The organism is Corynebacterium sp. HMSC074E01 (assembly GCF_001808885.1).
Classification (GTDB): Bacteria; Actinomycetota; Actinomycetes; order Mycobacteriales; family Mycobacteriaceae; genus Corynebacterium.
In genome coordinates, this window is record NZ_KV794815.1 from 1 (window position 1) to 41,200 (window position 41,200).

The following is a 41,200-nucleotide window of genomic DNA, read 5'->3' on the forward strand; positions in this document are numbered from 1 at the left end:
GAAAAGCGCCATCCGGCATACACCAACCGCAACACACATACAACGCATCACGGCCAGAACAAAAAATCAACCAACAAAAAAGTACATTGGCACACTATTGAGTTCTCAAACATCATCCGCACACCACAACAAAAATTAACCAAACGTTAACCCTCTTGCAGCGGCCCGAACAACATTACCCAACAAGCTCAACCAAAGTCAAACCCGCCGAACAACCATTGCCCGAACATCTACCACCAGTTAACCTCCCGGCTACCTCGCGGCGACCCCGATAAATATACGCACACCCCCAACAAACAACAAATCCCCAGTTCAACCGTGAGATTGGACCAGGGAAACGTCGCCAAGCATGGCGCCTTAGTAGAGCTCCTCCTCTTGAGTGCGCTCTATCGTGGCGCCCAGCGCCTGGAGGTTCTCTACAAAGTTGGGATAGCCGCGATCGATGTGGAAGACATCGTGCACGGTGGTTGTCTCATCCGCGCACAGTGCAGAGAGCACCAACCCGGCGCCTGCACGAATATCGGAACTCCAGACATGCGTCGAAGACAGACGCTCCTGCCCGCGGATGACTACGTGGTGTCCATCAACTTGAGCATCGGCGCCAAGGCGGAGCATCTCGTCCACGAAACGGAAGCGCGATTCAAAGACATTCTCCGTAATGATGGAGGTGCCTTCCGCCACGGCGGACAGACCAATGGCAATGGGCTGAAGATCCGTAGGGAAACCGGGGTACGGAAGGGTTTGATAATCCACGGCGCTCGGGCGACCATTCATGCGCACTCGGAAACCATTGACATAGTCCTCAACGTCAGCGCCGGCGGACTTCAGTTTTTCCAGCGGCAGGTGCAGGTGCTTAGGAGCAATGCCACCCACCGTAATATCACCGCGAGTCATCACAGCGGCATAAGCCCAAGTGCCTGCAACGATGCGGTCGCCGATGACCTCGTGCTTCGTCGGCTGCAGCTTGTCTACGCCCCGAATGGTAATGGTGGACGTCCCCTCCCCAGAGATATCGGCCCCCATTTCCTTGAGCATCGTGCACAGGTCAACGATCTCCGGTTCGCGGGCAGCATTGTGGAGTTGAGTTTCACCATCAGCAAGCACCGCGGCGGTAAGAATATTCTCCGTCGCACCCACGGAGGGGAAATCCAGCCTGATATTTGCCCCGTGGAGTCGGTCGGCTTCCGCCACCACAGCACCGTGTTCGATGCGCGTGCGCGCGCCCATCTTCTCCAGCCCGGACTGGTGCATATCCAAGGGGCGGGAACCAATAGCATCACCGCCTGGCAAGGCCACCTTCGCGTGACCGCAGCGCGCGGTCAACGGTCCCAGCACACACACGGAAGCGCGGAATTGGCGCACCGCATCGAAGTCCGCGTTGGAGTGCAGCTCGGCTGGGGTGGTGATGCGCACGGTGTGGCCATCAATCTCCACTGTGCAGCCGAGGCCCTCGAGGACCTTTCGCATTAGGGGGACATCGAGAATCTCAGGACAGTTGGTCAGCGTGGTGGTGCCCTCCGCCAACAGTGCCGCAGCCATCAGCTTCAGCACACTGTTTTTAGCACCGTCAACCTTGACGGTGCCCTGCAGGCGCGCCCCACCGGAGACAATAAATTGGTCTTTCACGCCCACCCAACTTACCTACAATCAGGGCAACGCGCCTATACGACGGGCCGCATTAACCGCCTCATAACGAGTATGCGCACCCAATTTGCGCATGACAGAACGCAGATAGGACTTCACAGTTTCGGCACCAATGCCCATCTCCTCGGCCGCCTCAACGTTGGTATGGCCTAGTGCAACGCAGGAAAGAACATCGAGTTCGCGTGCGGACAGCTTGGTGGACTGCTTCACGCGCACCGGAGAGACCATCTGATCACACAGCGCCTCAAGCTCCTTGCGAAGGTCTTCATCATTGACACGGTTAGCCAGCATCCGCAGCTTGGAGTGCGTCGAGCGCACCTGCTCCCATTCAGCACCGTTCATCACGTGCCCGCGCGCGGCGCCACCCTTACCACCATCGGCGCGGCGCAATGCGGAATTAACAGCCAAATCCTGCTCGAGGCAGCGGGCGGTCATGGTCACCTCTTCGATCACCTTGTCACCCAAGCGCACCGGCGAATGAACGCCGACATAAAGGACGCCGCGAATCTCACGCTGAACGGTAACCGGCACCGCCACGATAGAGTGCAGACCTTCGTCTTGAATGTAGCGATCATTCTCATGGCTAATCGTGGTGGCCCGGGTGTAATCGGAGACACCAACTGCGCGGCGAGTACTAACAACGCGCCCGCCGACGCCCACATTCGCGTCAATCACCAAGTTCTGCAAAGCCGGGGTCCGCAGACCTACCCACTGGGTAATCTGCAGGCGATTATCCGGCAGCAAGGTTCCGTACATCGTGACGGGGATTCCCGTTGCGGTCTTCAGCGACGAGAGCGCTGCGCGTACGGCTTCGTCGTCATCCTTGAGTCGGTGCGGCTCCATGAGACTCTCTCTTACTCGGGGGTAACCAGCAGGTGCACCCACATTCCCCGCCTGAAACGGGGGTAGGTAAACACTATTTGCGAAGTATAACCGGCCGACGGGGGTAATTCTAAATCACGCCACAGCCTCCTCCGCCACCCGAAATCCCACATTCCATGCCCGAATACTCTGTCCAGAATTTATATACCACTCAGTCTATTGCCACGGTGTAAGGTGTCTGCTGTACATCAAAACTTATTTCCAAGGAGTCCACATCGTGGCTGTATATGAGAACATTCTCGACACCATCGGCGGAACCCCACTTGTCCGCCTCAACCGTCTCACCGAAGGCCTCGGCGCCGAGGTTCTCGTGAAGGTTGAGTCCTTCAACCCCGCGAATTCCGTCAAGGACCGCATCGCCAAGGCGATTGTCGATACCGCCGTTGAATCCGGCGAGCTGAAGCCGGGCGGCACCATCGTGGAGGCCACCTCCGGCAACACCGGTATCGGCCTGGCGCTCGTCGGTGCAGCTCAGGGTTACAAGGTCATTCTCACCATGCCGGAGACCATGTCCAACGAGCGCAAGGTTTTGCTGCGTGCTTATGGAGCGGAGATCGTCCTCACCCCGGGCGCTGCGGGCATGAAGGGTGCCGTCGAAAAGGCCAACGAGATTATCGCCGAGACCCCCAACGCCATCCTGGCTTCCCAGTTCGCCAACGAGGCCAACCCGAAGATCCACGAGGCAACCACCGGCCCCGAGATCTGGGAAGATGCCGAGGGCAAGGTCGATGCTTTCGTCGCTGGTGTGGGCACCGGCGGCACCGTCACCGGCGTCGGCCGCTACCTGCGCTCCCAGAACCCGGATACCTACCTGGTGGCCGTGGAGCCCTCCGACTCCCCCGTCCTGTCCGAGGGCCACGCTGGCCCGCACAAGATCCAGGGCATCGGCGCTAACTTCGTCCCGGAGGTCCTAGACCGCGAGATCCTCAACGAGGTCCTGACCGCAAGCACCGAAGAATCCGTGTCCACCGCACGCAAGCTAGCCACCGAAGAGGGTCTGCTGGTTGGTATCTCCTCCGGCGCGAACGTCTCCGCCGCCCTGAAGCTGGCTGCTCGTGACGAGTTCAAGGGCAAGACCATCGTGGTTGTCGCCCCGGACTTTGGTGAGCGCTACGTCTCCACCATTCTCTTCGAGGACATCCGCGAAGCTTAAGAAATAGTTAACATGGCTCTCCGCGGGACGTCGCTAAGCACGGCGCCGTGATGAGCCTCCGAATAAAAGCGCCCTCTGTGCTAGGGGGCGCTTTTTCTTTCTGGATAGGATGGTTCGCATGCACATCTTGAAGATGATCCGTGAAGACCTCGCCAACGCGCGCGAGCATGACCCGGCGGCGCGCGGCGACGTCGAGAATGCCGTGGTTTATTCCGGCCTCCACGCTATCTGGGCGCATCGCATCGCCCACCGCATGTGGAAGCGCGGCTGGCGTGGACCAGCCCGCATTTTGGCGCAGCTTAACCGCTTCTTCACCGGTATTGAGATCCACCCCGGCGCCACCATCGGCCGGCGCTTCTTCATTGACCACGGCATGGGGATCGTCATTGGTGAAACCGCCGAGATCGGCGATGGCGTCATGCTCTACCACGGCGTGACCCTCGGCGGTCAGGTGCTCACTCAGACGAAGCGTCACCCAACGATTGAGGACAACGTGACCATCGGCGCCGGCGCCAAGGTGTTAGGCCCCATCACCATCGGTGAGGGCTCCGCAGTGGGCGCTAACGCCGTGGTGACGAAAGATGTGCCACCTCATCACATAGCTACGGGTATCCCCGCAAAGAACCGTCCGCGCAAGAAGGACGAGCGCATCAAGCTGGTGGACCCGGACTACTACATCTAAGGGCCACAGACTCCGTCTCTAGAGGCTGCCCTCACGGTTAGTCAGGCGCTGGTATTCAGGGTTCTTCTCAATAAACCGCGCCACGGCACTGCACGTTGGGATGACTTGGCGGCCTACCGTTGAGTCATCATCCAACGCCGCCTTAATCAGCGGCTTGGACAAGCCTTGGCCCTGAAAAGACTCAAAGATTTCCGTGTGCGTGAACTCGCGCGTGGTGGCGGAATCACTATATTCAGCAAAACCCGCTTCTTCTCCGTCAACGGTGATGACGAAGCGAGATTGATCGGTTTGGTGTGCAACAGAGGTAGTCATGCAGCCCATTAAACCAAAAAATGCACCAAAAAAGCCCCCTCTATTGCTAGAGAGGGCTATCTTGTGGCCAGAGCCAGGATCGAACTGGCGACCCCACACTTTTCAGGCGTGTGCTCTACCGACTGAGCTATCTGGCCAGAAGCCACAAGGGCTTCGGCGACCCTGACGGGACTTGAACCCGCGACCTCCGCCGTGACAGGGCGGCGCGCTAACCAACTGCGCCACAGGGCCATTTTTAGTTTTCTTTTGTGCGCTGGGCACGAATAAGTACTCTACACAAAGCTAGAGAAGCACAGCAAATCAGCACGTCAATAACTGTTTTTAACGGTGGAATAGCACCCCGATTTAAGGCCACCCCAGATCATAGACCTAAACGCCCCTCCCCGCTCCTGGCAGGCGCCCGAGGAAGAGGTAAGGACAAAACGACGCAAGCCTCGAGGCTTGTTTTAAAACAAAGCTTCGAGGCTTGAAGATGGCGACCCTGACGGGACTTGAACCCGCGACCTCCGCCGTGACAGGGCGGCGCGCTAACCAACTGCGCCACAGGGCCATAATTATTTTCTTGTGCACCAACACGAAAGTGTTGGTACCCCCAACGGGATTCGAACCCGTGCCGCCGCCGTGAAAGGGCGGTGTCCTAGGCCGCTAGACGATGGGGGCCCGTTGCCTTGAGGCAACTTTGTAAAAATATACTGGAGACATCCTCACTTAACCAAATCGCCCCGGCAGAAAGGCGGAAAACCATGTCTGACCAGCGAGATACCTGCTCCTGTCATGAGCCGGGTGTGCACGGCTATAACTCGGATGATGAACAGAAAGCGAAGTACTTAGCGCGTCTCAAACGCATCGAGGGGCAAACACGAGGTATCCACCGCATGATCGCGGAGGACCAATACTGTATCGACATCATCACGCAGATTTCGGCGGTGACCTCAGCTCTCGAAAACGTCTCCTTGGCGCTACTAGAGGACCACATAGAGCACTGCGTGGCCGGAGCCGCCGCCGAGGATGGGCAAGTAGCCTCAGAGAAGCTAGAGGAGGCTATGCGGGCCATTCGGAAGCTCGTTAAGAGCTAGCACGCTGCCAGCCGCACCCTCTGCGACTTAAAGCCCCGCAAAACTACGCAAAGAGCCGCCCGAAGGCGGCTCTTTTTGTGGGCCCTGCGGGGCTCGAACCCGCGACCTGCGGATTAAAAGTCCGTAGCTCTACCAACTGAGCTAAAGGCCCAACGCCCAACCATCTTAGTAGGTGGCACTAAAGAAAAGGAAATGGCCCTCACCTCCAGTGGTAAGGGCCACGACCTAAAGGGCGATTCGCAATTAACCGCGCATGTCACCCTTCTCCATGAAGTTCACCTGGAAATCAAAGGCGGTCTTCAGATCGTGCGGGGTGTGCTGGAACTTGTTGGCCTTGGCACGCTCGAAGTACTCCTCCAACATCGGGCGGTAGTCCGGATGAGCCACGGCGATAACCTTCTCCACGCGCTCCTTCGGAGCCAGGCCGCGCAGGTCTGCAACACCGTACTCGGTGATGATGACCATGGTGTCGTGCTCAGTGTGGTCGGTGTGAGACACAAAAGGCACGATGGCGGAGATGGCACCATCCTTCGCTACCGACGGGGAGACGAAGGTGGAGATATAAGCGTTACGGGTGAAGTCACCGGAGCCGCCGGTACCGTTCATAATGCGGGAGCCGGAGACGTTGGTGGAGTTAATGTTGCCGTAGATGTCGCCCTCAATCATGCCGTTGGAGGAGATCAGGCCCACGCGGCGGATAACCTCCGGGTGGTTGGACACCTGCTGCGGGCGCAGGATGATGTGCTTGGCGTAGCGGTCCGCCTCAGCGTTCATCTTGTCCGCGTACTCCGGGGACAGAGCGAAGGAGGTGGCGGAGGCGACGGTCATCTTGCCGGCGTCGATAAGATCCAGCATGCCGTCCTGGATAACCTCGGTATAGGCCTGAATGTTTTCAAACTTGGAGTCCAACAGGCCCGCCATCACGGCGTTCGGGACGTTGCCCACACCGGACTGCATGATGAACTTGTCGTATTCTAGGCGGCCGGCAGCAACCTCGCCCTCAAGGAACTCGATGAAGTTCGCAGCGATCTTCTCAGAGACCTCGTCCGGAGCCTTGAACGGAGCGTTGCGGTCCGGAGCATTGGTCTTGACCACGGCCACGACCTTTTCCTCCGGAATCTCGATGTAGGTGGTGCCAACGCGGTCAGCCGGCTTGGTAATCGGGATCGGCTGGCGGTTCGGCAGCTTCTCAATACGGTAGATATCGTGCATGCCCTCGAGGTTGAGGGACTGCCACTCGTTGATCTCAATGATGATCTTGTCGGCGGCCTCAATGTATTCGAGGTTGTTACCCACTGCGGAGGAAGGAACAATGTTTCCCTTCTCATCAATGCGCACAGCCTCAATGATGGCTACCTGGAAGTCACCGTAGAAGCCCTCCTCCACCTGCTGACCAGAGTGCGAGAGGTGAATATCCTGGTAGAGGGCGGAGCCGTCGTTGAAGCGGCCGCGCAGTACCGGATCAGAGTTATACGGAGAGCGGAAGCGAATCGCGTTTGCCTCAGCCAGCACGCCGTCGCAGTCCGGAGCGGTGGAGGCGCCAGAGAAGACGTCGATCTTGAACTCCTCGCCTGCCTCGTGGGCCGCCTTTGCCTTTTCCGCGATAGCGGTCGGCAGGGCCTTGGGGTAGCCAGCACCGGTAAATCCGGAGATTCCCACACGATCACCGTGGTTGACGAACTTTGCGGCCTCGTCAGCGCTCATCACGAGCTTCTCAAACGGCGCGTATGCAATTCTCTCAGACATTAGTCCTCCTTTTATGTGCAGAAACGACCTACGTTACGGTCCTTTCCTATTAGTTACATGCACCACACTAGCGAATCAGTGGCGGATTTACCGCACTCTGCCCCAAACCGTGTGCACCCCTCACTTTTCTCATCAGAATTTGCCACCCCAGGCTCTTTCCGCGCACAATTGGCGGCGTGACTCTTGCAATCGGAAAAATCCAGCTCAACTCCCCCGTTGTCCTCGCCCCCATGGCTGGCGTGACCAACGTGGCTTTTCGCGTGCTGTGCCGCGAGCAAGAGATTGAAAAGACCGGGACTGTCTCCGGCCTCTACGTGTGTGAAATGGTCACCGCACGCGCCTTGGTAGAGCGCAACCCCAAGACCCTCCACATGACCACCTTCGATCCCCAAGAGCAGCCACGCTCATTGCAGCTGTACACCGTCGATCCGGAGTACACATACAAGGCAGCAAAGATGATCGTGGATGAGAACCTGGCGGACCACATCGATATGAACTTTGGCTGCCCAGTCCCCAAGGTCACGCGCCGCGGCGGAGGCTCTGCGCTCCCCTATAAGCGCCGCCTGTTTGGCAACATCGTCGCCGCCGCAGTCAAGGCAACCGAGGGCACGGACATTCCAGTCACGGTGAAGATGCGCGTCGGCATCGATGAGGAGCACAAGACACACCTCGATGCCGGCCGCATCGCCGTGGCGGAAGGCGCCGCAGCAGTTGCTTTGCACGGGCGCACTGCCGCCCAGCGCTACTCCGGACACGCCGACTGGGGCGAGATCGCCCGTTTGAAGGAGCACTTGGCGGACACGGAAATCCCGGTCTTGGGCAACGGCGATATCTTCAAAGCAACCGATGCGCACGACATGATGGAGCAAACGGGATGCGACGGCGTCGTGGTGGGCCGCGGCTGTTTGGGCCGCCCGTGGCTTTTTGCGGAGCTTTCCGCCCACCTGCGGGGTGAGCCGGTACCGGAAGAGCCCACGCTAGGTGAAGTCACGCGCATCATGATCCGCCATGCAGAGCTTCTGGCCCAGCATGAGGGCGAGGCTCAAGCCAGCCGCGATATTCGCAAACACATTGGCTGGTACCTGCGTGGTTTTCCCGTGGGCGGCCAGGTACGTGCGGGCCTTTCTCGCGTCAATTCCTTGGGGGATCTGCGCGAACTGCTGGCGCCGTGGGCGGACTCGCCTGCGCTTGCCGACGACGCCGATGGCGCCCGCGGCCGCCAGGGCTCACCCGCCAAGGTGGTCCTTCCCGAGGGCTGGCTCGATGATCCGGAGGACGCCACCGTGCCGGAAGGCGCAGAGATTATGCACTCCGGCGGCTAGCCGCGAATTATTCAAACTTGTTGCTCGACAGGCACTAGACCAATAATTCAGCTAAAGTACGTGGCATGCGCGCTGCTTATCGTGAACAGTTGGATAATTTTTCCCATGATCTCATCATCATGAGCACCACCGTCCATAAGCTCATGGCTCTCGCCTCCCAGGCGTTAATCAAGGCCTCCCTGCAACCGGCTGAGGAGGCTGTGTCGCTGCGCGATGAACTGGATGAGGTGCGCTCACGCTGCGAAGACCGCGCGGTCTCCCTACTAGCCTTGGAAAACCCAATGGCCAAGGATCTCCGCCAGGTCATCTCTTCCATATATATTGTTGAAGACTTCTATCGCATGGGCCGCCTGTCCCAGCATATTGCCACGAGTGCCCGCCGCCGCCACCCCGAGCCAGTGGTACCAGCAGACATCGTGGGCTACTTTGAGGAATATGCGCGCCTTGTTCTCGATATGTCCGCAGGGCTCAAGGACATCCTCATCACCCGCGATCCGGAGCTAGCGCTTCGGCTCACCGAAGATGACGATGCCGTCGATGACATCAACCAGCACTTGATGCGCATGCTGACCCAGCGGGAATGGAAGGGAACGGTCCGCCAGGCTGTGGAGACCTCGCAGCTATCGCGCTATTACGAGCGTTTCGCCGATCATTGCGCCGCCGCTGCCGGACGCATCATTTATCTTGCAACGGGCCTGGACTCGGACCGCTATATGCGCAAGCGCGATCAAGAACAACGCGAGGCCGAGCTGGAGGCCCGCATGGCGGAGCTAGAGCGCCAGTTCCACAACTAGGTGGGGTTTCCCGGCCTCACTGCTTCCCCGCCGCTGGGCCCGCCTAGAGGCGGTTGAAGACACAAATAAGCCGGCTCCCTCTTCTAGACCTTAAACAGTCGAGAGAGGGCGCCGGCTTTCGGCACTATGGCGCCATCTGTGTTTAGCCAAAGCGGCCGGAGATGTAGTCCTCGGTGTCCTTCTTAGAGGGGTTCTCGAAGATCTTAGTGGTGTCATCGAACTCGACGAGGTGACCCGGCCTGCCGGTGGCCTCCAGAGAGAAGAAACCGGTCTTATCGGACACGCGGGCTGCCTGCTGCATGTTGTGGGTCACGATAACGATGGTGAAGTTTTCCTTCAGCTCGTGAATGAGGTCCTCCACGGCCAGAGTGGAAATCGGGTCCAGAGCAGAGCATGGTTCGTCCATGAGGAGAACCTCCGGTTCCACGGCGATCGCGCGGGCGATGCACAGACGCTGCTGCTGGCCACCGGACAGGCCGCCGCCCGGCTTATCCAGGCGGTCCTTAACCTCGTCCCAGAGGTTAGCGCCGCGCAGGGACCTTTCGGCAACTTCCTTCAGCTTCTTCTTGTTCTTTTCGCCGGACAGCTTCAGGCCGGCAACAACGTTGTCCTCGATGGACATGGTTGGGAACGGGTTAGCCTTCTGGAAGACCATGCCGATGGTGTTGCGAACGGATACCGGGTCAACTTTGGGGTCGTAGATGTTCTGGCCGTCCAACAGGATTTCACCCTTGACGGAGGCACCGGGGATGACCTCGTGCATACGGTTCAGGGTGCGCAGAACGGTGGACTTACCGCAGCCGGACGGGCCGATGAACGCGGTAACGGCCTTGGCCGGAATCTGCATGTTAACGTTCTGCACGGCGTGGAAGTCGCCGTAGTAGATGTTCACGTCATTAAGCTCAAGCTTAGACATTAGGGAGTTTCTCCTCTTAAGAATGTATGGCGGAATAGAGTGTTACGGCGATCTATTTCTTGACCGAGAACTTCGCGGAAATGACACGAGCCGCGATGTTGAGGATGGCGATGAGGATAACCAGCGTCAGCGCTGCACCCCAGAGCTTATCCAGGACGGCCGGTTGTGCGCCGGCCTTGTACATATCCAGCATCATCAGCGGCAGCGAGGACTGCGAGCCCTTGAATGCGTCCCAGTTGATGATGGAGGAGGAACCAACAAGGACCAGCACCGGAGAAGACTCACCCATCACACGCGCAATCGCGAGCATAATACCGGTAACGATGCCGGACAGAGCGGTCGGCAGGACGATGCGAGCAATGGTCTTCCACTTCGGAACACCCAGCGCATAGGAAGCCTCACGCAGGTCCATGGGAACCACGCGGAGCATCTCTTCGGTATTGCGGACCACAATAGGAATCATCAACAGCACCAAGGAAAGCGCCACGGCGAAGCCGGAGCGGCCAAAGCCGAAGAGTGTAATCCACATAGCGAAAATAAACAGCGCGGCAACGATGGACGGCACACCGGACAGGATGTCCACCATGAAAGTGGTGGTGCGGGCGAGCCAGCCACCCTTGGAATACTCCACCAAGTAGATGGCGGTGAAGATACCAATCGGGATGGAGATGATGGAGGCCAGAATGGTCTGGACGAAGGTACCGATGATCGCGTGAGCAGCACCGCCACCTTCAACGCTGTTCATGATGCCTCGCTGAGACGTAGTCCACCAATCTGCGTTGAAGATGACCCCGCTGCCACGGGCGAAGAGTTCCCACAGAACCCAAACCAGAGGGACCATGGCGAGAATCATGGCCGCCCAGACCACAACGGTGGCGATGGTGTTCGTGGCCTTGCGGGAGCTGGAAATGTCCAGGAAGGTAGCGCCTGCGGAGGCAGGCTTAGCGTTTGCAGTAGTAGTCATTGTGTCCTCCTCCCTACTTCTTCTTCACGATGGCGCGGGCAATGGCGTTGACCACGAAGGTCAGCAAGAACAGCATGAGGCCGGCAGCGATGTAGGCACCAGCGCGCATCTCATTACCGAACTCTGCGGATGCCAGGGCGATGGCCATGGCGAAGGTCGTTCCGCCGTCGAAAAGCGAGAAGCGGAAGTCCACCAGCGGGGAGACAACCATGTACAGAGCCATCGTCTCACCCAGTGCACGGCCCAGACCAAGCATGGAACCGGCGATGTAGCCGGACATACCGAAGGGCAGCACCGTCATGCGGATAACTTCCCAACGGGTGGCGCCCAGTGCCAAAGCGGACTCAATTTGGCCAGGAGGGGTCTGAACGAAGACCTCACGCGCCGTGGCAGCGATAATCGGAAGAATCATCACGGCCAACACGATGCCACCGGTGAAAAGGTTACGGCCGGTAGCAAACGACGGCGAATTGTCGAAGACGGTGAAAAGGAAGAACCCACCGGCCCAGGACTCCAGCCACGAGTAGAAACCAGAAAGAGCCGGGCCAAGCACCTGCCAGCCCCACAGACCATAAACAATGGACGGGACAGCAGCGAGCATGTCCACGAGGAAGCCCAGTGGCTTAACCATGCGTGCGGGTGCGTAGTTGGACAGGAAGATGGCAATCGCCAGTGCAACCGGCATAGCCAGCAGCAGGGCGAAGACGGAAATCAGCACCGTGGTGCCGAACATGGTCGGGATACCGAACTTCATCGCGGAAGTATCGCCGGTCTCCCAACGGCCACCGTAGGTGAAGAAGCCCAAGATGCCACCATCATTGACGCCCAACGCAGGCACAGCACGCCACAGCAGGAAGCCTGCGATGGCAGCAATCATGACGGTAATCAAAGTAGCCGAAGCAGAAGAAAGGAATTCGAAGATTCGGTCGCCTGGCCGCTTAACTCCGCTACTGGAGGTTGCGGTGGCAAGTTCTTCGGATCCGCCGGTAGAAAGCCGCTCAGCAGCGGAGACGGAAAGCTCCGCCTGCTCTGGCGCCGTGGTGAGATTATTGTCTGCCATGAGACGTTCTAATCCTTTTCAGCGTTAAGAATGGAATTTGTCGTTACATACCTGCGCCCCCAAAGCGCGAATCGAGTGCGGCAGTGGGGGCGAGAGATATTAAGCTTTGTAAAGCTCTAGCTCTTACTGCAGAGCGTCAACAGCAGCCTTCAGCTTGTCCAGGTGTGCACCCTCAACCGGGATGAAGCCCTGGGAAGCAAGCTGGTCATCCTGGTGATCCAGGACGGTGGTGAAGAAGGCCTTGACCAGAGCGGAGGTCTCCTCATCGTAACCAGCGGAGCAAACGATGTTGTAGGTGGTCAGGATGAGCGGGTATGCGCCCTCATCGTCGGAAGCGAACAGAGCGTCGGAGTCAACAACCATGTTGTGCTCGGAGTCGGTCTCCTTGAACTCCAGGTTCTCCAGAGCAACGTTGACGGACTCGGTGTTCAGCTCAACCGGGCCGTGGCCGAAGTCAATCTTTGCCTTCTGAACGCCGTCTGCTTCCTTCTGGTCAGCGAAGCCGGACTCAACGTAGGTGATAGCACCCTTGATGTTGGCAACCTGGTCAGCAACACCAGCGGAACCGTTGGCGCCCTCACCAACTGCATCCGGGAACTGCTTGCCCTCGGTGTCCCAGTCGCCGGTAGCGGCCTTCAGGAACTTCTGGAAGTTAGCGGAGGTACCAGACTCATCGGAGCGGAAGATAACGGTGATGTCCTCGTCCGGCAGGTCGGTGCCTTCGTTGTCAGCAGCGATTGCCTCATCGTTCCACTTGGTGATGTCACCCTTGAAGATCTTAGCCAGGGTCTCGGTGGACAGGTTGATCTCAGTGCCCTCGAGGTTGTACGCGATAGCAACCGGACCGATGGTGGTCGGCAGGTGCCATGCCTCGTTGCCGCCACAGCGCTCAGCGGCAGCCTCAACCTCACCCTCGTCGTCCTTCAGAGCAGAGTCAGAACCAGCGAAGTCAGCCTGGCCGTTGGTGAAAGCCTCAACGCCAGCGCCGGAGCCGGATGCGTTGTAGGACAGGGAAGCATTCGGGTAATCCTCAGAGAACGCAGTCTGGAAGTAAGACATTGCATTCTGCTGGGAGGAAGCGCCGTCACCAACGAGCTCGCCGGAGACGTCGGAGCCCTCAGAGCCGCCTTCAGCGGAGCCGGAGTCATTGGACTCGGAGCAAGCGACGAGAGCGGTGGAGGTGGCGGCGACGATGCCGAAGATAGCGGCAGTGCGCTTGAAGTTGCGGATCACGGGAAACCTTTCCGGTGCGGATACAAGAGAATGATTGTCCGAGAAAACCGTTCGCTGCAGTTCTTTAAAGGCGAGCACGATTAACTCACGGGAAGTAAAGCTATATGGGGTGGGTTAACCCCATAGGGATCAAGAGATGAACAATCGGTGAACTTGTACCAAAAGGCGGTGAGGCTAGTCACTTTTCGCCCAGACGCAGTGTTCCTCTGCAATGGAGAATCCCAAACGCTCATAGGCCTTTACTGCAGGATCATTGTCCGCCTCGACATATAAAATGACCTTGTCCGCGCGTTTTTCCACCATGCGCTGCAGCCCCGCGGTGAGCAGTGGCCCACCAAGCCCACGCCCGCGGTAGTCCTCCCCCAGTCCCACAACATAGACCTCACCGAAGGCTGGGGTGTCCTCCGCATGCCATTTCAGCCAGTGAAAACCGGCCATTGTTGGGGCACTGTGCGCACCATCGTGCGAATCCCACAGGAATAACACGTCAGCAGGATCGAACCACTCGGCTTCCATCCCGCGATGCAGGCGCTCCAGGTCCCAGCCTCCTTGCTCCGGATGCCAGGAGAAGGCCTCGTTGTTGGTGCGTACCCATTCCGCCTCGACGTGCTCGCGTCCGAAGCGCTCCACCGACTTGGTGTACGTGTGAATCTCTAGGCCGTCAACCGTTGCGGGCGCCTCTTCCGCTGCGCGTAGGTCCCGGCCCTCAATAGCCATGACGAGCAGGCGCCTGACGACATCCATCTCATTACGCTTCGCCAGCGCCTGGGCGGCCGGGAGGTTGCCATGCGCCCAGATCTGGGGGGATGCCGGGAGGGCGTCGACAAGCGCCTGCCCTATCCCTCGCCCACGGTGGTCCACACCGACAAAGAGCTCCACGGTCTGCCTGTCGAGGGCAGCCACACCGAGCACCTCACCGTCCTCGATGGCGAGCAGGTGGCGGTGGCCCAGGCGGTCATCCCGCAGCCCGATAAGAAACTGCTCTGAGAGAGGCGCAACGCCATCGTGTGTTTCCGCCGCTGCAGCAAGTTCCTCGACGCGCTGCGCGAGATCTAGATTCTGCGGCACAGTAATGGTCTCTACATTCATGCTTCCCACCCTACGTGCGGTAGTAATAGAGGGGTGACCGTCATCTATCTCAGCCGCAACCTCGTACGCCTTGCCGCCGTCGCGGGAGTGGTCCTGACCGCATGGCTGGCGGATTCAGCAGTAGCGATGCATGCGGAACACACCGTGGCCCAGCAGGCGAAGACCAGCTCCCAATTGGAGAATACACCGAATGTATATATCGGCGGAGTCCCCTTTACCCTGGGCGCACTCACCAAGGAGATCCCCTACCTCGAAGTTAAATCTTCTGATGTGGAGGTTCCCAAGCTCGGCATGGTCAATGCCTCGACTACTCTGCGCGACATCACGATCCGCCCCGAGCAGCTCTTCAGCGGCGAGCTGGAAGGCTCGCCGGTGTCGACCTACACGCGCAGCATCAGCCTCGACGGTGTGGCCTTGGGCCGCATGCTGGGCATTACCGATCTGTCCATTGCCAACCCCGATGACATGTCCCCCACCGGCGGCCCCTCGGCCGAAGCTGAGCTCACCGGCACGCTACCAGGAGATAACACCAAGTCCACCGCGACGGTGACGCTGCGCCTCGTCGGCCCAGAGTTTCGCATGAGCGTCTATGGAACCGATGATGAACGCCTCAAGAAGGCTTTCGGTTTAGTCTTGGATACCCGCCAGCTCCCCCTGCCTTCCCAAGCCACCTCCGTAAAACTGCACGGCGGCTCCATCACCTTCGAGGTGCAGCGCCGCAACATCACGTTGAAGACGGCGCAGCTCTCGCCACTAGAGATCGACGGCTCAGAAGAAAAGGCCGTCGAAGATGCAGCGCAGAAGGCACAGGACACGGCCAATGAAGTGGGCAGCGCGCCAACGACGCCACCGAGTTGGCGCCAAAACTAGTTGATTCGAACGAGGTCCCGCAGGATCCGGCGGATGTTGCGGTGCATGGGCGGGGCTGGATCGACGGGGGCGAAGACTTCCAGCGCGTCCGCTTCCGATTCCAGGTGGACCTCCGTGAAGGTGCCCTCCGATTCCCCATCTGCCTGGAAGCGGTGCGGTTTCGGGCACACCAGATCCACCTCGACGGCATCCTCGAAGTGCAGCGTGCGGGCATCCGTGACCTTATTCAGCCAGTGGCGGTGATCCACACCGAAGAGGTGGAGCACGCCGACGAGACCATCAATGCCGCCGAGGTCGGACACCCCGAATAGGCCAAGGCCCTGGTCGAAGGAGTTGCGCGGATTAGTCACCACGGGCAGCGGGCCGAGGAAAGTCCACGGGTTGGTGTTGGAGGTGAACATGACGGGTACGTCGTCAGCCGCGAAGGTTTCTCCCGAACTCGAGCGCGCACGCACGCTAATGCGCGGTGGGCGGATGCGGGCGCGCTGATAGGCCTGAAAGGCCACAGCCAAATAGCGCAGCGGGGTGGCTGCAAAGCCCAACTCCCGAGCACGGTCCACGCGCGCCAGCACGTCAGCATCCAGCCCGAAACCAGCATTGACCGCGAACCATCTGTCATTCCACACACCTAAGGAGACGGTGCGGCGCGTATTGCGTTCCAGCATCCGAGCCAACACGTGCGCTGCCTCGACCGGAGTATTGGGGAACCCAAGGGCGCGAACGAAGACATTGGCGGAACCAGTGGGGATCACTGCGAGTGCTGGAATCTCCTGGGGGCTGGGGCGCTCTGCGGAATCTGCAGGACCCAGCAGCCCGTTGACAACCTCATTCACCGTGCCATCGCCGCCGAAGACCAAGATGACATCGAAGTCTTCCCGCGTCATGCCGCGCACCATATCCTGCGCGTGCCCCGGGTAATGCGTGAAGCGAGCCAGCAGCTGCAGCCCCTCCACGTCCCGAATAACGGGCAGAACCTCGCGGAAAAGGGCCGAATTCTGGCTCGTGGAGTACGGGTTTGAGATCAGCAAAACGCGCATGGCTCCCAAGACTACTGGAGCCTAGTGGTTTCCGTGATGCCACCACGACTACGCTGGGGCAGCATGAGCGAACAGACTAGTAATGAAAACCAGACGGACAATACCCACCCGGAGAACACCAAGATCGACGGCAACGCAGCCGTTAACCAAGCTGCTGAAGCGTGGAAGGACGCTGCCTCCCGCAACATTCCTACCGTTGATGTGGCTGATAACCCCCTGCCGGATGAGACGGCGAACCTACGCCAGGGCCCGTCACTGCACGATGGCCTCCTGGGGCTTCTCCCCCTCGTTGGCGTCTGGCAGGGCGAAGGCCAGGCTCACAGCACCGACGGCGAACAATACGCCTTTGGCCAGCAGCTCATCATCGCCCACGATGGCGAGAACTACCTGACCTACACCTCCCGCACCTGGAAGATCGATTCTGAGGGCAAACCGGTGGGCCCAGATGTCCGCGAGTCCGGATTCTGGCGCATCTCCCTCAAGGACGAGATTGAGATGACCTACACCTCCTCCAACGGCATCAACGAGATCTTCTACGGCTCGCTGTTCAACGAGCGCGCCTGGCAGCTGGAATCTGCGTCCACCATGGTCACGGAAACAGGGCCTACCAACCTCGGCCCCGGCAAGCGTATGTACGGCCTCATGCCGAACAACAACCTGGGCTGGGTAGATGAGCGGCTTGTCGACGGCGAAATGCGCCCCTTCATGTCCGCCGAGCTCACCCGCGTGGCAGGCTAATCAGCAGGCGAGCTAGCTGAGCTAGCTAACGCTAGCTCGTAGTACGAGGGAATCTAGCGGGCTAGGGCGGCGTCGATCAGCGCGCGTATTTCTTCCGCGTTCGCCGGCGCCTTGAGTTTCTTGCCATCCAGGCGCGTCACGCGCACCGCCGTACGCACTGAGGACACCAGCCACACCGAGTCAGCTTCCTCGAGGTAGCGCAGGTCAAGCTCCTTCGCCTTGCAGCGATAGCCCTGCTCGGAGGCGTATTCGAAGAGCGCCGCTTGCGTCGTGCCGGGCAAAATGCCCTTACCGGCGGGCGTGCGCAGCTTCGACCCTTTGACCGCCACCACGGTAGAGGTGGCGCCTTCCAACACCAGCCCGGTATCGGGATCAGTAAAGATCACGTCATCAAACCCGCGCTCACGCGCCAGGCGCAGCGTGGCCATAGTGGCCGCGTAATTCAGCGTTTTCGCCGGTAGCTCCTCCGCTACTTGCCACAGACGCGGGGTACTCATTACCTTGACGCCGGTAGCACGCTGCGCCACAACCGCGTCCGGCCCCTCCTGAACCACCACCCAAGCCGTGGGCACCCCGGTAGAAGCGCGGCCCCGGGTATAGGTCCACGTGCACTTGGCTTCTAGCGACGAGCCCTCCTCTCCCTCCGTGCCGGCGGGGCCATAGAAGTCCGCGATGGCCAGCTCAGTGGCTTCTTGCCACTTGTGCATCGGCGGCTCCGGCAGATCGAGCGCGCGGGCGGAATGCCGGAAGCGCTCCGCGTGGCGGTGAAAATTAGCGGCCTTGCCATTGCGAACAAGGAGGGACTCGAAGATCCCATCGCCGCGCGTCACCGCGGCATCATCCCAATAGACCAACGGAAGGTTCGGCATATGGCGCCGCACCGACCCTCCAAACGGTTCCACAACGTAGATGACCGGCTCTTTCCTGCGCTGAAGGCTCATAGACCCGATTATGCCCTACCATCGGAGGGCGTGAGTTACTCTTCGCCACTTCTTTCCCGGCCCGGAGCCGCTGAGTTCCAGGGCACCACGCTTGTCGATGTCTCCGGGGTCCCCTGGCACTATGGAAACCCCCTCGTGGAGCAGCGCGTGGTGGAAACAGGATCCGCCATCATCGACCGCTCCCATCGCCGCGTCATCGCGGTGTCTGGCCCCGATGCCCGCGCCTTCCTGCATAACCTCCTGAGCCAGAAGCTCGACGACGTAGACAGTGGCTTTTCCGCAGGCGCCCTTGACCTCAACATTCAGGGCCACGTCCTGCACCACATGGATCTGTCCTTCGACGGGGACACCTTCTACCTCGACGTGCCCACAGCACAGTTCGATTCTTTGCGGGATTTTCTCACCGCCATGGTGTTCTGGTCCGAGGTCACTGTAGAGGAAGCAGACGCGGCGATCATCACCGTGCTAGGTCAAACACTGCAGAAGCCTTCGACGGCCTTGGTCGAACGCTGCATGCAGTGGCCGGGCTGCCCGCGCCAGGATTTCCTCGTGCCGCGCCCACAGCTGGATGCTGCCGTAGCAGAGCTGGAGAAACAGGGCGGAAGCCTAGCGGGTCTCATGGCTTATACCGCGGAACGAGTACGCGCACGTGAGCCCGAACTGGCCGCTGACCTTGATGAAAAGACCATCGCCCATGAGGTCCCACAATGGATCCGACGCAACGACGATGTGCCCGCGTTCGTTCACCTAGAAAAAGGTTGCTACCGCGGACAGGAGACAGTAGCGCGCGTAGAAAACCTCGGCCGCTCTCCCCGTTTGCTGGTCATGCTTTACCTCGACGGGTCTGCCCCAGAGCGCCCTGATAGCGGCGCCGACATCACGCTCGGGGGTCGGCGCGTTGGCAGGCTCGGAACCGTGGTGGAGGATTGCGATTATGGCCCCATCGCCCTTGGTCTGATTAAGCGCAGTGCTCTCAACCACGGGGATCTGAGCATTGGTCCTGTGGCGGCATCGGTTGAACCAGATTCCATCCCCACTGATGAGGGGCCCAAGGCTGGGCGCGCCGCTGTGGACCGCCTGCGCGGGAAATAGTGGCGAATTACACATTCGCCTCTTCTCCGCGGGCTACAGCCCTTTTCGACGCGACGCTGGGGGGTAGTTCGGAATTTTTTCGTCACACAGGCTATGGTGTCTTACAGGAACATACACATATCTGACTAAGACGATGGGGCGGCCAAGAATCCCTGGACCGCCCTACACACCTCAAGGGGGTCATGCACATGGGACGCGGACGCGCAAAGGCAAAGCAGACCAAAGTTGCACGCCAGCTGAAGTACAATTCGCCCGAGATGGATCTGGATTCGCTCCAGCGTGAACTCGCCTCACAAAACTCCAAGCGCTCCCGCGATGAGGACGAGGACCCGTACTCGGAGTACGCGGACTACGAGGACTATGCGGATCGCTGGGACTCGGACGAGTGGGATGAGGATGATTCCGACGCACGCTAAGCGCGTGGATCACTTCCCCACCGTGCACAGCACGTAAGCAAAGGGCCGGCAAGCTTCCCCCTCAATAAGAGGAGGAAACTGCCGGCCCTGTTCCTTTCCCAGGTTCCGCGCCTAGGACCTAGAACCCTGGGTGCTCCCCCGTCATAAGAACGCGCGGCTCGCCTTCTTCGGCAACGCGGACGGTACCCAACTCCCATGCTTCAACGTGGCGGGCAGTCATCATGGCCAGTGCGCGCTCGCGATCCTCCGGCGCAACGACGGCGATCATGCCGACGCCCATGTTGAAGGTCTTCTCCATCTCTTCGAGCGCAACCTTGCCCACCGAGGAAATGGTCTTGAAGATCTGGCCCGGAGTCCACGTCGAGCGGCTCACCTCAGCGGTCAGGCCCTCCGGGATGACACGCTCCAGGTTGCCGGCGAGGCCGCCGCCGGTGACGTGGCAGAAGGTGGACACCGCGCACTCAGATACCAGGGCCAGGCAGTCCTTGGCGTAGATGCGAGTTGGCTCCAGCAGCTCCTCCCCGAGGGTGCGGCCGAGATCTTCCATGTAGCCGTCGAGCGGCAGACCCGCCTGCTCTAGGAGCACGTAGCGCGCCAGGGAGTAGCCGTTGGAATGCAGGCCGGAGGACTTCATCGCGATAAGCACGTCGCCGTCGCGTACCTTGTCCGGGCCGAGGAGCTCATCAGCCTCCACCACGCCAACAGCGGTGGCGGAGACGTCGTATTCGTCCTTGCCCATCACACCTGGGTGCTCCGCAGTCTCGCCGCCGAGGAGGGCAGCACCAGCCTGGACGCAGCCCTCAGCAATGCCCTTCACAATCTCCGCTACCTTTTCCGGCACAACCTCGCCCACCGCGATGTAGTCCTGCAGGAAAAGCGGCTCGGCGCCGCACACGACAAGGTCATCCACGCACATGGCGACAAGGTCGATGCCGATGGTGTCGTGCTTGTCCATGGCCTGGGCCACGGCCAGCTTGGTGCCCACGCCATCAGAGCCAGCTGCGAGGACCGGTTCCTTGTAGTTCCCCAGCTTGAATAGGCCGGCGAAGCCGCCGAGCCCACCCATCACCTCGGGGCGGGTGGCGCGCTTAGCGTGGGGGGTAATTAGCTCTACTGCGCGGTCGCCTTCCTCAATGTTGACGCCGGCGGCAGCATACGTGTTCTCGCTCATGAGTGACTTAGTCCTTATTCCTTAGTTTGTCGTCGAGCCCTGCAGGGTGCGCACGGCCTCAGCATTGGGGTTTCCGGCGGGCAGTCCAAGTGGGTATTTACCGTCGAAGCATGCGCAGCACAGTTCGCTGCGGGGCTGCTCGGTGGCCGCCACCATCTCATCGATGGAGACAAACCCCAGCGAATCAGCACCAATCGCGGTGCAAATGGTCTGTGCTACCTCTTCCGGATCATCGGAGGGGTTGGCGTTGGCAATGAGCTCGCCTGGGGAGGCAAAGTCAATGCCGTAGAAGCATGGCCACTTCACCGGCGGGGAGGCAATGCGCACGTGGACTTCGGCAGCGCCGGCTTCCCGCAGCATCCGAATCAGTGCGCGCTGCGTGTTACCACGCACAATCGAATCATCCACCACCACGATCGACTTGCCTTCGATAACCTCCCGCAGCGGATTGAGCTTGAGGCGAATGCCCATCTGGCGTTGAGACTGTGTGGGCTGGATGAAGGTGCGCCCCACATAGGAGTTCTTCACCAAGCCATGCGCAAAGGTCAGCCCGGATTCGCGGGCATACCCCACGGCGGCCGGGTTGCCGGACTCAGGAACGGGGATCACCATGTCCGCATCGGGTGCCGGGTACTGGCGTGCTAGGCGCCGCCCAATTTCCACGCGCGTGGCGTTGACGGAGCGGCCCTTGATATTCGTATCTGGCCGAGCCAGATAGACATATTCGAAGACACAGCCGTGGCGCTGTGTTTCCGCGAAGCGCTCGGAGCGGATGCCGGTCTCATCGATAGCGACGAGTTCGCCCGGTTCGATTTCCCGGATGAACTGCGCGCCCACGATGTCGAGCGCACAGGTTTCGCTAGCAACCACCCAGCCGGTGTTAAGCCGTCCGAGGGCTAGCGGGCGCACGCCATGCGGGTCGCGGGCGGCGTAGAGGGTGTGCCCGTCCGTAAAGGTCAGGCAGTACGCACCTTTCACAGTGGGCAAGAGCTGCAGAGCGGAATCGAACACGCTTCTGTCTTCGCTCACGCCATCAGCCAGCAAGATGGACAGACACATGGAGTCCGAGACGGACTCTTCCTGCGGCTTGATGAGCCCGCGTTCCACGGCCTCGGCGCGCAGCTCCTGGTAGTTCACCAGGTTGCCGTTGTGACCAAGCGCGATATCGACGCCGCTGGGCGACGTCCCAAACATCGGCTGCACATTCGACCATTCCTTGCCACCCGCAGTGGAATAACGCGTGTGACCGACGGCCACGTTTCCGTGCAGTGAGGTGAGGATGGATTCATCAAAAACATTGGAGACTAGGCCCATGTCTTTGAAGACAACAATGCGGTCATCATCCCCGACCGCGATGCCGGCGGCCTCTTGGCCGCGGTGCTGGAGGGCGAAAAGTCCGAAGTAGGTTAACTTGGAAACCTCTTCTCCTGGTGCCCAAACACCGAAGACTCCGCACTCTTCGCGGGGCTCCGGATCCAGGCTGGGATCCGTAGACAGGGGCTTAGTCATGCTCTGGACGTGTTCAGCTACCACGGCGCTAATCCTAGCTGTTCCGGCCAGTGAAAACTAACGGAATCACGGGCAGGCAGCCAGCGATCTCGTGAGAGCGGGAGCCGGAGGCGTCCACGCGGCCGTCGTGAAGCGCCTGCTCCCAGTCCAGGACGCCCGTGGCCAGCTGCAACCATGTCTGGGGATCCGTCTCCACCACATTCGGAGGGGTGCCCCGGGTGTGCCGGGGCCCGTCAATACACTGCACTGCCACGAATGGGGGGACCCGCAGTTCCACGGAGTGGCCCGGCGCGTCCGCCTCTAACAGGCGGGCTGTGGTCCGAGTGGCTTTCGCAAGAGCCGGGCGACCTGGCTTTTCCACCCCTTCAGGGTCACGAATCCACTCCTCCACTGCTTCGACAGCGGCACGGGTGGTTGCGGCATCAACAGCCTTCTTCATACGCTACGCACGCTCCCTGATACTTTGTTATCCATGTCACCAACCATGCCACCAAGCTCCTCGGAAGAAAAGAAGCCTGTCCCGACCGGGAAGTCCCCCTCCATCACGCTGCGGTTTATGGCCGCCCCGACAGATCTCACCATCGCCGGCGCCCAAGGCATCGGCGGCGGGCGTGTTTTGGAGTGGATCGATAAGGCTGCCTATGCGTGTGCGGTCCAGTGGTCGGGCACCTACTGCGTGACTGCCTACGTGGGCCACATCCACTTCACGCGCCCAATCCCTTCGGGCCACTTGGTGGAGGTGCGCTCGCGCATCGCGATGACGGGGCGGTCCTCCATGCACATCGTCAACGAGGTGCTCTCCGCAGACCCGCGCGATGGCATCTTTACCCGCGCGTGCGACTGCCTCGTCATCTTCGTAGCCAAAGATACCGAAACCGGGAAGTCGGTGGCTGTTCCGCCGCTGATTCCGGACTCCACTGAGCACCAGCGCGTATGGGAGGCCGCGGAATCCCGCATCGAGCTGCGCAAAGCCATCGAAGCGGAGATGGAAAAGCAGACTTATGACGGCCCGTCCGACGCTCCCCGCATGGTCAACCGCTTCTTGGCCAAGCCCACCGACGTCAACTGGGGCGGCAACGTCCACGGCGGAACGGCGATGGAATGGATTGATGAGGCGGGCGCTGCCTGCACCATGGAATGGTCGGGCGAGCACACCGTTGCGGTCTATGCCGGTGGTATTCGCTTCTACCGTCCGATTCATATTGGAGACCTCATCGAGGTGGATGCCCGTATGATGCGCACGGATACCCGCTCGATGCAGATGTCCGTCCACGTGCGCTCGGGCAACCCGCGCGGCGGCCGCGAAAAACTGGAGACCGCCATCCACGCCACAGTCTCCTACATGGCGATGGATGCTGACTGGCAGCCACTAGCCGCCCGCCAGTTCACTCCCCGCACCGAGGAGGACAAGCGCCTCTGGGAGCACGCCGGCATCCTCCGCGGACTGCGCGGCAAGTACTCCCCGAAGCCACTGGTGGTGGCACCGAAGCACCAGCACGTGGATTAATTGCTAATCCAGCGGCTCAACCCTGCACACCACGTGGAGTGAGCTGGGGTCCTTGGCCTTGCGCAACGTAAGAGTACGGTTTTTACCACCGCCGTCCGTTTCGCCGCCTGGGGCCACGTAGACACCCGTGGTCGCCGGAAGAATGACCGGCTTGTAGAAGTCCGCGCTGATGCGAACAGCACCCGGAAGGGTGCCGTCAAGCACCGACAGCATACGGGCGTGCGTGTACATGCCATGCGCAATGGGCGCGGGGAAACCGAAGAGTTTGGCACCCACGGCGGAGACGTGGATGGGGTTCTTATCACCAGACGCCGCCGCATAGACGCGAGTGCTCTCGGCGCTAAAGCGCAGCGTTGCCGTAGGGGTCCCCACCTCGTCGCCGGGGAAGTCGAGGAAACGCTCGGCTTCTGGGCGGGTTCTCACTTGCCGCGGGGTGTCCTTGGTGAATTTCGCACCCTGGCCTAGGAAGACTGATGTCTGGCGCCAGATCTCCTCGCCGCCCACGCTGTAGGTGGTCACCATATCGATGACCAAGCCTTTGCGGTGTGGGCGCAGGTTTTCCGCATGCACGGCGATGTCATAGCGCTCGTCGACGCGCAGCGGGCGTGTCTGCTCAATGCGGTTGGACAGGTGCACCACGCCCACAGCGGGGAAAGGAAAATCCGGAGCGGCCATCACCTTGATGGCGAGCGGGAAGGCCAGCGCGTACAGATAAGTAGCGGGCAGCTCGTTGCCCAGGCGCAGGCCCGTGGCTTGGCAGTAGCGAGCCAGGTGCTCGGTGTCTACGCGCACTCCCGCGACCCGGTAAGCAGTCTGTGGGTCGTCGACCTTGCGCTTGCCTGCCCCCAGCCCGGGGATGGGCACCGCGCCCACCGTGAGTTTGCGATAGAGCGCAGGAAGATCTGGAATCTCGTTGAGTGTGGTGACGTTCATTTAGGCTCCCATGAGGTTCTGGCCGCAAACGCGGACGGTGTTGCCGCTCACCGCGGCGGAGGCCGGCGAGGCGAAGAAGGCGACGGTCTCGGCGACGTCGACAGGCAAGCCACCTTGCTGCAGTGAGTTCAGGCGGCGGCCGATCTCGCGCGGGCCGGTCGGCATCGCCGCGGTCATGGCGGTTTCAATAAAGCCCGGCGCCACGGCGTTGATGGTGGAGCCGTTCTCAGCGAGGACGGGACGCAGGGCGTCGACCAGCCCAATGATTCCGGCCTTAGTGGTGGCGTAATTCGTCTGGCCGCGATTGCCGGAAATACCCGCCATGGAGGACACACCAATCACTGCGGCACCCGGCGCGAGGGAGCCAGACTCCAGGAGGTTTTCGGTGATGCGCACCGGCGCCAGAAGGTTAACGGCCAGGACAGCATCCCACTGGCCTTCATTCATATTGGCCATAAGCTTGTCGCGGGTAATACCGGCGTTGTGGACGATGACGTCGATGGCTCGGCCGTGGCGCTCCTGCGCGTGCTGGGCAATCTTGTCGGCGGCCTGGGGGTCGGTGACGTCAAGAGGCAGCGCGGTACCCTTGACCTTGTTCGCCGTCTTTGCCAGATGCTCGCTGGCCTGCGGGACGTCGATGCAGATAACGCTCGCACCATCACGCGCCAGCACCTCAGCAATGGTGGCGCCAATGCCGCGGGCCGCACCGGTCACCACCGCCAACCGCCCGTCAAGGGGCTGCTCCCAGTTCTGCGCTTCGCCATTGGATGCCGGGGAATCGTGTCCCTGAGCGCTGACGCGCACAACCTGCCCGTCCACGAAGGCCGACTTCCCAGAAAGGAAGAAGCGGAGCGTGGACTCCACCTCTGTGGTGGCAGCGGGGTCTGCCCAGACCAGGTTTACGGTGCCGCCCTTGCGCATTTCCTTGGCCAGGGAACGGGTGAACCCTTCGAGGGCACGGGCGGCAATGCGGGCGTCGATAGTGTCCGCAGCTTCCGGGGTGGTGCCGACGACCACCAAGCGCGCGCACGGCAGGAGGTTGCGCATCTGCGGGTTGAAGAAATCATAGAGCTCGCGCAGCTTTTCGGGGGTGTCCAGGCCGGTGGCGTCGAAGACGAGGGCGGCGCGCTTCGCCTCCGCGGAAGCATTGATGACCTGGTAGTCCACGGCTAGCTGGGAACTCAGAAACTCAGCGATGCGCCCCTGGCCGCCAATGACGATGGGGCCATCGAGCGCTGGTTCCCCAGCCTTGTGGCGACGCAGGGGGTGGCCTTGGGGTACTCCTGCTTTGGCGGCGAGCGGTGAGTTGATGAGCTTCTCAGCAAATGTGACGTTCGACATAGGCTGGCATGTTCCTTTCTCGATTCTTCACAACCTTGCGAGCTTTGTTGAGCTGGTTGCAAGGTTAGTTAATTGAGTGATAGAACTAACAATATCACTTTAGTTGTGACGCGAAATGAACAGTCGGGTTGCTCCCCCCTCCCGCTGGGACGATTCGCACCAGACCACTCGCGAAGGAGTTTTCAATGACCAACCCCCCGCACCGCGTAGCCATCCTCGGCGGTAACCGCATTCCCTTTGCTCGCTCCAATAAGCAGTACGCCCACGCGTCCAACCAAGACATGCTCACCAGTGCGCTGGATGGACTCGTCGCACGTTACGGGCTTCACGACGAACGCCTCGGCCTCGTCGCCGCCGGCGCTGTGCTCAAGCACTCCCGCGATTTCAATCTGACCCGCGAGTCGGTCCTCGGTTCCGCGCTCGACTCGACCACCCCAGCACTCGATATGCAGCAGGCCTGCTGCACTTCTCTTGCGGCAGCTATCCATGTCGGTGATGCCATTGCCCAAGGCCGGATCTCCGCCGGCATCGCAGGAGGCACGGACACCACCTCGGATGCCCCGCTGGCTGTCAATGACACGCTGCGCCGCACACTACTCAATCTCACCCGCGCCAAGACGGCCGCGCAGCGCGCCCAGCTCATCGGCTCCATCCGCCCGTCGCAGCTGGCCCCGGAACAGCCGCAGAACGGCGAACCCCGCACCGATCTCTCCATGGGTGACCACGCCGCCATCACCGCCCGCGAGATGAACGTCAGCCGCGAAGCCCAGGACGAGCTGGCACTCGCCTCCCACCAGAACCTCCACAAGGCCTGGGAGGAGGGTTTCTTCGATGACCTCACCACCGGCTTCCTCGGCGTCAATCGCGATACCAACCTGCGTCCGGATTCCTCCCTGGAGTCCCTAGCCAAGCTCAAGCCGGTCTTTGGTAAACGCGATGCCGAGCAGCACGGCACACAGGCGACGATGACAGCAGGCAACTCCACGCCGCTGACCGACGGCGCCTCCGTCGCTCTCCTCAGCTCTGAAGAGTGGGCGGCTGAGCACAACATCGAGCCCCGCGCCTTCCTGGTGGATTCCGAAACCGCGGCCGTCGACTTTGTCCACGGCCCAGATGGCCTACTCATGGCCCCTACCTACGCGGTTCCTCGCCTGCTGGAGCGCAACAATCTGAGCCTGCAGGATTTCGATTTCTACGAGATCCACGAAGCCTTCGCCTCCCAGGTACTCGCCACCCTGTCTGCGTGGGAGGACGAAACCTACTGCCGCGAGCGCCTCGGCCTGCAGTCCGCGCTGGGCCCCATCGACCGCGCCAAGCTCAACGTCAAGGGCTCTTCCCTTGCTGCCGGCCACCCCTTCGCCGCCACCGGCACCCGCATCCTCGCCACCACCGCCAAGATTCTTGAAGAAAACGGCGGCGGACGCGCCCTCATTTCCATCTGCGCCGCCGGCGGCCAGGGTGTCGCGGCCATCGTCGAGCGCTAAAAACTTCCCTCCCAGAAAGGACCCCACCATGGCACTCACCAAGTCCTCCTCGGACAAGAAACCCGTCTCCCCAGAGCTCAACAACCAGGCCTCCACCGACGCCCCCAAGGCCGAGGCCCGCAGCCCACACCGCCTGCCCACCACCCCCAAGCCTTCCGTCGCCACCGAGCTTGCCGCGCTTCTCGACGGCCCCCACGCCGCCTTCCGCCAGGAGCTGCGCACCTTCCTCAACGATCCTTCGCTCTTCCCGAACCCGGATCTGCCCATGGCGGAGCAGCGCCTACACACCTTTGAGAACCTCTCCAAGGTTCGTGACTTCGGCGGATTCAACCACGGCCTGCGCCGCGCCAACGGCGGTGCCGGCAAGCCAAATCTCTCCACCTTCACCCTCGAGGGCTTGGCGTGGGTCGACGGTTCGCTGGCGATTAAGTCCGGTGTGCAGTGGGGCCTGTGGGGTGGAGCGCTGGATCAGCTAGGCACCGAGCGCCACCTCAAGTGGGTTGAGAAGGCCGCCAGCCTGGAGTTGCCGGGCTGTTTCGCCATGACTGAGCGCGGCCATGGTTCCGATGTGCAATCCCTCGAGACCACCGCCACCTTCGACCCGGATACCGATGAGTTCATCATCAACACCCCCTCCGATTCCGCGGTGAAGAACTACATCGGTAACGCCGCCAAGGATGGCCGCGCGGCCGTCGTCTTCACCCAGCTCATCACCCCGGATAGCGACGGCCGCTCCCACGGCGTCCACGCCATCATCGTCCCCATCCGCGATGAAGAAGGCAAGGAGCTGCCAGGCGTTACCTTGGGCGATCATGGCCACAAGGGTGGTTTGGTAGGCGTCGATAATGGCACCCTGCGCTTCGACAACGTCCGCGTGCCGCGCGAAAACCTGCTCAACCGCTTCGCCGATGTGGACGAGAACGGCAAGTACTCCTCCCCCATCGAGTCCAAGAATGCTCGCTTCTTCACCATGCTGGGCACTCTCATCCGCGGCCGCATCGGCGTATCCGGCGCAGCGGGTGCCGCCACCGAGGCATCCCTGGACATTGCGATTCGCTACGCCAACCGCCGCCGCCAGTTCGAAGGCGCCACCGGCGCGGAAAAGCGCCTCATCGAGCACCGTCAGCACCGCCGCCGCCTACTCATTCCGCTGGCCCGTACGTACGCACTGCACCTGCTCTACAACCAGATTCTGGAGCGCTACCAGGAGCAAAACGATCAGCACGAGGCTGGCACCTGGTCTGTGACGGAACCGACCGAAGAGCAGAAATTCGCCTCTCGCGAGATGGAGTCTCTGGCCGCAGCCATCAAGACTGCACAGACCCAGCACGCTACACGCACCATTCAGGAATGCCGCGAGGCCTGCGGCGGCGCCGGCTATATGTCAGAGAACCGCCTGACCACCTACCGCGCCGATTCCGATGTCTTCGCGACCTTCGAGGGTGATAACACGGTGCTCATTCAGATGGTGGGCAAGAACCTGCTCACCGCTTATGGCCGCGCGATGAATGACATGAGCCCGTGGGACACCGTGAAGTACGCAGCCTCCACCGCCACCGATGTGGTTCGTCGCCGCTACGGTTTCACCACCCGTCTGCAAAGCCTGGTGGACCGCGTGAATCCCTCTGAGGCTTCGCTTTTCGACGCCACCTACCAGGCCAAGCTGATCGACGACCGCGCCCAGTCCATCCTCTTCTCCCTCGTGCGCCGCATCCAGCCGGCCCGCAAGGCCGATAAGGTGCAGGCTGCTGCCATCGTTGACCAGTGCCAGGATCACCTCATCGCCGCCGGCTGGGCTCGTGTGGATACTTTGTTGGTCCAGGCCATGATTGAGGCAGAGGAGCGTCTTGAGGAAGGTTCGCTGGCGCGCCAGGTCTTTGAGCAGCTGCGCCACCTCTTCGTCTTCGACACCTTGGTTCAGCACGCGGGCTGGTACCAGGAGCACAACCTGATCCCGGCTGGCCGCATCAAGGCTGCCCGCGCCGCCATCAACGACCTTGTTGATTCGCTGGCACCGTGGTCCGTCGTTCTCGTGGATGCCTTCGGCGTCCCGCCTGAGGTCCACAACATCCCGATGCTCACCGAGGCCGGTGTGGATCCGCTCCACGTCTAGCCACTCCACGCATGCTGAGGGCACTTCCGCCACCTGGCGGGGTGCCCTCCCTGTTTTTCAGTCACGCGCAGTATCACGCATTTAACATCCACAAGCATGACTACCTCACACGCCATGTTCTCCAGTTCCTTCCCGCCTTCCGATGACCTCTTGGTTTCCGGCACCCTCCGCAACGACATCTCGCTTCATCTGTGCCACGGCCATTCACGCCAGGACATTCACAATGACTTCATTGAGCTTCTCGACGATCCTTCCGAGTGGACGACAGTGCGCACGGATCCCTTCCCGGAAGACTTCGATGCCATCATCGACGAAGTTGCCGCTGAGTACGCACATAAGGTCACAGAGAAGTCCGCAGACGCACAGCGCCTCGACACCCTTCGGGGTGAACTGCGACAGCGCAACCTAGCTTTCAGCTTTGACGAGGGGTGGGACGCCTCCGACGGCGCTGAGTGCGGCGCCGAAATGGCGGAAGAAGACGGTGCCGCAGGATATGTTTATTGCCACATGCAGGACGTCGACAGGCTGATCCATACCGGAGACCTCTTCTTCGGTTTCGGCACGATGAAAACCGATGCCGAGCTCAGCACACCTGTGGCCGTTGGCGAGCTACTCGTCGAAGCGCTGCACGCTGTTGGTTTCAACCCCACGTGGGATGGCAACCCTAACGCACGTGTACTCTGCCAGGGCCTCGTCGTCGAGTACCCGCTCGCTGAGGACCTCACCAACTCCGAATAGGCTCCTTCCATAGCGCCCATAAAGCTATCCCCCTCGCGTTCGGCTAGCCCGCAACAACCATCCAGATGGCTACCATGTGCACCACCGCCGCGGCAATCGTCGCGGTGTGAAAGTGTTCGTGGTAGCCATACCAGCGCGCGTTGCGCCCCGGCCACTTAAAGCCGTACATCAACGCACCCAACGAGTAGACCACCCCACCTGCGAACAGCAGCCACACCACGGCCGGTCCAGCGGATTGCCACAGATTCGGCAACAGAGGCAGGATGAGCCAGCCCAACACGAGATAGACCACCACGTCCAGCCACCGTGGGTGATTAATCCACACCAAGTTCAAGACAACACCCATGATGGCGCCCACCCACGCAGCAGCCAGCATCCATAGCGCCTGCGTCGGGTCCAGCACGATGGCGCACAGCGGCGTGTAGGTCGCCGCAATGAACACCGAAATCGTTGCGTGATCAGCACGCCGCCACCACTGCACCGCGCGCATAGATACCCACGGCCAGCGGTGGTACAACGCCGAGACCGTAAAGAGACCAACCACGCCGACGCCATAAACCGTCACCGCTAGCCCCTGCCACCACGGCAGCGTCATCCACGCAAAGGTAATCAAAACCGTCGATGCGATCAGGGAGGCAATGGCCGCGAAGAAGTGCCCCCAGCCACGCGTTAGTGGGCGCGGGCCGCGGTCCGCCATCCAGTAGGTGCGCTGAATGCGCTGCTCCATAGTGCTGTGATCGCGCATAGCGCTTTCTGCAACTGGCGAATCTTGCGGGGAAGATATGTGAGCACTGGGTGCGTTCATAGTGATGGCCCTTGCCTTATCTGAAATGCAGGTCATGCGAATAACGCATTCACCCCCAAAACTTACGTACCCGTAACTATACGGCCGAGCATTGCGGCGGACAAGGGTTGAGCGAAAGTTTTCGCCAGGTTTTCTGCCGATATTTGCAGTTCGGCAGAGTTAACAACGTAAACTACACTCGTTATGTTTTCCTATGTCTCACGTTCTCGCCGCGCCGCGGCGCTGTTCGCAGCTGCCATGGTGGCACTGGGGGCGGCGTCGGCAGGCATTGGCTCCGCCTCCGCCCAATCCAGCACCATCGGTGAGGTTTCCTCGCGCGTGACCAACCCGCAGCCCTGGCTGGGTGACAAGCCTTTCATCACCGCGAAGCGCCACATGGGTGGCAACCACTGGGTGGTGGACGTGTGGTCCCCGGCCAACCGTGCGGTGATTTCTAATAACGTCTTGCTCCCCGAGGGCGATAAGCCGCGCCCCTCCTTCTACTTGCTGCCCGGCGTGGAGGGCGGCCAGGCCGGCATGAACTGGATGACGCACTCCGATATCCGCCATTGGGCCGTGGGCAAGAACGTCAACGTGGTGATGCCGCTTGGCGGCGCTTACTCTCTCTACACCGATTGGAATGCCGAGGATCCTATCCTGGGTGTCAACAAGTGGAACACCTACATGACCGCTGAGTTGCCCCCGCTGATCGACGCCGAATTCCACGGCACCGGCCGCGACGCCATCGGCGGCATTTCCTCCACCGGCGGCGCTGCACTCGACATCGCCGGCCACGCCCCACAGCGCTACAAGGCCGCGGCTTCCTACTCCGGCTGCCCGGTACGCTCCGGCGCGATTGGATTCCCCACTTCCACCGCAATGATCGCCTACGGCGGCGGCTCCTCCTTCAATGCATGGGGCTTGCCGGGCTCCCCGCAGTGGTTCGAGCACGACCCCAACGCCAACCCCGGACGCCTGCGCGACGTCGAAGTCTTCGTAGGCTCGGCCTCCGGTACCCCGGGCCCCATCGATGGCGCCAACAACCCGGCCCAGTGGCTCGGCCCCCGCGTGGTAGAGATGGTGGCCAACCAGTGCTCGGAGGAATTCACCCGCAACGCCCGCAACGCCGGGGTGCGCGTGAACCGTTACTTCAGCCCCCAGGGTTCGCACACCTTCAACCTCTTCTCCCACCAGATGAAGCTGAGTTGGGACCAGACCATCGCCCGCACCATCGGCGCTTAAGCAGTAGCAGGTTGCTGCCTTACTTCGGGCGCAATTTCCCAGCGCTGCCACAACCCCGGACGATTTCCCCGATGCACCCTCATTTCACCGAGCCTCGGATGAACAACTAGACCTTTAACGTGCACGTCTACCTGAAAAATGGGATTGACGCATTTCAAGGTCCTACGGTAAAATTTTGGTTAATAGTTCAGCCCGCCCGGTTTCTCTTCGGAAACTCGGAGTGGGCTGGATCTCTATTTGCACCGTTCCGCCGATCCGATCCCCACAACAACTCGTCCCCTCTCTAGATTGGCTTCCCATGTCTTCATCGCTCAAGCCAGCAGCGACCATTGACGAGCATATTATTCGACTGCAAAACCGTGGCATGAAAATCGACAGAGCTTTAGCTGAACAATGGTTTTCACACGTTAGCTACTACCGACTTTCTGCCTATTGGTATCCAGCCAGACAATTCAATGAAGACGGAACTAGTCGTTCTAGCCACTTCGTCGATGGTACCGACTTTGCACAGGTCGTCTCCTTATATGAAGCCGATAGGAAACTCCGTACCTTAATCCATGACGGAATGGAGCGAATCGAAGTAGCGATGCGAACCAAGCTCGTCGAACTGCTGTGTGCTCGACACCCCAATGATCCTACTTTCTACCTCCGCTCAGACGACTTTCGGTCAAACTTTGACCACGTGTCGTGGCTGAGTACAGCGTATGGACGACTCGCGAGGGCAAAGAAGAACGACGCCGTGAAGCACTACATTGAACAATACGGTGGACAGTATCCCATGTGGGTTGTGGCTGAAGTGCTCGATTTTTCGGACATTTCAAAGCTCTATGCAGGCTTGGGATCCAACGATCAGCGATCGATTTCGGAAGCGCTGAAAATAAAGATCAACTTCTCCAGTTTGAATAGGAATCAGAAACAAAGACTTACGAAGAAACATCCGCTGGCGAGTTGGCTCGAGCAGCTAACTGTTATTCGGAATACCTGCGCGCACCACGGTAGGCTCTGGAATCGTTCTTTTGCTCCGGCTCCTACTGAAGTGATCCGTAACAATGGGAACCTATACCTCCTGCCAGAGAATCAAAGTGAAAGGCTATTTGGTGCTTTGATTATCATGGCGCATTTACTGAGGACCGTCTCTCCCGGATCAACCTGGCCCAACAAAGTAGTGGCTTTACTAGACGAGCACTTCCTCACCAATCCACTTGTTGAAAAAGCCAGTATCGGTATTCACAGCAATTGGGACGAAGAAACGCTTTAGGCTCTTCTCGTACTTTGAGAGCTACGGACCCAAGTGAATATGGTGAGTCCTGCGAGCCAGTTGACAGCAACTTCCCTAGAACGATGAAGCTGAGCTGGGACCAGACCATCGCCCGCACCATCGGTGCTTAATTAGTTGGTTCCTAGAAAGCTATCGCCTCACGGCTCGCGGCATGCTCACAATCTTCACCTCGGCCAGTCTTGGTGGATTAATGACTACCTCTGAGCTCATCAAATGACGAAGATATAAAAGATATAAAGGGATAAAAAGGTACCGGGCAAGGCCTCGCATAAGCGAGAACCCTGCCCGGTTGCAGTGTTGTATGTGTGGTCTACTCCACGACGGAGTTGGCACCCACCGCGTGGCCGAAGAGGTCCGGCAGGGTTGCTGCCCAGGCCTCGCGCAGCTCGGAGACAGCGATGGACTCGCCGCCGAGCTCCAGCTCACCGTTGTCGGTGGTCTGGCCCACGACGACGGCCGGAACGCCGCACTCCTCGGCGCGCTGCAGCAGCATGTCGACGCGGTCAGCGGTCGTTGCTACGAGCACGCGGGAGGCGGACTCAGAGAAGGCGGCCACAAAGGCATCCTCGTGAACCTTGGGCAGGTCCAGGCTCAGGCCCACGCCGCTGCGCTTAGCCATCTCGAATGCGGTGACAGCAAGGCCGCCCTCAGAGAGGTCGTGAGCTGCAGTTAAGCCCTCGTTACCCACGAAGAAGTCCGCGAGGCGCTGCTCATTAGCCAGGTCCACCTGCGGGGGCAGGCCGTTGAGCCCGTTCTTCGCCTCATGGCCCTGCTCGTGAGCGCTCACCTGCTGCCAGATGGAACCGCCGAACTCATCCTTGGTCTCACCCAGGAGCACGAGAACCTCCGGCTCCTCCACGAGGCCAAGCTCGTTGCCGATGGACTTGTGGACGTCATCGATAACGCCCAGGACGCCCACGACGGGCGTCGGCAAGATCGGCTCCTCGCCGGTCTGGTTGTAGAAGGAGACGTTGCCGCCGGACACGGGGATGCCGAGTTCCACGGCACCGTCAGCAAGCCCATGCACGGACTCGCGGAACTGCCACATCACGTCCGGGTTTTCCGGGGAGCCATAGTTGAGACAGTTGGTGATGGCGACCGGTCGGGCACCGGTCACGGCGACGTTGCGGTAGGCCTCCGCCAACGCCAGGCGGGTACCCATGTTCGGATCCAGCTTGGTGTAGCGCCCAGAAGCATCGGCCGATACCGCGATACCGCGGCCGGTCTCCTCGTCGATGCGCAGCACACCAGCGTTCGCGTGGTGGGACTGCACGGTATTGCCACGCACGTAGCGGTCATACTGCTCGGTGATGAAATCACGCGAGCACAGCGCCGGGGAGGCCACAAGCTTCTTCAGTGCTACGGTGAGGTCCTGCTTCTCCACGCCCTTGAACTCCTGCAGCGCATCCTGCCACTCCGGGCGAGCATAGGGGCGGTCGTAGACCGGGGCCTCGTCCGCGATGGTGCCGGCCGGGGCATCCACGACGACCTCGCCCTGGTGGCGAATGATGAGGTGCTTGCCAGTGGTGACCTCACCGATCTCGGCGCAGGTGACATCCCAACGCGCGCAGATCTCCTTGAACTTCTCCACGTTCTCCGGGGTCACCACGGCGCACATGCGCTCCTGAGACTCGGAAGCAAGAATCTCTGCGGCGGTCATGTTCTTCGCACGCAGCGGGACGTTGTCCAGGTTGATCTCCATGCCGCCATCGCCGGCGGCGGCCAGCTCGGAGGTAGCGCAGGCCAGGCCCGCGCCGCCCAAGTCCTGGATGCCCACGACGATGCCGGACTTGTACAGCTCCAGGCAGCACTCGATGAGGACCTTCTCCGCGAACGGGTCACCCACCTGAACGGCTGGCAGCTTGCGCTCCGCGCCGTCCTCGAAGGTGTCAGAGGCCAACACGGACACGCCTCCGATGCCATCGAGGCCGGTGCGCGAGCCGAAGAGCATGACCTTGTTGCCGGTACCGGAGGCGAAGGCCAGCTTGAGGTCGTCCACCTTCAGCGTGCCCACGCACAACGCGTTGACCAGCGGGTTGCCGGCATAGGACTCATCAAAAACAGTTTCGCCACCAATGTTGGGCAGACCCAAGCAGTTGCCGTAGTGCGAAATACCTCCGACAACGCCAGGCAAAACGCGCTTGGTGTCGGGCGCATCAGCCGGGCCGAAGCGCAGCTGGTCCATCACGGCAATCGGGCGAGCGCCCATCGCCATGATGTCGCGGACGATGCCACCCACGCCCGTCGCGGCACCCTGGTGCGGCTCCACGTAGGAGGGGTGGTTGTGGCTTTCCACGCGGAAGGTCACCGCGTTGCCGTCTCCGATGTCCACCACGCCGGCGTTCTCACCGATGCCGGCGAGGATCTTGGAGCCCATCTCCTCGGTCATGGTTTCGCCGAAGTAGCGCAGGTGCGTCTTGGAGGACTTATAAGAGCAGTGCTCCGACCACATCACGGAGTACATAGTCAGCTCGGCGTCGGTCGGGCGGCGGCCCAGGATCTCGCGAATGTGCGCGTATTCGTCATCCTTCAGGCCCAATTCGCGGTAGGGCTGGTCCAGCTCAGGCTGCGAGGCCGCCTGCTCGACAGTGTCGTTGTGTACGGTCATTGTTTCTCCTTTAACCGTCGGCGCGGGTTAAGCGACGACCTTGAGGGCGGACACAAACAAACCCAGACCGTCGGTGGACGGGCCGGTGAGAAGATCGATGGCATGCTCCGGGTGCGGCATCAGCCCCACCACGTTGCCGGCCTCGTTGGTGATGCCGGCAATGCCATTGATGGAGCCGTTGAAGTTATCGGTATAGCGGAAGACCACGCGGCCCTCGCCCTCCAGGCGCTCCACGGTCTCCGCATCCGCCTGGAAGCGGCCCTCGCCGTGCTTCGCCGGAATCAGGATTCGCTGACCCTGCTCAAACTCGCTGGTCCAGGAGGTCTGTGCGTTCTCCACCTCGAGGTAGGTATCCACACAGTGGAAATGCAGGCCCTGGTTGCGAGTCAGGGCGCCGGGCAGCAGGCCGGCCTCCGTCAGAATCTGGAAGCCATTGCAGATGCCGAGCACCGGCATGCCCTTATTCGCGGCATCGACGACCGCGCGCATCACCGGGGCCAGCGCCGAAATTGCGCCGGAGCGCAGGTAGTCACCGTAGGAAAAGCCACCGGGGACAACGACGGCGTCCACTCCTCGCAGGTCCTCATCCGCATGCCACAGGGACACGACTTCGGCGCCGGCGGTGCGGGCGGCGCGGGCCGCGTCGACGTCGTCAAGCGTGCCAGGGAAGGTAATAACGCCGATCTTCATTACTGGATGACCTCGTAATCCTCGATCACGGTGTTGGCCAGCAGAGTGGAAGCCACCTTCTCCAGCTCCTCGGCGCTGACCGAATCATCAACTTCAATCTCAAAGCGCTTGCCCTGGCGCACGTCGCTGACACCAGCAACCCCCAGGCGGCCCAGCGCGCGAACGACGGCCTGACCTTGCGGGTCCAAAATCTCGGCCTTGGGCATGACATTGACAACTACACGAGCCATGAAAATTTTGCCTTACTGTGCGTGAGTATAGGTGCCCCGCCAGTCTATCCCGCCGGCGAGAAAGATTCGGAATCTTGGGGGGTGATGAATTCAAACCAAACGGCTGAGGAATTCTTGGGGAATCCCACCTTAACCCCCAGCTCACGTAAAGCGCTCCGGTATCGCGCGCCCCGAAACCCGGGTAGAACGAGATGCATTGTCCTGTTCTCACCTATCCAAGGAACCTCTCATGCATTTCAAACGCATTGGCTCACTCGCCATCGCTGCCCTTGTCTCTACCTGCATTGTTGTCCCCCAGGCCAGTGCGGCGGTGGACGGCTCCAACGCCGTTATCTCTGAGGTCTACGGTGGCGGCGGCAACAAGGGTGCCGCGTTTAACCACGATTTCATCGAGCTTTATAACCCCACCTCGGCTGACCTCGACCTCACTGGCTGGTCCGTGGAGTACCTATCCGCTTCTGGCAACTCAGGCGGAAAGCACGAGCTGTCCGGCTCCATCCCGGCCGGGGGCTACTTCCTCATCCAGGAAGGTGGCGGCAGCAACGGTGAACCGCTGCCTGCTCCTGATGCAGAAGGGAACCTGAACTTGTCCGGCTCCAAGGGCTCGGTGAAGATTTACGACGCCTCCGGTGCCGAGGTAGACCTCGTGGGGTACGGGGAGGCGTCGCTAAGCGAGGGCTCCCCTGCCCAAGCCCTAAACAACTCCACCTCTGCGCAGCGCGACGCCAAGGGCACCGACACCGACGACAACGCCGCGGACTTGAGCGCTGCAGCGCCGACGCCGAAGTCTGCCGGCGGGGCCGCCCCGCAACCGGACCCAGCTCCGGCCGAGCCGGGCGCGGCCGTCACCATCCCGGAGATCCAGGGCACCGGCGCGGAGTCCCCGTTCAAGGGCCAGAACGTCACTACCCAAGGCGTTGTCACCGCGGTGTGGCAGGGCGAGAAATCCCTCAACGGCTTCACCATCCAGTCCCCGGGCACGGGAAAGACCGCGCCGACCGAGGCCTCCGAAGCGGTCTTCGTCTACACCGGTGGCACCGGCTTCTACCCAGAAATTGGGGAGTCCGTCGAGGTCACCGGCACCGTTGATGAGTACTTTGGACAAACCCAGGTTGCCCTGAGCACCGGCTCCACGCTTGACGACGCCCTCTCCCCCATCACCCCGCTGGCCATCGATGCCCTACCGGAAGGCGATGAAGAGCGAGAGAAGCTCGAGTCCATGCTGCTCAAGCCCGGCGTGCACACCGTGACCGATAACTATGGTCTCAACCGCTACGGCGAGCTCGGTCTAGCGCCGGGCACCGAGGCACTGCGTCAGCCCACGGACATCGTCTCCCCAGGCACCCAGGAACAGAAGGACATGGAGGCCGCTAACGCGGCGAAGTACGTCATCTTGGACGACGGCTCCACGCGCGACTTCTCCCGCGATGGTGCATCCACGAAGCTGCCCTACATCATGCAGAACGGTTCGGAGGTCAAGACGATCCGCACCACCAACCAGGTGGAGTTCGCGGACTCCGGTGTCATCCTGGGTTACGGTCACGACCAGTGGCGTTTCCAGCCCACCACGATGATTACGGGTGACTCCGCGACCGCGGACCTGCCAATTACGTGGGACCCGGCCCGCCCGGATGCCCCGCAAGTGGATGGCGATTACACCGTGGCGGCGTTCAACGTGCTCAACTTCTTCATCAACCTGGGCGAGGACAACGGCGCAAAATCCTACAAGGACCGTTTTGGCAACGGTGTTGGCTCTGATAGCCCCACCTTCCGCGGTGCGTGGTCCGAGTCCGCGTTCAACGACCAGAAGGGCAAGATCCTCACTGCGCTGGAGGGCCTTGATGCCGATGTCATTGGCCTGTCGGAGATTGAGAACGCCGCGAACACCGTGGGTGGCTCCTACGACGATGCCGTGAAGTACCTCGTGGGTGAGCTCAACTCCCGCGCGGGTTCTGAGAAGTGGGATTACGTCAAGGCCCCGGCGAACGCGTCGGCCGATACGGATGTCATCCGCACCGCCATGATCTACAAGAAGGACCGTGTTAAGCCGGTGGGTGAGGCAACGCTGCTGGAGGATGAGCGCTTTAAGGGCACCGCCCGTACCCCGCTCGCCGCGGAGTTCCAGTCGGTTTCCGATAGGTGCGCTGCTGAAGGCCCCGATTCTTTCGTGGTGGTGACCAACCATTTCAAATCCAAGGGCTCGGTGGCCAACGGTGATGCCGATACCGGCGACGGCCAGGGCAACAACCCGAACGTGCGCAATGCCCACGCCCAGGCCGTCCTCGATGGGCTGGCCAAGCAGCCGCAGTGGCAGAAGAAGGCCACCTTCGTCATGGGTGATTTGAACGCTTACTCCAAGGAAGATGCCATCTCTGTCTTCCGCAACGCCGGCTACACCATCCCGGTGGAAGAGCTCAATGCGCAAGAGGACTGGCAGGACGTGGCCTCCTACCAGTTCTCCGGCCGCCTCGGTTCCCTGGACCACATCTTGGCTAACGAGTACGTCGACGCGCAGGCCGCGCAGACCTGGAACATCAACTCCGATGAGCCGATTGCCATGGAATACTCCCGCCGCAACTACACCGGCGGCGATGTCTTTGAGGCTGATAACCCCTACCGCTCCTCCGACCATGACCCGGTCAAGGTGGGCTTTAGCCTTGCGACGGTGAAGCGCTCTGCGGACGAGCTCAAGGACTGCGACCCTGCTGAGGAGCCGGACCCGGCGGAGGAAGCCCGCGGCATCAAGTCCGTCACCGTTGATGACAACGGCCACCTCATCATCACCTATACCGACGGCACCACTGAGGACACTGGCAAGGTCGTCGGCGCCGATGGCAAGCCAGGTAGAGACGGCGCTGACGGCGTTGATGGCCAGGATGGTACCGACGGTAAGGACGGTAAAGACGGCGCTGATGGCAAGGACGGCCGCGGTATCGAATCCGTGACCACGAACGACAAGGGCGAGGTAATCATCACCTACACCGACGGCACAACCGACAACCTCGGTCTCCTGGCCGGTCCGAAGGGCGACCAAGGCGAGCCGGGCCACGATGGCGATAACGGCGCCCCAGGACGCAACGGCGAAGACGGTAAGGACGGAACGGACGGTCGAGATGGCAAAGACGGTCGCGGCATCACATCCGTGACCACCGACGCTGCGGGCAACCTCGTTGTGAAGTACACCGACGGTACCTCCGAAACCGTCAAGGTAGACAGCAAGCCTGCTAGCCGAACCGGTTCTTCTGCCGGCGAGCACTGCCTACCGACTGTCCTCGGTCTCGCCATCCCCGCAGCCCTCGCCATCCCGTTAGCCTTCCTTGGGTTTGCCAACACACAGTTCAACATCCCGGGCTTTGAGCCTGCCCGGAAGCAGATTGAGTCGATAACCCGCAACATCCCGCGCGAAGCTCAGTACGCTGCCGGTGGCCTCGGCCTGCTAGCTGCGCTTGGCATCATCGGCGCGGCCTGCGCTCCGACCGAGTCTGAGTAAGGCGCTCTGCTGAGCGTATTTTTCAGTCTCGTTAAGCTCCTCGATAGAGGGGCTTTTCTCGTAGCGGCCCAAAACCCCTCTAACCAGGAATTTTGTTCCTCCGGTTGCGGGGTT

At 60.9% G+C, this 41,200-nt stretch carries 36 protein-coding genes and 5 tRNA genes; 16 read left to right on the plus strand and 25 right to left on the minus strand.

Annotated features, from left to right (window positions below; all coding sequences use genetic code 11):
• Positions 1–357: 357 nt before the first annotated feature.
• Together murA and ramA are read right to left on the minus strand one after the other, a co-directional pair.
• Entirely contained in the window at positions 358–1,626 is a 1,269-nt protein-coding gene (gene murA, locus HMPREF2537_RS00685) for a UDP-N-acetylglucosamine 1-carboxyvinyltransferase (protein ID WP_070524799.1), read from the minus strand.
• A 21-nt stretch (positions 1,627–1,647) separates the two neighbouring features.
• Positions 1,648–2,487, minus strand: coding sequence for an acetate metabolism transcriptional regulator RamA (ramA, locus tag HMPREF2537_RS00690; RefSeq protein WP_010189033.1), 840 nt, complete (start codon positions 2,485–2,487; stop codon positions 1,648–1,650).
• A 256-nt stretch (positions 2,488–2,743) separates the two neighbouring features.
• Between ramA and cysK the strand changes: the two genes are divergently transcribed.
• Entirely contained in the window at positions 2,744–3,679 is a 936-nt protein-coding gene (cysK, locus tag HMPREF2537_RS00695; RefSeq protein ID WP_070524742.1) for a cysteine synthase A, read from the plus strand.
• Between the two features lie 118 nt (positions 3,680–3,797).
• On the plus strand, positions 3,798–4,361 hold the full coding sequence (epsC, locus tag HMPREF2537_RS00700) for a serine O-acetyltransferase EpsC (protein WP_141761380.1): 564 nt from the start codon (positions 3,798–3,800) through the stop codon (positions 4,359–4,361).
• An 18-nt stretch (positions 4,362–4,379) separates the two neighbouring features.
• Here epsC and HMPREF2537_RS00705 read toward each other — a convergent pair whose 3' ends face one another.
• The 5 genes from HMPREF2537_RS00705 to HMPREF2537_RS00725 all read right to left on the minus strand — a co-directional run bounded on the left by HMPREF2537_RS00705 (position 4,380) and on the right by HMPREF2537_RS00725 (position 5,333).
• Entirely contained in the window at positions 4,380–4,682 is a 303-nt protein-coding gene (locus HMPREF2537_RS00705) for a GNAT family N-acetyltransferase (protein WP_070524745.1), read from the minus strand.
• 55 nt (positions 4,683–4,737) lie between these two features.
• A tRNA-Phe gene (locus HMPREF2537_RS00710) sits at positions 4,738–4,810 on the minus strand.
• Between the two features lie 20 nt (positions 4,811–4,830).
• Positions 4,831–4,904, minus strand: a tRNA-Asp gene (locus HMPREF2537_RS00715).
• A gap of 242 nt (positions 4,905–5,146) precedes the next feature.
• Positions 5,147–5,223: transfer RNA gene (locus HMPREF2537_RS00720), tRNA-Asp, on the minus strand.
• A 34-nt stretch (positions 5,224–5,257) separates the two neighbouring features.
• Positions 5,258–5,333: transfer RNA gene (locus HMPREF2537_RS00725), tRNA-Glu, on the minus strand.
• Between the two features lie 83 nt (positions 5,334–5,416).
• Between HMPREF2537_RS00725 and HMPREF2537_RS00730 the strand changes: the two genes are divergently transcribed.
• The gene (locus HMPREF2537_RS00730; protein WP_070524747.1) at positions 5,417–5,749 is read left to right on the plus strand and encodes a metal-sensitive transcriptional regulator; all 333 of its coding nucleotides are present in this window, start codon (positions 5,417–5,419) and stop codon (positions 5,747–5,749) included.
• 78 nt (positions 5,750–5,827) lie between these two features.
• Here the strand turns inward: HMPREF2537_RS00730 and HMPREF2537_RS00735 are convergent.
• Together HMPREF2537_RS00735 and HMPREF2537_RS00740 are read right to left on the minus strand one after the other, a co-directional pair.
• A tRNA-Lys gene (locus HMPREF2537_RS00735) sits at positions 5,828–5,900 on the minus strand.
• 92 nt (positions 5,901–5,992) lie between these two features.
• A complete protein-coding gene (locus HMPREF2537_RS00740) occupies positions 5,993–7,495 on the minus strand; it encodes an acetyl-CoA hydrolase/transferase family protein (RefSeq protein WP_070524749.1) in 1,503 nt (500 codons plus the stop codon).
• Positions 7,496–7,671: 176 nt separating this feature from the next.
• On the opposite strand from HMPREF2537_RS00740, the gene dusB reads away from it, so the two are divergent.
• Together dusB and phoU are read left to right on the plus strand one after the other, a co-directional pair.
• Entirely contained in the window at positions 7,672–8,817 is a 1,146-nt protein-coding gene (gene dusB, locus HMPREF2537_RS00745) for a tRNA dihydrouridine synthase DusB (RefSeq protein WP_070524751.1), read from the plus strand.
• Between the two features lie 65 nt (positions 8,818–8,882).
• Entirely contained in the window at positions 8,883–9,611 is a 729-nt protein-coding gene (gene phoU, locus HMPREF2537_RS00750; protein ID WP_070524752.1) for a phosphate signaling complex protein PhoU, read from the plus strand.
• A 142-nt stretch (positions 9,612–9,753) separates the two neighbouring features.
• Here the strand turns inward: phoU and pstB are convergent, their stop codons facing one another.
• The 5 genes from pstB to mshD all read right to left on the minus strand — a co-directional run bounded on the left by pstB (position 9,754) and on the right by mshD (position 14,873).
• Complete coding sequence (gene pstB, locus HMPREF2537_RS00755; RefSeq protein WP_070524754.1) at positions 9,754–10,527, minus strand: phosphate ABC transporter ATP-binding protein PstB; 774 nt, start codon at positions 10,525–10,527, stop codon at positions 9,754–9,756.
• Positions 10,528–10,579: 52 nt separating this feature from the next.
• Positions 10,580–11,491 (minus strand): phosphate ABC transporter permease PstA, encoded by a 912-nt coding sequence (gene pstA, locus HMPREF2537_RS00760; protein WP_070524756.1) that lies wholly within the window; start codon positions 11,489–11,491, stop codon positions 10,580–10,582.
• A 13-nt stretch (positions 11,492–11,504) separates the two neighbouring features.
• Positions 11,505–12,551, minus strand: coding sequence for a phosphate ABC transporter permease subunit PstC (gene pstC / locus HMPREF2537_RS00765; RefSeq protein WP_070524758.1), 1,047 nt, complete (start codon positions 12,549–12,551; stop codon positions 11,505–11,507).
• A 123-nt stretch (positions 12,552–12,674) separates the two neighbouring features.
• Positions 12,675–13,784, minus strand: coding sequence for a phosphate ABC transporter substrate-binding protein PstS (pstS, locus tag HMPREF2537_RS00770; RefSeq protein WP_070524760.1), 1,110 nt, complete (start codon positions 13,782–13,784; stop codon positions 12,675–12,677).
• 174 nt (positions 13,785–13,958) lie between these two features.
• Complete coding sequence (mshD, locus tag HMPREF2537_RS00775) at positions 13,959–14,873, minus strand: mycothiol synthase (protein ID WP_070524762.1); 915 nt, start codon at positions 14,871–14,873, stop codon at positions 13,959–13,961.
• Positions 14,874–14,906: 33 nt separating this feature from the next.
• On the opposite strand from mshD, the gene HMPREF2537_RS00780 reads away from it, so the two are divergent.
• Positions 14,907–15,743 carry an LmeA family phospholipid-binding protein gene (locus tag HMPREF2537_RS00780; RefSeq protein WP_070524764.1) on the plus strand — a complete coding sequence of 279 codons (837 nt, stop codon included), beginning with the start codon at positions 14,907–14,909 and terminating at the stop codon, positions 15,741–15,743.
• On the opposite strand, the gene HMPREF2537_RS00785 is transcribed toward HMPREF2537_RS00780, so the two are convergent.
• Positions 15,740–16,780 carry a diacylglycerol/lipid kinase family protein gene (locus HMPREF2537_RS00785; protein ID WP_070524766.1) on the minus strand — a complete coding sequence of 347 codons (1,041 nt, stop codon included), beginning with the start codon at positions 16,778–16,780 and terminating at the stop codon, positions 15,740–15,742. The two genes, HMPREF2537_RS00780 and HMPREF2537_RS00785, sit on opposite strands and share 4 nt — an antisense overlap.
• A 63-nt stretch (positions 16,781–16,843) precedes the next feature.
• Here HMPREF2537_RS00785 and HMPREF2537_RS00790 point away from each other — a divergent pair, with 63 nt between their 5' ends.
• Complete coding sequence (locus tag HMPREF2537_RS00790) at positions 16,844–17,518, plus strand: heme-binding beta-barrel domain-containing protein (protein ID WP_070524768.1); 675 nt, start codon at positions 16,844–16,846, stop codon at positions 17,516–17,518.
• 53 nt (positions 17,519–17,571) lie between these two features.
• On the opposite strand, the gene HMPREF2537_RS00795 is transcribed toward HMPREF2537_RS00790, so the two are convergent.
• Entirely contained in the window at positions 17,572–18,459 is an 888-nt protein-coding gene (locus HMPREF2537_RS00795) for an aminodeoxychorismate lyase (RefSeq protein ID WP_070524770.1), read from the minus strand.
• Between the two features lie 30 nt (positions 18,460–18,489).
• On the opposite strand from HMPREF2537_RS00795, the gene HMPREF2537_RS00800 reads away from it, so the two are divergent.
• Both HMPREF2537_RS00800 and HMPREF2537_RS00805 read left to right on the plus strand, forming a co-directional pair.
• Positions 18,490–19,551, plus strand: a complete 1,062-nt coding sequence (locus tag HMPREF2537_RS00800) for a CAF17-like 4Fe-4S cluster assembly/insertion protein YgfZ (protein WP_070524772.1) — start codon at positions 18,490–18,492, stop codon at positions 19,549–19,551.
• A gap of 188 nt (positions 19,552–19,739) precedes the next feature.
• Positions 19,740–19,967 carry a DUF3073 domain-containing protein gene (locus tag HMPREF2537_RS00805; RefSeq protein ID WP_210383598.1) on the plus strand — a complete coding sequence of 76 codons (228 nt, stop codon included), beginning with the start codon at positions 19,740–19,742 and terminating at the stop codon, positions 19,965–19,967.
• 118 nt (positions 19,968–20,085) lie between these two features.
• On the opposite strand, the gene purM is transcribed toward HMPREF2537_RS00805, so the two are convergent.
• From purM to HMPREF2537_RS00820, 3 genes are read right to left on the minus strand one after another with little or no spacing between them, the layout of a single operon-like run.
• Positions 20,086–21,138 (minus strand): phosphoribosylformylglycinamidine cyclo-ligase, encoded by a 1,053-nt coding sequence (gene purM / locus HMPREF2537_RS00810; RefSeq protein ID WP_070524776.1) that lies wholly within the window; start codon positions 21,136–21,138, stop codon positions 20,086–20,088.
• 21 nt (positions 21,139–21,159) lie between these two features.
• Positions 21,160–22,647 carry an amidophosphoribosyltransferase gene (purF, locus tag HMPREF2537_RS00815; RefSeq protein ID WP_210383599.1) on the minus strand — a complete coding sequence of 496 codons (1,488 nt, stop codon included), beginning with the start codon at positions 22,645–22,647 and terminating at the stop codon, positions 21,160–21,162.
• A gap of 34 nt (positions 22,648–22,681) precedes the next feature.
• A complete protein-coding gene (locus HMPREF2537_RS00820) occupies positions 22,682–23,086 on the minus strand; it encodes a sterol carrier family protein (RefSeq protein ID WP_070524780.1) in 405 nt (134 codons plus the stop codon).
• 33 nt (positions 23,087–23,119) lie between these two features.
• Here HMPREF2537_RS00820 and HMPREF2537_RS00825 point away from each other — a divergent pair, with 33 nt between their 5' ends.
• Complete coding sequence (locus HMPREF2537_RS00825; protein ID WP_070524782.1) at positions 23,120–24,154, plus strand: acyl-CoA thioesterase; 1,035 nt, start codon at positions 23,120–23,122, stop codon at positions 24,152–24,154.
• Positions 24,155–24,157: 3 nt separating this feature from the next.
• On the opposite strand, the gene HMPREF2537_RS00830 is transcribed toward HMPREF2537_RS00825, so the two are convergent.
• Together HMPREF2537_RS00830 and HMPREF2537_RS00835 are read right to left on the minus strand one after the other, a co-directional pair.
• Positions 24,158–25,087, minus strand: coding sequence for a MaoC/PaaZ C-terminal domain-containing protein (locus HMPREF2537_RS00830; RefSeq protein ID WP_070524784.1), 930 nt, complete (start codon positions 25,085–25,087; stop codon positions 24,158–24,160).
• Positions 25,088–26,428 carry a 3-oxoacyl-ACP reductase gene (locus HMPREF2537_RS00835; RefSeq protein ID WP_070524785.1) on the minus strand — a complete coding sequence of 447 codons (1,341 nt, stop codon included), beginning with the start codon at positions 26,426–26,428 and terminating at the stop codon, positions 25,088–25,090.
• A gap of 185 nt (positions 26,429–26,613) precedes the next feature.
• Between HMPREF2537_RS00835 and HMPREF2537_RS00840 the strand changes: the two genes are divergently transcribed.
• From HMPREF2537_RS00840 to HMPREF2537_RS00850, 3 genes are all read left to right on the plus strand, one after another.
• Positions 26,614–27,912 (plus strand): acetyl-CoA C-acetyltransferase, encoded by a 1,299-nt coding sequence (locus tag HMPREF2537_RS00840; RefSeq protein WP_070524787.1) that lies wholly within the window; start codon positions 26,614–26,616, stop codon positions 27,910–27,912.
• A gap of 28 nt (positions 27,913–27,940) precedes the next feature.
• Complete coding sequence (locus HMPREF2537_RS00845; RefSeq protein ID WP_070524789.1) at positions 27,941–30,025, plus strand: acyl-CoA dehydrogenase family protein; 2,085 nt, start codon at positions 27,941–27,943, stop codon at positions 30,023–30,025.
• Between the two features lie 96 nt (positions 30,026–30,121).
• Positions 30,122–30,763: a DUF6891 domain-containing protein gene (locus tag HMPREF2537_RS00850; protein WP_070524791.1), complete on the plus strand. Its 642-nt coding sequence runs from the start codon at positions 30,122–30,124 to the stop codon at positions 30,761–30,763.
• Between the two features lie 43 nt (positions 30,764–30,806).
• Here HMPREF2537_RS00850 and HMPREF2537_RS00855 read toward each other — a convergent pair whose 3' ends face one another.
• On the minus strand, positions 30,807–31,508 hold the full coding sequence (locus HMPREF2537_RS00855) for a PAQR family membrane homeostasis protein TrhA (RefSeq protein ID WP_070524792.1): 702 nt from the start codon (positions 31,506–31,508) through the stop codon (positions 30,807–30,809).
• 243 nt (positions 31,509–31,751) lie between these two features.
• Between HMPREF2537_RS00855 and HMPREF2537_RS00860 the strand changes: the two genes are divergently transcribed.
• Both HMPREF2537_RS00860 and HMPREF2537_RS00865 read left to right on the plus strand, forming a co-directional pair.
• Complete coding sequence (locus HMPREF2537_RS00860) at positions 31,752–32,789, plus strand: alpha/beta hydrolase (protein WP_070524794.1); 1,038 nt, start codon at positions 31,752–31,754, stop codon at positions 32,787–32,789.
• Positions 32,790–33,087: 298 nt separating this feature from the next.
• Positions 33,088–34,047, plus strand: a complete 960-nt coding sequence (locus HMPREF2537_RS00865) for an Abi family protein (RefSeq protein ID WP_070524796.1) — start codon at positions 33,088–33,090, stop codon at positions 34,045–34,047.
• Positions 34,048–34,378: 331 nt separating this feature from the next.
• Here the strand turns inward: HMPREF2537_RS00865 and purL are convergent, their stop codons facing one another.
• From purL to purS, 3 genes are read right to left on the minus strand one after another with little or no spacing between them, the layout of a single operon-like run.
• Positions 34,379–36,676 (minus strand): phosphoribosylformylglycinamidine synthase subunit PurL, encoded by a 2,298-nt coding sequence (gene purL / locus HMPREF2537_RS00870; RefSeq protein WP_070524798.1) that lies wholly within the window; start codon positions 36,674–36,676, stop codon positions 34,379–34,381.
• 27 nt (positions 36,677–36,703) lie between these two features.
• A complete protein-coding gene (gene purQ / locus HMPREF2537_RS00875; RefSeq protein ID WP_070522890.1) occupies positions 36,704–37,366 on the minus strand; it encodes a phosphoribosylformylglycinamidine synthase subunit PurQ in 663 nt (220 codons plus the stop codon).
• Complete coding sequence (gene purS / locus HMPREF2537_RS00880) at positions 37,366–37,596, minus strand: phosphoribosylformylglycinamidine synthase subunit PurS (RefSeq protein WP_039676532.1); 231 nt, start codon at positions 37,594–37,596, stop codon at positions 37,366–37,368. The genes purQ and purS overlap by 1 nt, the downstream gene beginning before the upstream one ends.
• 229 nt (positions 37,597–37,825) lie before the next feature.
• Here purS and HMPREF2537_RS00885 point away from each other — a divergent pair, with 229 nt between their 5' ends.
• Positions 37,826–41,086 carry an ExeM/NucH family extracellular endonuclease gene (locus HMPREF2537_RS00885; RefSeq protein WP_246820174.1) on the plus strand — a complete coding sequence of 1,087 codons (3,261 nt, stop codon included), beginning with the start codon at positions 37,826–37,828 and terminating at the stop codon, positions 41,084–41,086.
• Positions 41,087–41,200 lie beyond the last annotated feature (114 nt).

What these genes read in the sequence shown, in the direction of transcription:
- HMPREF2537_RS00795 (WP_070524770.1), bottom strand. Translation starts at nt 18,459, where the DNA reads ATGAGCCTTCAGCGCAGGAAAGAGCCGGTCATCTACGTTGTGGAACCG.
- HMPREF2537_RS00845 (WP_070524789.1), top strand. Translation starts at nt 27,941, where the DNA reads ATGGCACTCACCAAGTCCTCCTCGGACAAGAAACCCGTCTCCCCAGAG.
- HMPREF2537_RS00840 (WP_070524787.1), top strand. Translation starts at nt 26,614, where the DNA reads ATGACCAACCCCCCGCACCGCGTAGCCATCCTCGGCGGTAACCGCATT.
- HMPREF2537_RS00820 (WP_070524780.1), bottom strand. Translation starts at nt 23,086, where the DNA reads ATGAAGAAGGCTGTTGATGCCGCAACCACCCGTGCCGCTGTCGAAGCA.
- epsC (WP_141761380.1), top strand. Translation starts at nt 3,798, where the DNA reads ATGCACATCTTGAAGATGATCCGTGAAGACCTCGCCAACGCGCGCGAG.
- HMPREF2537_RS00740 (WP_070524749.1), bottom strand. Translation starts at nt 7,495, where the DNA reads ATGTCTGAGAGAATTGCATACGCGCCGTTTGAGAAGCTCGTGATGAGC.
- HMPREF2537_RS00805 (WP_210383598.1), top strand. Translation starts at nt 19,740, where the DNA reads ATGGGACGCGGACGCGCAAAGGCAAAGCAGACCAAAGTTGCACGCCAG.
- HMPREF2537_RS00830 (WP_070524784.1), bottom strand. Translation starts at nt 25,087, where the DNA reads ATGAACGTCACCACACTCAACGAGATTCCAGATCTTCCTGCGCTCTAT.
- purS (WP_039676532.1), bottom strand. Translation starts at nt 37,596, where the DNA reads ATGGCTCGTGTAGTTGTCAATGTCATGCCCAAGGCCGAGATTTTGGAC.
- phoU (WP_070524752.1), top strand. Translation starts at nt 8,883, where the DNA reads ATGCGCGCTGCTTATCGTGAACAGTTGGATAATTTTTCCCATGATCTC.
- HMPREF2537_RS00855 (WP_070524792.1), bottom strand. Translation starts at nt 31,508, where the DNA reads ATGCGCGATCACAGCACTATGGAGCAGCGCATTCAGCGCACCTACTGG.
- pstC (WP_070524758.1), bottom strand. Translation starts at nt 12,551, where the DNA reads ATGGCAGACAATAATCTCACCACGGCGCCAGAGCAGGCGGAGCTTTCC.
- HMPREF2537_RS00730 (WP_070524747.1), top strand. Translation starts at nt 5,417, where the DNA reads ATGTCTGACCAGCGAGATACCTGCTCCTGTCATGAGCCGGGTGTGCAC.
- HMPREF2537_RS00790 (WP_070524768.1), top strand. Translation starts at nt 16,844, where the DNA reads ATGAGCGAACAGACTAGTAATGAAAACCAGACGGACAATACCCACCCG.
- HMPREF2537_RS00705 (WP_070524745.1), bottom strand. Translation starts at nt 4,682, where the DNA reads ATGGGCTGCATGACTACCTCTGTTGCACACCAAACCGATCAATCTCGC.
- HMPREF2537_RS00865 (WP_070524796.1), top strand. Translation starts at nt 33,088, where the DNA reads ATGTCTTCATCGCTCAAGCCAGCAGCGACCATTGACGAGCATATTATT.
- mshD (WP_070524762.1), bottom strand. Translation starts at nt 14,873, where the DNA reads ATGAATGTAGAGACCATTACTGTGCCGCAGAATCTAGATCTCGCGCAG.
- purF (WP_210383599.1), bottom strand. Translation starts at nt 22,647, where the DNA reads ATGACTAAGCCCCTGTCTACGGATCCCAGCCTGGATCCGGAGCCCCGC.
- purL (WP_070524798.1), bottom strand. Translation starts at nt 36,676, where the DNA reads ATGACCGTACACAACGACACTGTCGAGCAGGCGGCCTCGCAGCCTGAG.
- pstB (WP_070524754.1), bottom strand. Translation starts at nt 10,527, where the DNA reads ATGTCTAAGCTTGAGCTTAATGACGTGAACATCTACTACGGCGACTTC.
- HMPREF2537_RS00825 (WP_070524782.1), top strand. Translation starts at nt 23,120, where the DNA reads ATGTCACCAACCATGCCACCAAGCTCCTCGGAAGAAAAGAAGCCTGTC.
- HMPREF2537_RS00885 (WP_246820174.1), top strand. Translation starts at nt 37,826, where the DNA reads ATGCATTTCAAACGCATTGGCTCACTCGCCATCGCTGCCCTTGTCTCT.
- pstA (WP_070524756.1), bottom strand. Translation starts at nt 11,491, where the DNA reads ATGACTACTACTGCAAACGCTAAGCCTGCCTCCGCAGGCGCTACCTTC.
- purM (WP_070524776.1), bottom strand. Translation starts at nt 21,138, where the DNA reads ATGAGCGAGAACACGTATGCTGCCGCCGGCGTCAACATTGAGGAAGGC.
- HMPREF2537_RS00835 (WP_070524785.1), bottom strand. Translation starts at nt 26,428, where the DNA reads ATGTCGAACGTCACATTTGCTGAGAAGCTCATCAACTCACCGCTCGCC.
- purQ (WP_070522890.1), bottom strand. Translation starts at nt 37,366, where the DNA reads ATGAAGATCGGCGTTATTACCTTCCCTGGCACGCTTGACGACGTCGAC.
- HMPREF2537_RS00860 (WP_070524794.1), top strand. Translation starts at nt 31,752, where the DNA reads ATGTTTTCCTATGTCTCACGTTCTCGCCGCGCCGCGGCGCTGTTCGCA.
- HMPREF2537_RS00785 (WP_070524766.1), bottom strand. Translation starts at nt 16,780, where the DNA reads ATGCGCGTTTTGCTGATCTCAAACCCGTACTCCACGAGCCAGAATTCG.
- HMPREF2537_RS00850 (WP_070524791.1), top strand. Translation starts at nt 30,122, where the DNA reads ATGACTACCTCACACGCCATGTTCTCCAGTTCCTTCCCGCCTTCCGAT.
- ramA (WP_010189033.1), bottom strand. Translation starts at nt 2,487, where the DNA reads ATGGAGCCGCACCGACTCAAGGATGACGACGAAGCCGTACGCGCAGCG.